Origin of the sequence: Clostridioides sp. ES-W-0018-02, from assembly GCF_020658175.1 — a bacterium.
Taxonomy (GTDB): Bacteria; Bacillota; Clostridia; order Peptostreptococcales; family Peptostreptococcaceae; genus Clostridioides.
Genome location: NZ_JACVVY010000006.1, coordinates 115,344 through 173,014 on the forward strand (window position 1 = coordinate 115,344; position 57,671 = coordinate 173,014).

The 57,671-nt window shown below is 28.7% G+C and carries 50 protein-coding genes, 2 pseudogenes, 2 riboswitches and 1 other annotated feature (1 of these 55 only partly in view); of the genes and pseudogenes, 10 read left to right on the forward strand and 42 right to left on the reverse strand.

Annotated elements, in window-relative coordinates; translation table 11 throughout:
* On the forward strand, positions 1–33 hold the 3' end of the coding sequence (dapD, locus tag IC219_RS14710) for a 2,3,4,5-tetrahydropyridine-2,6-dicarboxylate N-acetyltransferase (protein WP_227831536.1). Its footprint begins 684 nt before the window's first position; 33 of the gene's 717 nt are visible here — the last part of the coding sequence; its start codon lies beyond the left edge, outside the window; its stop codon occupies positions 31–33.
* Between the two features lie 265 nt (positions 34–298).
* Here dapD and IC219_RS14715 read toward each other — a convergent pair whose 3' ends face one another.
* Positions 299–1,288 (reverse strand): SPFH domain-containing protein, encoded by a 990-nt coding sequence (locus IC219_RS14715; protein ID WP_227433721.1) that lies wholly within the window; start codon positions 1,286–1,288, stop codon positions 299–301.
* A 336-nt stretch (positions 1,289–1,624) separates the two neighbouring features.
* Here IC219_RS14715 and dapB point away from each other — a divergent pair, with 336 nt between their 5' ends.
* On the forward strand, positions 1,625–2,380 hold the full coding sequence (gene dapB / locus IC219_RS14720; RefSeq protein WP_227831535.1) for a 4-hydroxy-tetrahydrodipicolinate reductase: 756 nt from the start codon (positions 1,625–1,627) through the stop codon (positions 2,378–2,380).
* A gap of 183 nt (positions 2,381–2,563) precedes the next feature.
* Here dapB and IC219_RS14725 read toward each other — a convergent pair.
* From IC219_RS14725 to IC219_RS14820, 21 genes and pseudogenes are all read right to left on the reverse strand, one after another.
* Positions 2,564–3,121: pseudogene (locus IC219_RS14725) on the reverse strand (collagen-like protein); the annotation flags it as partial.
* 151 nt (positions 3,122–3,272) lie between these two features.
* The gene (locus IC219_RS14730) at positions 3,273–4,490 is read right to left on the reverse strand and encodes a DUF4179 domain-containing protein (RefSeq protein ID WP_227831783.1); all 1,218 of its coding nucleotides are present in this window, start codon (positions 4,488–4,490) and stop codon (positions 3,273–3,275) included.
* 56 nt (positions 4,491–4,546) lie between these two features.
* Positions 4,547–5,080 (reverse strand): sigma-70 family RNA polymerase sigma factor, encoded by a 534-nt coding sequence (locus IC219_RS14735; RefSeq protein WP_227481874.1) that lies wholly within the window; start codon positions 5,078–5,080, stop codon positions 4,547–4,549.
* A 257-nt stretch (positions 5,081–5,337) separates the two neighbouring features.
* Positions 5,338–5,877, reverse strand: a complete 540-nt coding sequence (hpt, locus tag IC219_RS14740; protein WP_227433716.1) for a hypoxanthine phosphoribosyltransferase — start codon at positions 5,875–5,877, stop codon at positions 5,338–5,340.
* Between the two features lie 315 nt (positions 5,878–6,192).
* A complete protein-coding gene (locus tag IC219_RS14745; protein WP_227433715.1) occupies positions 6,193–7,500 on the reverse strand; it encodes a serine dehydratase subunit alpha family protein in 1,308 nt (435 codons plus the stop codon).
* A 409-nt stretch (positions 7,501–7,909) separates the two neighbouring features.
* Complete coding sequence (locus IC219_RS14750; RefSeq protein ID WP_227433714.1) at positions 7,910–9,685, reverse strand: sigma-54 interaction domain-containing protein; 1,776 nt, start codon at positions 9,683–9,685, stop codon at positions 7,910–7,912.
* A gap of 211 nt (positions 9,686–9,896) precedes the next feature.
* The gene (locus IC219_RS14755; RefSeq protein ID WP_227433713.1) at positions 9,897–10,466 is read right to left on the reverse strand and encodes a class I SAM-dependent methyltransferase; all 570 of its coding nucleotides are present in this window, start codon (positions 10,464–10,466) and stop codon (positions 9,897–9,899) included.
* Positions 10,467–10,649: 183 nt separating this feature from the next.
* On the reverse strand, positions 10,650–11,285 hold the full coding sequence (locus tag IC219_RS14760; RefSeq protein ID WP_227433712.1) for a single-stranded DNA-binding protein: 636 nt from the start codon (positions 11,283–11,285) through the stop codon (positions 10,650–10,652).
* 646 nt (positions 11,286–11,931) lie between these two features.
* Complete coding sequence (locus tag IC219_RS14765; protein ID WP_227433711.1) at positions 11,932–12,813, reverse strand: TSUP family transporter; 882 nt, start codon at positions 12,811–12,813, stop codon at positions 11,932–11,934.
* 118 nt (positions 12,814–12,931) lie between these two features.
* On the reverse strand, positions 12,932–13,939 hold the full coding sequence (locus IC219_RS14770) for a proline racemase (protein WP_227853365.1): 1,008 nt from the start codon (positions 13,937–13,939) through the stop codon (positions 12,932–12,934).
* Positions 13,940–13,958: 19 nt separating this feature from the next.
* Positions 13,959–14,432, reverse strand: coding sequence for a glycine/sarcosine/betaine reductase component B subunit (locus IC219_RS14775; protein WP_255606343.1), 474 nt, complete (start codon positions 14,430–14,432; stop codon positions 13,959–13,961).
* A 26-nt stretch (positions 14,433–14,458) separates the two neighbouring features.
* The gene (locus IC219_RS21780) at positions 14,459–14,926 is read right to left on the reverse strand and encodes a glycine/sarcosine/betaine reductase component B subunit (protein ID WP_003422094.1); all 468 of its coding nucleotides are present in this window, start codon (positions 14,924–14,926) and stop codon (positions 14,459–14,461) included.
* A 14-nt stretch (positions 14,927–14,940) separates the two neighbouring features.
* On the reverse strand, positions 14,941–15,699 hold the full coding sequence (gene prdD / locus IC219_RS21785; RefSeq protein ID WP_255287823.1) for a proline reductase cluster protein PrdD: 759 nt from the start codon (positions 15,697–15,699) through the stop codon (positions 14,941–14,943).
* Positions 15,700–15,778: 79 nt separating this feature from the next.
* Positions 15,779–16,504, reverse strand: a complete 726-nt coding sequence (gene prdB, locus IC219_RS14785; protein ID WP_079739805.1) for a D-proline reductase (dithiol) protein PrdB — start codon at positions 16,502–16,504, stop codon at positions 15,779–15,781.
* 40 nt (positions 16,505–16,544) lie between these two features.
* Complete coding sequence (locus IC219_RS14790) at positions 16,545–16,838, reverse strand: CBO2463/CBO2479 domain-containing protein (RefSeq protein WP_227433709.1); 294 nt, start codon at positions 16,836–16,838, stop codon at positions 16,545–16,547.
* 81 nt (positions 16,839–16,919) lie between these two features.
* Positions 16,920–18,797, reverse strand: coding sequence for a D-proline reductase (dithiol) proprotein PrdA (prdA, locus tag IC219_RS14795; RefSeq protein ID WP_227481872.1), 1,878 nt, complete (start codon positions 18,795–18,797; stop codon positions 16,920–16,922).
* A gap of 310 nt (positions 18,798–19,107) precedes the next feature.
* Positions 19,108–19,369 (reverse strand): annotated as a pseudogene (locus IC219_RS22060) (D-proline reductase (dithiol) proprotein PrdA); the annotation flags it as partial.
* A 442-nt stretch (positions 19,370–19,811) separates the two neighbouring features.
* Positions 19,812–21,572 carry a sigma-54 dependent transcriptional regulator PrdR gene (gene prdR, locus IC219_RS14805; RefSeq protein ID WP_227433706.1) on the reverse strand — a complete coding sequence of 587 codons (1,761 nt, stop codon included), beginning with the start codon at positions 21,570–21,572 and terminating at the stop codon, positions 19,812–19,814.
* Positions 21,573–21,927: 355 nt separating this feature from the next.
* Positions 21,928–24,051: a Cys-Gln thioester bond-forming surface protein gene (locus IC219_RS14810; RefSeq protein ID WP_227853366.1), complete on the reverse strand. Its 2,124-nt coding sequence runs from the start codon at positions 24,049–24,051 to the stop codon at positions 21,928–21,930.
* Positions 24,052–24,640: 589 nt separating this feature from the next.
* Positions 24,641–24,726, reverse strand: a riboswitch (cyclic di-GMP riboswitch).
* Positions 24,727–25,189: 463 nt separating this feature from the next.
* Positions 25,190–26,503: a proline reductase-associated electron transfer protein PrdC gene (gene prdC, locus IC219_RS14815; RefSeq protein ID WP_227433704.1), complete on the reverse strand. Its 1,314-nt coding sequence runs from the start codon at positions 26,501–26,503 to the stop codon at positions 25,190–25,192.
* Between the two features lie 398 nt (positions 26,504–26,901).
* Positions 26,902–27,666, reverse strand: a complete 765-nt coding sequence (locus IC219_RS14820) for a polysaccharide deacetylase family protein (RefSeq protein WP_227481869.1) — start codon at positions 27,664–27,666, stop codon at positions 26,902–26,904.
* A gap of 290 nt (positions 27,667–27,956) precedes the next feature.
* On the opposite strand from IC219_RS14820, the gene IC219_RS14825 reads away from it, so the two are divergent.
* Positions 27,957–28,160, forward strand: a complete 204-nt coding sequence (locus IC219_RS14825; protein ID WP_003422115.1) for an alpha/beta-type small acid-soluble spore protein — start codon at positions 27,957–27,959, stop codon at positions 28,158–28,160.
* 190 nt (positions 28,161–28,350) lie between these two features.
* The gene (locus tag IC219_RS14830; RefSeq protein WP_009891708.1) at positions 28,351–28,887 is read left to right on the forward strand and encodes a DUF4364 family protein; all 537 of its coding nucleotides are present in this window, start codon (positions 28,351–28,353) and stop codon (positions 28,885–28,887) included.
* A 3-nt stretch (positions 28,888–28,890) separates the two neighbouring features.
* Here the strand turns inward: IC219_RS14830 and IC219_RS14835 are convergent, their stop codons facing one another.
* Positions 28,891–29,757: a YncE family protein gene (locus tag IC219_RS14835; protein ID WP_227433702.1), complete on the reverse strand. Its 867-nt coding sequence runs from the start codon at positions 29,755–29,757 to the stop codon at positions 28,891–28,893.
* Positions 29,758–29,905: 148 nt separating this feature from the next.
* On the opposite strand from IC219_RS14835, the gene IC219_RS14840 reads away from it, so the two are divergent.
* Positions 29,906–30,151: a TIGR03905 family TSCPD domain-containing protein gene (locus IC219_RS14840; protein ID WP_227433701.1), complete on the forward strand. Its 246-nt coding sequence runs from the start codon at positions 29,906–29,908 to the stop codon at positions 30,149–30,151.
* 154 nt (positions 30,152–30,305) lie between these two features.
* Here IC219_RS14840 and IC219_RS14845 read toward each other — a convergent pair whose 3' ends face one another.
* Positions 30,306–31,604: a bifunctional folylpolyglutamate synthase/dihydrofolate synthase gene (locus IC219_RS14845; protein ID WP_227831781.1), complete on the reverse strand. Its 1,299-nt coding sequence runs from the start codon at positions 31,602–31,604 to the stop codon at positions 30,306–30,308.
* Positions 31,605–31,733: 129 nt separating this feature from the next.
* Positions 31,734–32,756, reverse strand: coding sequence for a S8 family peptidase (locus IC219_RS14850; RefSeq protein ID WP_227831780.1), 1,023 nt, complete (start codon positions 32,754–32,756; stop codon positions 31,734–31,736).
* A gap of 739 nt (positions 32,757–33,495) precedes the next feature.
* Here IC219_RS14850 and IC219_RS14855 point away from each other — a divergent pair.
* From IC219_RS14855 to IC219_RS14865, 3 genes are read left to right on the forward strand one after another with little or no spacing between them, the layout of a single operon-like run.
* Positions 33,496–33,942 carry an AzlC family ABC transporter permease gene (locus IC219_RS14855; protein ID WP_227831779.1) on the forward strand — a complete coding sequence of 149 codons (447 nt, stop codon included), beginning with the start codon at positions 33,496–33,498 and terminating at the stop codon, positions 33,940–33,942.
* A gap of 3 nt (positions 33,943–33,945) precedes the next feature.
* Entirely contained in the window at positions 33,946–34,209 is a 264-nt protein-coding gene (locus tag IC219_RS14860; protein ID WP_227831778.1) for a hypothetical protein, read from the forward strand.
* Complete coding sequence (locus tag IC219_RS14865; protein WP_227433697.1) at positions 34,202–34,525, forward strand: AzlD domain-containing protein; 324 nt, start codon at positions 34,202–34,204, stop codon at positions 34,523–34,525. The genes IC219_RS14860 and IC219_RS14865 overlap by 8 nt, the downstream gene beginning before the upstream one ends.
* Before the next feature lie 256 nt (positions 34,526–34,781).
* Here IC219_RS14865 and rgaR read toward each other — a convergent pair whose 3' ends face one another.
* The 17 genes from rgaR to IC219_RS14950 form a co-directional block, all read right to left on the reverse strand.
* The gene (rgaR, locus tag IC219_RS14870) at positions 34,782–35,492 is read right to left on the reverse strand and encodes a two-component system response regulator RgaR (protein WP_227433696.1); all 711 of its coding nucleotides are present in this window, start codon (positions 35,490–35,492) and stop codon (positions 34,782–34,784) included.
* Positions 35,493–35,911: 419 nt separating this feature from the next.
* On the reverse strand, positions 35,912–38,578 hold the full coding sequence (locus IC219_RS14875; RefSeq protein ID WP_227831777.1) for a valine--tRNA ligase: 2,667 nt from the start codon (positions 38,576–38,578) through the stop codon (positions 35,912–35,914).
* Between the two features lie 76 nt (positions 38,579–38,654).
* Positions 38,655–38,919: a binding site (T-box leader), on the reverse strand.
* A 319-nt stretch (positions 38,920–39,238) separates the two neighbouring features.
* Positions 39,239–40,066, reverse strand: coding sequence for a polysaccharide deacetylase family protein (locus IC219_RS14880; RefSeq protein WP_227433694.1), 828 nt, complete (start codon positions 40,064–40,066; stop codon positions 39,239–39,241).
* Between the two features lie 47 nt (positions 40,067–40,113).
* Complete coding sequence (locus tag IC219_RS14885) at positions 40,114–41,550, reverse strand: [Fe-Fe] hydrogenase large subunit C-terminal domain-containing protein (protein ID WP_227433693.1); 1,437 nt, start codon at positions 41,548–41,550, stop codon at positions 40,114–40,116.
* Between the two features lie 83 nt (positions 41,551–41,633).
* Entirely contained in the window at positions 41,634–42,506 is an 873-nt protein-coding gene (locus IC219_RS14890; RefSeq protein ID WP_227433692.1) for an FUSC family protein, read from the reverse strand.
* A gap of 156 nt (positions 42,507–42,662) precedes the next feature.
* Positions 42,663–43,316 (reverse strand): phosphate signaling complex protein PhoU, encoded by a 654-nt coding sequence (gene phoU, locus IC219_RS14895; protein ID WP_227433691.1) that lies wholly within the window; start codon positions 43,314–43,316, stop codon positions 42,663–42,665.
* A 27-nt stretch (positions 43,317–43,343) separates the two neighbouring features.
* Entirely contained in the window at positions 43,344–44,108 is a 765-nt protein-coding gene (pstB, locus tag IC219_RS14900) for a phosphate ABC transporter ATP-binding protein PstB (RefSeq protein ID WP_227433690.1), read from the reverse strand.
* 18 nt (positions 44,109–44,126) lie between these two features.
* Complete coding sequence (pstA, locus tag IC219_RS14905; RefSeq protein ID WP_227433689.1) at positions 44,127–44,951, reverse strand: phosphate ABC transporter permease PstA; 825 nt, start codon at positions 44,949–44,951, stop codon at positions 44,127–44,129.
* A gap of 1 nt (position 44,952) precedes the next feature.
* Positions 44,953–45,870 carry a phosphate ABC transporter permease subunit PstC gene (pstC, locus tag IC219_RS14910; RefSeq protein WP_227831776.1) on the reverse strand — a complete coding sequence of 306 codons (918 nt, stop codon included), beginning with the start codon at positions 45,868–45,870 and terminating at the stop codon, positions 44,953–44,955.
* A gap of 340 nt (positions 45,871–46,210) precedes the next feature.
* Complete coding sequence (locus IC219_RS14915) at positions 46,211–46,891, reverse strand: response regulator transcription factor (protein ID WP_227433687.1); 681 nt, start codon at positions 46,889–46,891, stop codon at positions 46,211–46,213.
* 49 nt (positions 46,892–46,940) lie between these two features.
* A complete protein-coding gene (locus IC219_RS14920; RefSeq protein WP_227831775.1) occupies positions 46,941–48,956 on the reverse strand; it encodes a sensor histidine kinase in 2,016 nt (671 codons plus the stop codon).
* Between the two features lie 78 nt (positions 48,957–49,034).
* Positions 49,035–49,712 carry a response regulator transcription factor gene (locus IC219_RS14925; RefSeq protein ID WP_227433685.1) on the reverse strand — a complete coding sequence of 226 codons (678 nt, stop codon included), beginning with the start codon at positions 49,710–49,712 and terminating at the stop codon, positions 49,035–49,037.
* Positions 49,713–50,289: 577 nt separating this feature from the next.
* A riboswitch (cyclic di-GMP riboswitch) is annotated at positions 50,290–50,373 on the reverse strand.
* A gap of 254 nt (positions 50,374–50,627) precedes the next feature.
* Positions 50,628–51,461 carry a phosphate ABC transporter substrate-binding protein gene (locus tag IC219_RS14930; protein ID WP_227433684.1) on the reverse strand — a complete coding sequence of 278 codons (834 nt, stop codon included), beginning with the start codon at positions 51,459–51,461 and terminating at the stop codon, positions 50,628–50,630.
* Positions 51,462–51,717: 256 nt separating this feature from the next.
* The gene (gene pepF / locus IC219_RS14935) at positions 51,718–53,502 is read right to left on the reverse strand and encodes an oligoendopeptidase F (protein ID WP_227433683.1); all 1,785 of its coding nucleotides are present in this window, start codon (positions 53,500–53,502) and stop codon (positions 51,718–51,720) included.
* Between the two features lie 66 nt (positions 53,503–53,568).
* Complete coding sequence (locus IC219_RS14940) at positions 53,569–54,234, reverse strand: MgtC/SapB family protein (RefSeq protein ID WP_227433682.1); 666 nt, start codon at positions 54,232–54,234, stop codon at positions 53,569–53,571.
* 174 nt (positions 54,235–54,408) lie between these two features.
* Entirely contained in the window at positions 54,409–54,570 is a 162-nt protein-coding gene (locus tag IC219_RS14945; protein ID WP_009891746.1) for an aspartyl-phosphate phosphatase Spo0E family protein, read from the reverse strand.
* 77 nt (positions 54,571–54,647) lie between these two features.
* Positions 54,648–55,157, reverse strand: a complete 510-nt coding sequence (locus tag IC219_RS14950; protein ID WP_227433681.1) for a Gx transporter family protein — start codon at positions 55,155–55,157, stop codon at positions 54,648–54,650.
* 206 nt (positions 55,158–55,363) lie between these two features.
* Between IC219_RS14950 and IC219_RS14955 the strand changes: the two genes are divergently transcribed.
* Both IC219_RS14955 and feoB read left to right on the forward strand, forming a co-directional pair.
* Positions 55,364–55,582, forward strand: a complete 219-nt coding sequence (locus tag IC219_RS14955) for a FeoA family protein (protein ID WP_227433680.1) — start codon at positions 55,364–55,366, stop codon at positions 55,580–55,582.
* 17 nt (positions 55,583–55,599) lie between these two features.
* A complete protein-coding gene (gene feoB, locus IC219_RS14960; protein ID WP_227433679.1) occupies positions 55,600–57,546 on the forward strand; it encodes a ferrous iron transport protein B in 1,947 nt (648 codons plus the stop codon).
* Positions 57,547–57,671 lie beyond the last annotated feature (125 nt).

Consider the following 57,671-nt stretch of genomic DNA (forward strand, 5'->3'; position numbering starts at 1 on the left):
AAACTTATGGAAGACCTTAGAAACTTAGATTAATTATAAGATAATATTATTGATTAAAAGGTGTCTCTATATGAATTTAATTCATTAGAGACACCCTCTTTTTTATAGCTATTTAATTTATCTTTGTTACATCCCCTTAATTTACTTGCATGCAATTTAAACATTTTTAATTTATTGATTTTCTTACACTCTAATTAAAATATCCTTAATTTACTGATTTTCTTATATACAAGCTAAGCACTCTTGATTTTATTACATATTAATTAAATACTCTTAATTTAATGATATTACTTTTATACTAATAAATTGAGCCACTATTTACTACTGGTTGTGCATCTTTATTACCACAAAGAACAACCAATAAATTGCTCACCATAGCTGCTTTATGTTCCTCATCTAAAGTCACGACATTATTCTCACTTAAATTAGTTAATGCCATCTCTACCATACTTACAGCCCCCTCAACAATCTTTTTACGTGCTGCTATTATAGCTTCTGCTTGTTGGCGTTGTAACATAGCCGCTGCAATCTCTGGTGCATAAGAAAGGTGAGTAATTCTTACTTCACATACTTCAATTCCTGCAATATCTACCCTAGATTGTAATTCTTTTTGTAATTTATCTGCTATCTCTTGACTACTACCACGAAGAGATTTTTCATCACCATCTTCAGACACATCATATGGATAAAGTCTTGAAACATTACGAATAGTTGAATCACATTGAATTGATAAAAAAGTATTATAATTATCAACATTAAATACAGCTTTAGTTGCATCTATAACTTTCCAAATTACAACAACACCTATTATAATAGGATTTCCTAATAAGTCATTAACTTTTTGTTTTTCATTATTAAGAGTCATTGTTTTTAAAGATACTTTCTTTCCTCTTGGATTAGAGGATATATCTACTTTTTCAGTAGATGAAGATTTTGATACATTAATTCCTGATGATGTTGGATTTACTGCTGAACAAAATGGATTTACCCAATAGTATCCTTCTTTTTTTATAGTTCCATAGTAGTTCCCAAATAAAACTAGAACTATAGCTTCTTTTGGGTTAATCATTTTTAGTCCAAAGCACAGTATAAAATCTATCACTATAAATAAAATACTTAAAACTAACATAAACGAACCTATTCCAGTGAATCCATTGTCAAGTTTTATTATTCCAAAAACCATAACACCTATTGAAACTACTAAAAACAAGATAATCATTATCAAAGCTACTACTCCATTAAATGCTTTAGCATCCTTTTCTTGATAAGTTTTTTCTTCATTTAACATAGCCACCTCTCCCATCTTATTATATTAAGTTAAGATACTTCTAATTTAATAATATCACTTTTAATGCTCAAATTGTTGGGTTTAAAATTAATACTCTAAATTTATATATTTTTAAAGATGTATCTTTATTGATTTTAATATATTAATATTGATTTTTAAGTAAATTTTAAGATATACAAACTTATATTTAATATATGTTAAATATAAATAAAATTTTTTAATATCCAGCAAATTATAAGTTTATTATGACTAATATTATTTTATATAAATTATATTAGTGATAAAATAAACTTATAGAAATATAACAAATTTTTATTAATTTCATAGGAGGATTTTATGTTAAAAGTTATAATTAGCGGTTATAATGGAACGATGGGAAGAGTGTTAGCAGAATGTGTAAAAAAAGATAGTGAATTAGAGTTAGTTTGTGGTGTAGCTAGGTCTGCTGATGAAAATACTTATCATGGTGATACGAAACTTTTTAAGACAATGACTGATGTAACTGAAAAAGCTGATGTTATAATAGATTTCTCACATCATGAAACTTTGAACCCAATCTTATCATACGCACTAAAAAACAATACCTCTGTAGTATTAGCTACTACTGGATATGATGAGGATGAATTAAATAAAATAGAAAAAGCATCAAAAAATATTCCTATATTATTATCCTCAAATACATCTCTAGGTGTAAATATTTTAATAAAATTAGTTAAAGATGCATCAAAAATGTTAGAAGGCTTTGATATTGAAATCATAGAAAAACATCATAACAGAAAGGAAGATGCTCCTAGTGGTACTGCTAATATGATAGCCAATGCAATTAAAGAGGTCTTACCTGAAAGTGAAAATAAACATGGAAGATATGGTAGAGATTGTAAAAGGAAATCAAATGAAATTGGAATACACTCTATAAGAGGTGGTAATATAATCAGTGACCATGATGTTATATTTGCAGGTGATAATGAAGTTCTTACATTAAGTCACCATTCTCAATCTGATGAAGTCTTTGCAGATGGTTCTATAGTTGCCGCTAAATTTTTAGTTGGTAGAAAGTCTGGGCTTTATAAAATGTCAGATATATTAGGATAATTTTTTTATACATAATAAATCTCAATCTATTTATAAATAGATTGAGATTTTTTAATATACTTTCTAAAAAATTATAACCTCTACATCATTTTCTTTCTTGTTAACAGCACTTTTCAGTTAATATTTTACCTACTGTTATACATTACTATATTTGCTATTTTATATTTTTTCCCCTATGGCAAATTATTGTATTCTATATACTGAGACAAATCCAGCCGCTGAAGTCCCTGATGTAGTTGAATTAAAAGTAAAGCTTAAAGTAACAGCTGCTGCTCTGGCATCGACTAAGAAATCTAACCCTACACTTACATCTGATGATGTAAGTGTATTTACTGCTTTTGCAATAAAGTTACTTTGAGCAGTTCCATTAAAGTTAGTAGTGATTGACATATATCCTGCAAGTGAAAGTGTCGCACGCACACCAAAAGATACATTGTATATACCTCCCACTGCAAGATTTATAGTACTACTTGTTGGTAAAGTTATATTAGTTCCATTTATAAATGATGAGTTAAATGTAACTAATGAGTTATTTGTTAAGGTTGTAGAAGACACTACAAACTGTGCATTATTTGACGCCAACACTCCTGTTGCTCCTGTTGCTCCTGTTGGACCTGTTGCTCCATTTGCTCCTGTTGCTCCTGTATTTCCTGTTGGGCCTGTTATTCCATTTGCTCCTGTTGCCCCTGTTGCTCCCTTAGGACCTGTCGGACCTGTTGGTCCTGTTGGTCCCGTTGGCCCTACATCTTGATATAAACTTGGACCTAAATTGTCTTTGTAATCATCCATATAATAAATCCTCTCTATTTTAAAATTAGAGCAATATTATACAAGTATCTAACATTGCTCTATATAATTATATGAACAGACAATTTATTATGTGATAATACATCTATTTACTTATATCAACATCTATACTTTGATTTTTAAATTCTATTATATTATTAATTTCTTTACTCCAATCTTCTATTGTTGGCGTTATTTTTAGGTTTTTAACATCTTTCTTAATTTCATACTCTAAAGAAGATTCAATATAATTACCCTTAGAGTAACTTAAGTCATAACCTCCTGCTCCACTAAGTAATTCTAAATCTTTTCCTCTTCCATCTTTAAGTGCAAACTCAAGTATCTTTGGTGTATCATCACCTTTATTGAAATTATATTTGTTAGTTTTAAATCCATAAATCACTCTGATTTTCGTAGGAGAGACTCTTACTTCTTTTAAGACTAAATCCACATCAATATTTTTATTTTTTAATTTTACATTTTTATCTACATTATAAACTCTTGTATCTTTGACTATATTTGAACCATTTATACTTGTATTAAATGTCCAATTCCCGCTAAGATAGCCATTTAGGTGTTCACCCTCTACTCCTCCCATATTTCCTATCTCTATCTCTTTTGATGTTTTTATATCTTTATTTAATTCATACTCAACTTTATTTATACTTATATTTATATCATAGTCTTTATTTAAATCCACATTTTTTAGTAAATCAAAATTTTCAATATCGCCTTTTCCATCTCCATCTTTATCCAGATTATCAAGCTTACAAGTCATAACCATATTAGTAGTACCATCTTTATTTTTTTCTGATGTGGAAGGACCTGTTATTGAAACAAAATTCATATCTCCAACCTTTATTTTGATATCATCAATTCCTAAAAATCCTTCTTGTTTCTTTAATCCCAAAGCATCTTTATCAAGTTTGCTATCATCAACACTTATATTTAAAAATAATTCTCCATCGCCAAGCATAATCTCATTTAACTTTATATCTATTCCTTTATCTGTAGCAATATTATCTACAATATTTTTATAAGGTTTAAGTTCTTCAGTATCCTTATTAAAGAAATATTCTATCTGCTTTCCAAGATGTTGCATATATGCTAATGTAGTTTCATTAGTAAATGCAGTTGAACCTAAAATAACCACTGATAATCCTCCTACTAAAGCATATCTCTTAAAATTATTCTTTTTACTATATTGAACCTTAGATTTCATTCTCTTCTTCATTTCATCTTTTTCTTTATTACTTAATACAACATCATCGTATTTTTCTATATCTATATTTGTTTCATTAAATAAATCAAATTTATCTTTCATAAAAATTCTCCTTTTATTCTATATTTTCTATATTTAAATTCTTAATTATCTTATCTCTAAACTTTCTTTTTATTTAAATGCAGCCTCAACTTCTTTCTTCCTCTTGATAATCTATTATGTAAGTTTTCAACGCTGGTTTCATTTTGTATAGCTATATCCTTTAGTGATATATCTTCTAAATAATATCTTCTAAAAATTTCTGCATCTTTATCATTTAATGTGCCTATAAGGTCATTTATTTCCTCTTCAATTTCTCTCATACTCAACTCTTTATCTATATATGGTATTTCTTCATGTTCTATATTTAAATAAGTGTTACTACTTATATACTTTTTCCTATAATTAATCGCTCTGTATTTAGAAATAGAACCTATCCAGTTTTTAAAAGAGTTTTTTTCATTATCAAATTTTTCTATGTTATTCCAAATTGCCAAAAGCACATCATCAATACATTCTTCCTCATAAATTTTAGCATTCATAAGAGTCCTTCTAACTATAGATGCTATAAAATTCCCATACTCATCTATAAGCATTTCCATACCCTTTTCTTTTTTCTTTATTATATTTTTAATTATCAATTTATCCTCCAAGTTAACTCCTCCTTTGTAAAAGCTTCTACAACTACTAATACAATTAAAAATCGTATTTCCTATCAAATTTTTAAAATTTTTTATATTTCCAAACACAGAATTAAAACTTGGATAAAACTATCAAAACAATTTTACTATGTTGGACTTATAGCTTGATATAAATAGAAGATAATTCCAAATCAGACCTAAAAATAAAAAGGTACCTCAATATAATTTATCAAAATCATATCGAGATACCTATAAAATTAAATAATTGCTTATCTATCTTCATCAGTTACATTAAATATATAAGGAACATTCCTATAGTAATCCCCAAAATCAAATCCATATCCTACTACGAATTTGTCTTCTATCTCAAACCCACAATAATCTGGTACTAAATCAACCTTTCTTCTGCTTGGCTTGTCTAAAAGTACACAACATTTTAAACTAGCAGGATTTTTAGCTTTTAGATGCTTTAAAACAAAATCCATAGTTAAGGCAGAGTCAGTAATATCGTCTACAACCAATACATCATATCCTTTTATATCAGTAGTTACATCTGAAACAACCTTAACTGTTCCAGTGCTTTCTTCACTGTTTCCATAACTAGAAGTAGTCATAAAGTTGACTCTAAGAGGTAAGTTTATATTTCTAACTAAATCTGCACAAAATATAAAACTTCCTTTTAATAGAGACACAATCATAAGATTTTTATCTTTGTAGTCCTTCTCTATAATTGCTCCTAATTCTTTTAATTTATCATTAATTTTTTCTTCTGAATACAATACTTCCCATTTTTTTGTTTCTATATCCATAAAAAGACCTCCAATTGTAATAATCCTTCTTAATTTTATAAGAGATTGCTCACTTTTTCAATACTCTTATTCAATATTAGCCAATATTATTGAGTTTTTAAGTATATTCAACAATTATTAACAAGATATTATCTATTTTAAGTAAATCATATATCTCTACTAAATCATATACTATATATTTTAGACAAAAAAGAAAAAACTTGCACTAGCAAGTTTTTCCCATTTATACATAATCATAATTTATTAGAGGGTACTAATTAAATTTATTTATATCAGCTTTACTATATATTGCAATATAAGAAATATTGTAATATATTAATCAACTTTATTCATGTCATTCATTACATTTAATATTATCTCATCTGTTATAGACATACCTTTATCACTTACTCTTCCTAAGTTTTGTATACTTTGCTCAACACTTGAACCAACTATACCATTTAATGGTGGTACAAAACAGTCTTGCTTAGCTATTATAGCACTTTGTATTGCAGCAGATGCAGCAGATGATAATTTTAATGCACAACCAGCTTTTGCTCCGTCGCATATCATTCCACTTAAGTCAGCTATCATATTTTCTATTGCACCTTCTATTTGTTTTTCGCTTCCATCCATAAGCCAAGATATACCAGCAGTTGCTCCAGTAGATGCTGCAACTCCACAGCCACATACAGCAGATAATCTACCTGTATAATTCTTAATATAACCAGTTACTAAATGAGATATAGCTAAAGCTTTTGCTAGTCTTTCATCAGATTGTGGGAATTTTTTGTTGTAAGCAACAATTGGAAGAATTGCTGTTAATCCGTGATTTCCACTACCATTTGAACTCATAACAGGCATTTTTACTCCTGCCATTCTTGCATCTGAAGCTCCAGCAGTTAACATCATTGCATAGTTTATAACATCATTACCTAAAAGACCTTCTTCCATAGACTTTTTGATTCCGTATCCAACACCAATTCCAGTCTTTTGTTTCAATCCATATTCAGCCATTTCTTCATTCATTTTTACTCCATCTAGTAAAAACTCTATATCTTTAAAATCAATGCCTTCTACATTCTTTATTAATTCTTGTATAGTTACAGTATCCATTAAGCTCTCAACTTTTTCTGCTGAAGCATTTGAAACTGATACTTTTGGTTCATTATCCAATAATACTTCTCCATCTTTTTCTAAAAATGTAAAGTTATCATGTTTAGTTCTTATTCTAACTTTAGCATTATGATTTGCTCCTTTTAATGCAACTTCTATAAAAACTTTCTCTCTTGTATCAGCAGGTGTTATTGATAAAGGAGTATTGTCCATATAATCTTCTGCTATTTTAACTTCTTCCTTTGTTAAAGTTTCTAATACACTTAATCCGTTTTCAGAATGTCCTCCTATTATCCCTAGAGCTGCTGCTATTTTTAATCCTAATCTTTCAGTTCCTGGTATACCTACACACATACCATTTTTATAGATACTAGGGCTAACTAACATGTGATTTTCTACTATTTCTTCTCCTAGTAATTCTTTTGCCTTTGCACATGCTAGAGCTAAAGCTACTGGTTCAGTACATCCTACTGCTGGTTTAACCTCTGCTTTTAACATTTCCACTAATTCTTTTCTTATATCTCTCATTATATATAAACCTCCCAATTAAGTTTAATTTTAGTACTTAAATAATTTTATTAAATAATTTCTTATCTATATTTATAGCAAAATACATGCCACATTTTTTATTTTTTTCAATTTTTTCACTTTGATATTGTATATCCATTGAAATAACTGCTTTTAATTATATTTTTTTTTACTCAGATATAGATTTTATATTTTTTTTACTCGCTAAATAGATGACAATTTCGCAAAAAGACAAAAAAAAATCTCAAAATGAGATTCTATATCATTTTGAGACGATTATTATTTTAATAGTTACTATTTTTTAGATTCTCAGGATTTAAGCATCCACTACTCTTTATAGACTATTGTTATTTGTTTACATTTAAATTTTATATCACTTTTTATTGTATTCTTATATTACTTTATATCACTAAGAAATTATATTGTATTTTTCAATTTTTCTATATAATGTGGCTCTTGATATTCCAAGTGCCTTGGCTGTTAATTCTTTATCTCTTTTATAATCTTTGTATTTATTTAAAGCTTTTATTATCTCAATTTTCTCAAGTTCTTCTAATGGAATTATCTTATCACTTCTAACTTCTAATTCTTCTATTGATGTATTTTTAATCTTCTGAGGAATTACATTCATCGTAATTATTGGAGATGAAGACATATTCACACTGTATTCAATAATATTCTGCAATTCTCTTATATTCCCTGGCCACCTATATTCAATCATAGCATCGACAACCCTAGTATCTATATCGATAACATTTTTATCTAGTTTTTTTGAGTATTCTCTAATCATATGCTTTATTATAAGTGGTATATCATCTTTTCTTTCTCTTAAACTTGGAAGCTTTATTGGTATGACATTTAATCTATAATATAAATCTTCTCTAAAAGTTTCATTCTGAACCATTTTTTCTAAATCTTTATTTGTCGCAGCAATAATTCTTACATCTATAAGAACATTAGATTTACTACCAATCTTGTTGAGCTCTTTTTCTTGTAATACCCTCAACAACTTTGACTGTAAATGCAAGCTCATATCTCCTATTTCATCTAAAAATATACTTCCTTTATGGGCTATTTCAAACATACCAAGTTTTCCACCTTTTTTAGCCCCTGTAAAAGCACCTTCTTCATATCCAAATAATTCACTCTCTAATAAATTATCTGGTATCGCTGCACAGTTTACAGCTATAAAAGGATTATCTACCCTATTACTATGGTTGTGTATAGCTCTTGCAAATAGCTCTTTACCTGTTCCACTTTCACCAGTAATAAGTACTGTTGAAGTAGATTTAGAAGCCATTAAGGCTTCTTTTTTTGAATTTCTTATAGCCATACTCTCTCCAATTATATTTTCCAGTTTTATCTTATAATCTTTATTCATCTTATTGTAGTTTTTTATAGCATCTCTTTTATCTATAAAGTCAATAACATATCCTTTTAGTTCATTTTTTAATACTATTTTATTGATGTTATATATCCCTTTTGAATCATATCCGTATCTCCTATAAAAAAAGCTACATGATTTGTCCTTCTTAAAGTTATTTATAGAAGGTTTCTTTATAAAATCTAGCTCAGTGAATATATCTTTCCCAGTTATATTGTCCTTTAGATTGAAAAGCTCTTTAAACTTTGAATTATATTTATCAATCTTACCATCTACATCAATGGACACAACAGCTTTATCCATATTGTTTAATAAAGTCTCTAATTTTTTCTTTTCTAATTCTAGTTCGTACGTTTTAATTTGAGCTTTTAGTTTATTGGATATCAAGTCTGCCATCTTACATAAAAAGTTTATAAGTCCACTTTTATTATTTTCTATAATCTGTGCTTGTTCTTTCGTAAATGCTATAAGACCTATAACACCATGAGACTCTCCATCACATATAATTGGGCAACATACTTCTGCAAACTCCACACAGACATTATTTTTATAACATTCTCTACATATATCACTGCTCTTTGGGTCATCAATTAGTATTGTAATTTGTTCTGTAAGTGACTTTTTAAAAGCTGTATATTTATCTACTTTTTCACCTATTTTATCTACATATATACCTGTCCCCGCAATCCTAAATAAGTCTCTATTTACTATAGTTACATCTATATTGAGTACTGAAACTATAGCTTCAGCTATGTTCTGAATATCAGATTTTATATATTCTAAATCTATCATAGTTATCATTCCTTATTTTTTCTTAACATAAGTATTTGTCTTATTTCCTTAAGGATTAAATATATCTTATTTAAAGTAAATTGAATTGACATTAGGATTACAAAGAGCATAACAATTATTATTAACTCATAATTTATTTCCATATCTACATCTCCTTATAACAAAAGACTAGGCTTAACCTAGTCTTTTATATTATATCCATATTTATATTTTAACTCATTTATCTTCTTTTTCCCACATAAATATATTTTAATTTATTTGACTCTTTAATCATACCATCAAAATTTAATCTTGAAAATATATTAAATACTTCATGTGGATAGTGAATCTTTGCTACAGAACCACAAAATTTATGCTTAAGATAGTTTAGTTTAACTTTTAAATTTTTTAAGTTTAAATCTTCTAATATAACCTCTCCATTACCTTTTAAAACTCTTTGTATTTCAGATGAAGCTTTTTCACAATCTGTAATAACATTAAATTGGTCTACTATTATTATCTTGTTGAACTGATTATCATCAAACGGCAAAAACTCTAACTTACCTTTAACTACATTGCAATTTTCATTATATACTAAAGAATAACATACATCTTCATAGTTACTATTCTCTAGTATAGTCACAGAAGTACCAAGACCTCTTAATCTCTTGCCTAGGTTTCCTATATGGCCAACAAGCAATATTTTATCCCCTACATTATACTCAATTGTATCCAAAAAACATTCTAATTCATCAGATGTATATTTAGCTTTAACTGGCTGTCTATTTATCTGATATAATATGCTTTTCACAATGCTTCACCTCTTCATTTTCTCAATTATAAATTATGTACAGATTACATTATAATAAATGGCGAGCAACTATTCAAGAGATATTTCATTAGTATTTTTTTAAACAATCTTTATTTATTTTTAATATATTATTATAGCAAATTTATTAGTTTTTTTAATGAAAAAACAATATATTTTTAATATTTAATCATTATTATTTTCATCTAATTTTTTTATTTTTGATATAGATACTTCATATGCCATTTTTTTCACTACATTATCCTCATCTATTTTTTTCTCATACTCTCTACTTTGAACTCTACCCCAAAGCTGTATTCTATCACCAACTTTTAAGTTTTTTGCAAACTTTGCATTTCTCCCCCAGACTATTGATGGTATATAATCAGATTTATTATAAGGTCTGTTTATAGCTACCAATAAATCAGTTATTTCCCTTCCTAAAGGAGTTTTCCTATACACAGGCTCTTTACATACATACCCATCTAGAAATATGCTGTTTGGGTCTTTATTTTCCTCTTCTATAGCCTTTATTTCTCTAACAAATACTGTAAGCACTAATCTATTTTTATTATTTAAGGTTTTATTATATGATCTCAATTGACCTACAACATTGACTAAATTTTGTTTATTGATATCAATATCTTGAAGAAGTCTCTCTGACACAGTCATAGGAAGTGTATCAAAGGAATCACTTAGTCTGTTTATCTTTATTTTCACATTATAAAATTTCTCTCCAAATATCTCATGACTAAATTCTAGCTTATTGTCTAACTCCCCTCTTAAGTTTACTACGTTATTCTCATCTTTAACAGCTATCATATTTTATCCCTCCACAATTGTTAATTCTTATATTTCTGGTATCAGCTTATATAATAAATATATTTGTGAGTGATGTATTTTATTACAAATCTTTGATTGCTGTTTAAAACTTTTTATTTATTTATAAATTTCATTTAATCTTTTGATTTAAAGTTTGTAAAACTATTATGGATTCATACAATATATTATTTATTTTAATCAAAATTAATTATTAAATTACTCCTTATCTACTTTTAAGTCATATATAACTCAAGGCTAATTTATACACATAAGCAATATCAATATTTCAAATTAATTCAAATGATTCAGATAACTATCAAGTCATTATAAACTCAATTTTCTTCAATTATAAGTTATATTCGACTTATTATACTAATATTTTTGTTAATATACATCAATATATTAACTTTTTTTCTTATATCTAGTATTAAATTTAAATATTTAACTTCAGTTTACACCTTAACTTTAGAAAATATAGCTATATTTATACTTAATTTACTAAACTTATATATATATATTGTATAATTGGCACACTAATTGCTTTATATAATTATATCTAATAAATAAAAAACTGCCTTAGAACATTAATATTAACGTTCCAAAGCAGTTTATAATTTTTATTGTTAGCTGTAATATTTAATAAATACTAAGCAGTCTTTTTATTTTTATTTGCAGCCATTATCATTGTAGCAGAAGTGTAAGCTATAACTATTATTACTAATGCTTTTAATATATCCATTGGTAAAGTTTTTACTATATATGCTGCTACGAAAACCCCTATTAAACCACAGATAGCTATTATAACTGATGCTTTTTTAGTATATGCATCTTCTTTTATGAATTTCATACTTGCAACTGGCATTAATAATGCACAAGAACCCATAACTATTGGGAACGCAACTTTTGCAGACATTCCTAAGAAGTAAACCATTGCCATACCTGGAGCATATAGTCCTATACCAGCTGTCATTAAAGCACCTAGTATAAAGTTACCTACTACACCTATTACTAACTTAACACCAGTAAGACCTAATTCATTTCCTCCACCTGGTAATACATTAACCCAAGGATGACCTAATAACATTAATATTGCTGTTAATGCTAGAGTCACACCCATAACCATTTGTATCTTTCTTTCGTCCATTTTAGCTATTATTCCTGCACCTATATATGAACCAACTGCTGCTGCTACAACCATAGATACTAGAGTTACACCATCAACTGGTATGATTGATGTAAATATAAATGCTTCAGTAACAACTGGAATAGTATGTGCTACGTTTAACGTACCAGGCATTTTCTTATCTGGTATGTTTAATTTTAAAGCTTTTGACATTGCTATTGTTGGAGCAAATGAGCCTATTCCTAATGTATCAAAAAAATCTGTTATAAATCCTGTTACAGCAACTTTTGGAGTACTTTGTTCTTCTAGTTTCCCCTCTTTGTTTGCTTTAGCTACGTCTTTACCAAATACAACTGCAAAGATTGCTGCGAATACTACGTATAATGCCTTTAAGATTGCTACCATAATCCATCCTCCTGTTTTTTTATTTTTTTATATATTCTGAATCTTATAGCCTAAAAGCTATAGAATAGTAACCAGCAAGAGGTTACTATTCTATTTTAATTTCCCAATTTATTTGTTTCTATTTAAGAATAAATCCATGTTTAAGTGGATCTTCTTCATCTATTACAAAGTGATTAAATCCAGTTATATAAGCAGAACCACTTATTTTAGGTACTACAGCATTGAAATCTGCAACTTTAGTTTCTTCAACTATTTCACCTTTGAATAAAGTTCCTAATATACTTTCATATACGAATTTTTCTCCTACTTTTAATTCACCTTTAGCATGTAAAGTAGCTAATTTAGCACTTGTTCCAGTTCCACATGGAGATCTGTCAACTTGACCTTGACCAAATATAACTACGTTTTTGTAAGTAGCTTCTAGATGAGTTGGCTCATCATATATTTCAACTAAATCTACAGTTTTTATATGAGCTAAAGTTGGATGTTGTATTTCTATTTTTTCGTTTATTATATCTCTAAGTTTCATAGCTAGTTCAGTTAATTTACCAGCATTTTGAGGTTCTATTTTTAAACCTAATTGACTTGCATGTATTATAGCAAAGAAGCTTCCACCAAATGATATATCAAATTTAACTGTTCCAACACCTGGTAAGTCAACTTCAACACCTTCTTTATATAAGAAAGCTGGTACGTTTAAGAATGATACTTCTTTAGCTTTTCCATCTACAACTGTAACGTCCCCTCTTATTATTCCTGCTGGAGCTTCCATAACTACATGAGTTATAGGCTCTACTGCTGGAACTACACCTGTTTCTATAGCTGCTGTCATAGCTCCTATTGTACCATGGCCACACATGTTAAGGTATCCGCCACCGTCCATGAAGATTATTCCAAAGTCAGCATCTGGGCAACAAGGTTGAGTCATTACAGAACCAAACATATCATTATGTCCTCTTGGCTCTAACATTATAGCAGTTCTTAAATAATCTAGATTTTTTTCTAAATATTCTTTTTTCTCAGGCATAGAATTTCCTTTTATGTTAGGTATTCCACCTACAACTATTCTAGTTGCTTCTCCTGCTGTATGAGAGTCTATAGCTTGTATACTTCTGCTAAATTTCATATCAAATTCCCCCTTAGGTTTATTTTGCGTTTTTACGCATTTTTAGTTTTAGAAAAGCTAATGCTTTTTTTACATCAACTTCATCCAAGTGATTGTCTCCAACTACTTCTGTTTCTATGTAGCCTGTTGTCTTTTTATAATCAATTATGGTAGCTTTATCTAAATACTGATTGGTAACTACTAGACCATCTGCTCCCATAATAGTAAGACCTACTGTAGGTATGTCTGATTTTACAAACTCTGATATAGCATTTGTAAAATCAATATGCTGGTTTCCTGCCATATCTAAGGTTATAATCACTCCATCAGGTCGCAATGCTTCAACCCATCTTCCAAGCCTGGCTGATAAAAAGGATTTCCATTCATTGTGCTCTGATGTACCAACTACAACTACTCCTAGCAAATCTACGTCAGGATCATTGTCTATTAAATCAAGTAATGGGTCTCTAAAAATCTGAAGTGATGTGTTTTTCATTGATGTAGAAATTCCCACAAAACTCATCCCCTTACTTAAATTTTTTATCCATGCTTTCTCATTTTTAATTTTAAAAATGCCAAAGCTTTTTTAGCATCAATCTCATTTGTGTTGTTTTCTCCAACAACTTCTGTCTCAATACCTTCTTTTGATTTGTTCATATCAACTATGGTATCCATATATTGATTGCTTACAACAAACTTAGCTTGAGTACCATTAAATGTTACTCCAACTACAGGTATATCTCTTTTTCCTATTTCTTCAAATGTATTAGCATAGTCAACATGTGAGTTTCCCCAACCATCTGAAGAGACTATAGCTCCATCTACTCTCATAGCTTCCAGCCAAGCAGCTGTTCTCTGTCCTACAAAAGTTTTATTTTCATTTCCATCTGGAGTTCCTACTACTATTACTCCAAGTAAATCTACATCCTTATCACTTTCAACTATATCCAAAAGTGGGTCTCTAAAGTGATGAAGAGATGTTTCTTTTGTTGAAGGTCCTATTCCCATAATATCCACCTCTCTTAAGTCATAGCTCTAAGGGCACCATCTCTATATTCATTAGGAGATATAATCATAGGTACATTTCCCATATCTATAATTGATGTTCCTCCTTCAAAACCACTAGGTTCCTTTGAGAATAACTGATTGTCATACATAGCCCCTTGACCTGCTATTTGTTTTACTATGACAACCTTTTTTGCATTTGGTCGAATTTTGTCAAAATATTCACGAACTTGAGTAGCATTTCTTCCGTCTTCCATTTTCAAAGACGTTCTTATTTCTTGTATAAAATCATCACATGCTTTAAATGCTGCAAGTGGAAGTGTTCTTTCAAAAGGTAAACCTCCCTTAAGAGTTACATCCACATGGATTATATAGTCTTCAACTGATGGAGTCCCATATCTACCAAACACCATTTGTTCACTCAAAATTCCTTCTGAGGAACCAAATTCATGCATTTGATTTCCATCTTCGTCTGCACCAGTTAGCATTACATATACACCAGTTAAAGTATGTGTAATTCCCTCTCCCAATCTGCCTAAAACTTTGGTTGATATTGGTATAATGTCCATAATAGTATTAATTTCCCTGTCATAGTCTCCAGGTTTTATAATATCTACTTTTATATCTGTTATTAAATCTTCTCTTGCTTTTATTTCATCTATACTTGATAAATCAATTGTAAGTACATCTTTCTTTATAGAAGTTTTTGAACCGAAATTAACTTCATTCATATGAAACGGTTTTATAACAAGTCTTCTCATTATTTTTTCTTCCATAATAGCCACCTTTGTTCTTAAAACCCCTCTCCTAATTATGTAGGAGAAGGGTTTTGTATTTTCAAATATAAATTACATTTTAAACGTGAGCTTTATATTCGTATGGTAATGGAACTATCTTACCAGCAGATGGTATAGCAACTAATTGCTCTAATGTATCTCTTAATATATGTGTTTGCATTTCTATGTTATGTGGTTCACCAGCATTAGCACCCATTGGAACTAATGGAGCAACTGCTCTAGGAGTTCCGTTTTGTCTAACTACTGGAGGAAGAGCTGCGATTATTATTGTAGGTATTCCAGCTTCCTCTATTGCTCTCTGCACGATCACGGCAGTTCTATGGCAAGTACCTCAGCCAGCTGTCATGACTACACCGTCTACTCCCTCTTCTTTAAGTTTAGCAGCGATAGCAGGACCAGTTTCTTCAGTGAAGACATGTTGGTTTCCTCCACCACCCATGAATGCATAGTGCATAGGAGCTACTGCTTTTATAAATCCTTCTGCAGCTAATTCATGTAATCTATCTATAGGGAACATACAGTTTATATCTTTATTTACATCTCCATTATCGTATCCACCATGTGATACCATCATTTCATCAACTGTAGCTGTGTTAGGTACAGCTCTAAAAGTAGTATCTCCTGCTAGATTGAATCTCTTGTCAGATTTTAAGTGAACACCAGCTGCTGTAGCTAAAGCTATAGTCATATCTTTTAATTCTTTAGTTACAGGAGTCCAAACTGGAGGAGGTGTTATTGGAACAAATATTTCAGATTGAAGTCCTTGTACTGTTGTAAGGCTCATATATTTCCTCTCCCTTCTATTTTCAAACGATTAATTATTATTATTTTTCTTCTTCTTGCTTCTTTTTAGCTTGCATTTCTGCTTGCTTTTCTTTTTCTCTCCTAATATTTTCTACATACTCATGATTAGGTTCTGGACTTAATACCTCAGGATAGCTTAGCATGAATCCAACCTCTTGACCTATCTTAAGTTCGTAGTCAGTTATAAGCATTCTATTAGGTATTTTAAATTGTCCAAGTCTACCTTTTAGGTCTATAGTTACTCCACCACCCATGATTTCGACTATAACACCCTCATAAAAAGTCTCTGATGAGATATATTTTAATCTATCCATTATAATTTTACCTCTCTATACTTATTTTAAACTTGGATCTAAATTTATATTGTTATCTAAATCTTAGTTATTATCTAAATTTTAGTTTTCGTCTTTTTCGTATATTTCTCTTCTCTTCTTACTCATTGGTAAAGATTGCTCATTATCTTCTAATACTATTTTTTCTCCTGTAGCTTTTTCTATAGCCTCTATGTTATTTAACTTAACATTTGGATTCCATTTTCTTTCAGGAGCTTTAACTTCTACACCTGCAATAGCATTTTTAAGCATAGCCATGATTCTTATAGCCTCTTCTGGAGCTAATGTATTGTTTGATAATATTTCATTTTCTATACCTTGCTTAGACTTGTTATTGTCTACCATGTGAGTCATGTATTTATTACCAACAACTAGAGCACCTTGAACTGCTGAATAAGTTACACCAACTACTGGTATACCTCTCATACCTATTTGCTCTATGTGAGATGCGAAATCTATATGGTTGTTTCCGAAACCTTCAGTAGTTACTACAGCTCCATCAACTTCCATAGCTTCAACTAACATACCTAATCTCTTAGATACATAGAATTTCTCAGCATTTACTTGTGGAGAACCAACAAATACAACACCTACTAAATCTATTTCTTCATCTTGCATAGCTCTTATTACTAATGGCTCTCTCCAGTAATGTCTTGACATTTCTTTTGATGCAGGTCCTATACAAGTTAATGCATGGATACCACCATCTAATACTTCAAGTGGAGATAATACAACTGGCATGTTTCCTAAGTCAACGTTTGGTTGAGCTCCTAATGTACCAACTGGTTCAACTGGTAATATTAAGTTATCATGCATTGCACCTTGTCCCATTATTTCTTTTATAACAACAACTTTCTTTTTACCTTCTCTTCTATATTGCTCGATTACTTCTTCGTCTACTACTAAAGAGTTGTCAACTTTCTTTAAAGCTTCTCTTATCTCTTGAGTTATATAATCAAAAGCACGGTGAGCAGCTAAAGGTCCTGGTCTTTCCATGTTAGTTCCAGCTTTTATTGTTACTTGACCTTTGATGAATATTTCACCTTTGTCAGCAGCACCTGGTCTACCCCACATTATAGTAGTGTTTAATTCACCTTCTGAAGAACCGAATTCACCTATTTGAACTCCATCTTCATCTGTACCAGTTAATACCATTATAGCTCCATCTATAACTCTTGTTATACCTGAACCTAATTCGCCTTCTTCTTTAGTAGCGATTGGTTGTATATCTAATACAGCCTCACTGTAAGTTTCATACTTATCAGGAGTTATTATTTCTAATTTAACATCAACAACTAATTCTTGAGTGTCATTAGCTTCCTTACATATTTCTGCTGCATTTCTGATGTATAAAGTAGTTCCTTCTATTTTAGTTTCATCAGCAAATTCAACTTTGTCTATTTTAAAGTGTTTTTTAGTTAAGCTTCTTAATAATTTCTTTTCTTCAGCTTTTGGAGCTACTTCTGCTACTGCACCTGCTACTGGAGCAGCAACGTTTGCTACTGGAGCAACAACTCCCGCTTGACCAGCTACTGATAAAGGTATTTCTAAGCTTATATCTTTACCTTCACCTATGTGTATTTTAACTGTTTCACCTAAAACTCCTGTGCTTACTGGCACTACTGCTTCTAAAGCTGCTGGAGCTTCTTCTACTACTGCTTCTTCTACTACTTCTTTAGCTTCTCCTGCTTTGTATCCTTCTACATTTTCTGTAGTCATTGGAGATAGAGCATCTAAAGTTTCTTTTAACTTAGCTCCTAGTACTTGACCTATAGTTAATCCATTTTCTGGTATTGTTAATAATCCAGAATCCTCTAAGTCTGCAAATATTGCTGGATCTTCTAAGTTTTCTGGTGCTATTATTGTTCCCGCTTCAAATCTACAACAACATACTGCTGGGTCATTTGCATGGGCTTGAGCTGTTTCTAAAGTTATTGACATAGTATAAAATACCTCCTTACATTATTTTCTTATTTATTATTTTAAATCTCGATTCCTCAACAGGTAACCCCTTAACTGAGGAATCAAGTAAATTAAAACCGGCTTTAATAGTTATATTTCAACTATTATTTTTGTGGTACTACTCCCATTTGAGCAGCTATTTTCAAAGGTATTTCTAAGTTTATATCTTTACCTTCTTTTATGTGTATTTTTATTACTTGACCTGTTGTAGCTTGAACTGTAGCACCTTGAGCTGGCGTTACTTGAACTACTGGAGCTTCTACTTCTTTAGCAGATTCTTCAGCATCTGTTTTTGCTACTTTATATCCTTCTACATTATCTGTAGTCATTGGAGATAATGCATCTAAAGTTTTTGTTAATTTAGCTCCTAATACTTGACCAACTGTTAAATGATTTTCTGGAATAACTAATAATCCTGAATCTTCTAAATCTCCAAATATTGCTGGGTCTTCTAAGTTTTCTGGTGCTATTATTGTTCCTTCTTCAAATCTACAGCAGCATACTGCTGGATCATTTGCATGGGCTTGAGCTGTTTCTAAAGTTATTGACATAATAAAATGCCTCCTTCATTTGATTTTTAATTTATATTGATGCCCTAACACTCTTAATAATTAACATATTTACTGTTCCCTACTAACAGCCCTAAGTGTTAAAACTTTTCAACTTACATAAATCGTCATAATTAATACTATTTTTTTCTCATTTGAAGTCACTTTATATATAAGCAATTCCTATGCCAACTTATTAACAAAAAGATATTTTCTATAATACAACCTTCCTCTATCGCTATTTTTAGCCAAATATTATATAACTATTTATTTACAACACCCTGTTTTTTATGTTTGGAAACATTTTCTCAAAACAAAAAAAGTGTCAATTAATCAACACTTTTTTATTTTTTTTAACACAGTCACATATATCATACTACTCCAAACATTGATTTTGCTTGGTTTCAAATTAAAGATTATTATTTTGTCAAAATTTAGTCATGTGTCATATTTTAGACACATCTATTTTATACTGATCTATCTTATAATATAACGTAGTTCTTGGTATGTTTAATATTTTAGCAGCTTTAGCTTTATTTCCATTAGACATTTTAAGTGCCTTTGTTATATTTTTTACTTCAATCTTTTGAGTAGCTTTCGTCAAATCTAGAGGATATTCTTCTTCCTCTGTATTGTTATTTCTAGAATCCATCATATAGCTTGGTACATCATCTACTTCTATTCTAGGATTTTGGGATAGGACAACAATATTTTCAATTGTGTTTTTTAATTCCCTTATATTCCCTTTCCATCTATAATTTTGAAATATATCAATTACATCTTTACTTATTGTAAGAACAGGCTTATTGTTTTGTTTGCATATTTCTTCCAAGAAACTATGCACTAATAATCCTATATCTTCTTTTCTCTCTCTAAGAGGTGGTATTTTTATTTCTACAACATTTAATCTATAATATAAATCTTCTCTAAATTTTTCTGCTTTTACCATTTTTTCTAAATCTTTATTAGTAGCTGATATTATTCTAGGATTTATTTTTATTGTAGTATCTCCACCAACTCGTCTTATTTCTTTTTCTTGCAATACTCTAAGCAATTTAGCTTGCATACTAAGAGGTAAATCTGCGATTTCATCCAAAAATACTGTTCCATCCTTCGCAAGTTCAAATATACCTATTCTACCTTTTTTACTTGCTCCAGTGAATGCACCTGATTCATAACCAAAAAATTCGCTCTCAAATAATTCATTTGGTATAGCACTACAGTTAACAGGTATAAATTGACCTTTTCTCTCACTATAATCATGAATAGCTCTAGCAAATACTTCTTTACCTGTACCACTTTCGCCCCAAATGAATATACTACTGTTGGTTCTAGCTACTTGTTTTGCAATCGCTTTCGATTTTTCCAATTTATAACTTTTACCTAAAATCTTGTCAAAGCTACCTTTAGATAAATTTTTTACTTCATCTTTTAAATATTTTAATGTATCATTTACTTTTTCAAGTTCAAGAGCTAATATCTTAGCTTCTGTAACGTCTACTTCAGTACATACAACACCAATGAATTCTTCTTTATAAAATATAGGATTTGCATGAACTAATGCATACATGTTTTCTTTTTTGTCAGTAAAATATAAATCACTCATACCGACTTTACTATTTAGTACTTTTTCTGAAATAGTATTTTCCAAAAACTCGTTCATCGGTCGACCCACTATGTCTTCAGACTTTATATCATACCTTTCTTCCATAAAATTATTCCATAAAATTACAACACCTTCATTATTTATAGCACAAATTCCTTCTTTAATCTGACCTATAATGTATTTTAAAGTTAATCCATAATCTTCTAAATGCATGTATAAATAATCTCTAATATGCTCTTGTTTCAAGACACCAATGATTTTATTATCTCTAAGCACAGGAAGAATACCTATATTTTTTAATATCATTATATCTCTACACTCATCTAAGGTTAAGCCTTCACTGACATATATAACATCTTTTTTCATTATAAGTTTTACTGGTTGGCCTTCATATTTTTTATGCATCTCATAAAGATTATGTATATCAGTCATAGATATAATTCCTTTTAATTCACTAGATGAATCTATTACCATTAGAGTTTTTGTATTACTTCTTATCATTTCTTTTATTGCACTTTCTATTTTTGTGTCTTCGTCTATAGTTGTAAATTTTGTATCCATTACTTCTTCTACTTTTTTTACTTCTGGTATCGAAAACATAAAGTCCCCCCTTTATAGTAGTACCTCATCAAAACTTATTTATATATATTTATTCTAGCATATTATAATAATAATTTATTGAATAATTAATATTAAAATTTCTTAAGAGATTAATATCTAAATTTGTATAATCACTAAAATTGACTTTTAATTCATACAAATAAAATCAAATGAATTATATACTTAGTACATTACTTTTTCAATACTATTTTCACCTTCAAACCATTTTTCTATTCATAAAACAGTTAGTGTACACTTTAAAATAAGTTATACTTACGCAAAAAAAATGTCTCAAAACGATTTTTAAATCAATTTGAGACAATGTATTTTTAAACTTAATAAGTAATAATCTAGATTAATTTTTTGCTCTTTTACAATGATACCCTAATCCACAAATTGCAATTATGCCAATAAATACATATGACATTATTTGAGTTTCGTCACCTGTTTTTGGTGATTTTACCACAGTATCATCTGTTGGTGGTACTGGTGGATTTATTACAGTATCATCTGTTGGTGGTACTGATGTATCTACCACTGTATCACCTGTTGGTGGTACTGGTGGATTTACCACAGTATCATCTGTTGGTGGTACTGGTGGGTTTATCACTGTATCATCTGCTGGTGGCACTGGTGGATTTATCACTGTATCATCTGTTGGTGGTGATGGCTTATGTCCATTTGAGTCTCCTCCTCCTGATGGTGGTACTGGTGGATTTACAGTATCATCTGTTGGTGGCACTGGTGGATTTACATCTGAACCTCCATCTGTTGGTAAACCTATATTAAAGTTAACTTCTTCACCATTCTTTTGTTCTATTGTATAACTCAATAAATTTTGCTTACTAGCTGGTAATAAAGATGAATGGTCTTTCTCTCCAAAATCAAAAACTGACTTATAATATTGAATAGCTTTAGGGAAAATATAATCATAAGATACTGCAGAGATATTAGCCTTTGAATCTGGCTTTTCAACACTTTTAAGTTTAAATTTATGTTGTGTTGAAACTTCTACTTCACCTGTACCTATTATATTGCCCTCTTCGTCATAGGCAGTTACTCCATTTGGCAATCTTAACTTAACTACACCACTATAACCCACTAAAGCTATAGCTTCTGTTTCATAAGTTCCATCTTCATTTTTATCAAATTTAATATCAGTTGAACCATTGCTTAGGCTAGGTTTTCCTGTATCATCTGGTTTTAGTTGTTTATGACCTGCATCTAACAATGCTTCTAAATAAGCTTTTATATTTATTGCTTGTTCTTTACCTTTTTGATATTCAGCTTTTTCTTCTTCAGTCTTTGCACTTTCTATAAGTATATCATAAAAGTTTATACTTCCTTGATATTGTTTAAGTTTTGCTTGTTCATCCACTTGTCCAAGCATAATCCATATTGCACTTTGAGTTGCTGAATAAACTGCACCTTCATTTTCTTCTCCACCTAAATTGAACTGTTGTTTATATCCAAATCCATCAAATTCAGAACCTGCATAGATTATAGATTTAATTGCATCTTCATTTTTATTTTCTTGACCATTAAAATCTTCTGCTGGTAAATATGGACTCTTACCATCACTGGTTGGAGCTTTTAGATGATTATTATAACAAAATGCAGTTTGTTCGCCATCTTCTCCATCTATTATATATTTGTTATCTTTAGTACTTGCGCCTATAAGACCCTCTACTATATAATCAAAAGTTAACGTCTTTGTAATATCATCAAATCTTATATCATAATAAGGTCTATTTGAACCATCTTCTTTTAGTAAACATGTATTTTTTACTTTTGCTTTTTTATCATACCATAGATGTAAATTTTGATCTTTTGAAGTAAGTACTTGTCTAATTTCTGATTGTTCATCTGTTTTTACAGATTCTTCATCTTCCCAGAAATTATATACAATTTTAGTTATCTGAGATAAAGTCATATCAAGAATTTTCTCAATATTTTGCTTTAAGTTCATTTCTTCTACTACTAGTTCTTCTTCTGGAGTTTGTCCCTCTGATGGTTGCTCTCCTTCTGGAGTTTGCCCCTCTGATGGTTGCTCTCCCTCTGGAGTTTGCCCCTCTGATGGTTGTTCTCCCTCTGGAGTTTGCCCCTCTGATGGTTGCTCTCCCTCTGGAGTTTGTCCCTCTGATGGTTGTTCCCCTTCTGGAGTTTGTCCCTCTGATGGTTGCTCTCCTTCTGGAGTTTGTCCCTCTGATGGTTGCTCTCCTTCTGGAGTTTGTCCCTCTGATGGTTGTTCTCCTTCTGGAGTTTGTCCCCCTGATGGTTGTTCTCCTTCTGGAGTTTGCCCCTCTGATGGTTGTTCTCCTTCTGGAGTTTGCCCCTCTGATGGCTTCTCACCATCAAGAACTACATCTTTGCCCTTCATTTCAGCAGCGTAAGATACTATTGGCGTAAATGTAGCAAATACCATACTAAAAGCTATGGCTAAACTAATTATGCTTGATTTTTTAATTTTTACTTTCAAAATTCTCCTGATACTAAAAATATATATTGTATCTATCTAATATAATTCAAAATATTATATTCTTGTATAGATTTGATTCCACAATACATCTTTAGCGTGTTCAATTAGGGTCGTTAATCCTAACCAGTTCTCTAATGAACTTCTTAATATTTCTATTAAGCACAGACTATATCATTACCTAATAATTAGGTACTCCCCATTTCCCCACACTTGTAGGTACGAGATTTCTCTCTAGTCGTTGAAGTTTCTTCTTTTCGAAGCTTACCTGCTGATTATCCATTTTTAAGGCACTTAGGATTTAACCTTATGCTATCTAACTAATTTTTTCTACTTTCGTAACCATCAAGTATCTATCAAATAGACACTCTATCACATCTATCCTTATTTCATGATTATGTTGTGGTTTAGTTAGCTTTAGGAACTTCCAGCAATTAAAGGAGTTTTGGGCAGATGTTCTGCCACTCTACACTCTTTATGAATGTAGGGAGCTATTTCAAAAATATATTTTATATTTATTTATATTTACTATGATTTATGTACTTTATTATATCTGTTTATATATTTTTGATAATTAAAAGTTACTCCTATTTATATTTATAGCAGGTTGCACTACTAACTCCATATATCCCTTAAGTGCCCAAATTTAAGATATACTTCAAAGTTTCTATAAATAGGTTTTTGTAATTTTTATTTTTTTAATATTTTGTTCAATGCTTTAACTCTTTAAGTGCACTTTTTATGAATGTATTAAAATACAAACTAATATTTCAAAATAATTTTTCTAATATAAGACAAAAATTCGTTTCTATACTAAAAAAGATACCATGGAGTATCTTTAAATAACACAAAAACTTTTACTCTATTGGATAGTTAACTAAATTTAATTTATATATGTCAACACAAATCACATACTTGAGCTTTACTATTTTTGTCTGATATAATTTTAATAGCTATTGTCATTATTATACAATATAGATTAATTTTTGTCTATTTTTTCCATTTCATTTATATATTTTATAAATTTAACTTATATATTACATAAAAAAACATCCTCAGAAGTAATTTTTAAGACTCACTTCTAAAGATGTTTTTATTATATGATTTTACATTAATTAATATATGATTTTACATTAATTAATTATTTTATTTTTAATCTTACGTCACCTTTTATTCTTCTTATTAATGGGTGATTAACTGTTCTCATTACATGGTCAGTTATATGATATACACCTAATTTTAATTTTGGTGCAGAACCCATTACTGTATTACTACAGTCAGTACAGTTACCTATTAATATAACTTCTGCTCCAGCTTTTTTAAATTCTATACATTTTTGAGCTTGTCCTGGACAGTGTCCTGGATTTTCACATTTTAATGCACCTTTTATTTCTTGAGCTTGTTTACATTTTTGAACTGATACTATATCAGTAACGCCCATTTTAGCTGCTATGTCTCTCATTCTTTCTTCGTTAGGTCCACATGCACAGACTAAAAGACCCATTTTTCTTTTTTCATTAACAAATGGCATAGTAACTATTATACCACCACTAGTTTTAGTTATTGGAGTATCTAAAGTAGTAGCTTTTCCTGTGAAAGGTCCTCCTAGGATTATTTCACCATATTCACCTTTTATTCCACCAGCTCTTTCAATTAATTCTCCAACAGTAGTTCCGATTGGCACATCTTCAAATACTATAGATTCTTTTCCACTGTTTAATTGACCAACTACAGTTATATTTTTAGATATAACTGGTCTTTTTTGCTCAACAGCTTCTACTATTCTAGTTAATGTTTCCACGTTTATTACTACTGCATTAGCTTCTGAAGGTAATTGAGTTGGCTCAAGTAATTTTCCTAGAACATCTCTTACTATAGCTCTTTCTTCTCCCATTGGGTACATATCAACTAGTTCAGCAACTTCTATATTATCTCCTGGTTTTATTACTTTTTTGAATGCTGCTATTGCTTCTGGATGTTTGCTTTTTATTGCTAGCATACCTTTTCCAGCATTAGTAACTTCCATAGCATATTTTATACCTTTGTAAACTATTTCTGGATTTTCTTCTATTTCTTTTATGTTATGAGCTAGTAAAGGTTCACATTCAGCTGCATTTGCTAATATTGTTCCACCTTTTAAATCTATGTTTAATTTTATATGAGTAGGGAATCCTGCTCCACCCATTCCTACAACTCCAGCTTCTTTAATTAAGTCAAGTATACTTTCTCCTTTTAATGGTTCAAAAGTATCATCTTGTGCTTCATCAGCTTCAATTACTATAGCTTGGTCATTTATTTCACTTATTTTTCCACTAACACTGGCATAAATATTTGCTCCTAATCCAGCTGGTTCTGCGATTAGAGTTCCTTTTTTTACTACATCTCCAACACTTACTACTGGCTTATCTGGACCACCAACGTGTTGTTTTAATAAAATAGAATATAGTTTGTTCAACTAGTACGCCCCCTTAAATATATTAATTTTTTTTATAAGCTGTTCAAATAATATTAATCTTGTTTTTCTATTACAAGACTTTAACATATTGTTTATTTCTATAGAACATATCGCTTATTATCAAAGCAATTTCTATGCCAACTTTTAAACAAAGTTATACCCTTTGAAAATACTATCTTACAGCGTTTATAATTCAATTTAATCATTTAAACCCAATAAAAAAAAGTCAATTATTAGACGTTTTTTTTACTGATTTAATCTATAATTATTGATATTACATACATACATAAAAAAGTGTCAAAAAACAGACACCGTCTTTTTATCGACACTTTTCTAACATATACTATATAATTTTCCACAACACTGCTAAAAATATACATTTATTAATTATTAATTTTTTAGTTTTTTAGTTTTTGTACTCCATTAGAATCAACTATGTAATTGTCTTTATATAATAAATCAGATATTTTTACTAAGCTATATCCATCTTTTTTAAGTCTATTTATTATGGTGTCCAAATAGTTATCTACATCATTTATATTAGCATGAAATAAAACTATTGAACCAGGCTGAGCTTCTTTTATTACTTTTTCAATTACATGATTTGGACCAAGCTCTTTCCAATCTATCGAATCTACATCCCACTTAATTACTTTATAACCTAAATCCCCACAAATGTCCATAGCTTTATTGTTTACGTCTCCAAAAGGTGGTCTAAATAGATTAGTCTTTTTACCTGTTATGCTAAATATTTTTTCCGATGTAGTTTCTATTTCTTCTTTTATATCCTCTTTTGATATCTCTTTTAAATTAGCATGTGTATTTGAATGATTTCCAATCTCATGTCCTTTTTCATCTATAGCTTTAACAATTTCTTTGTTATCATCCACCCAACTACCAACTAGAAAAAAAGTAGCTTTTATGTTATGTTTATCCAAAATTTTAAGAATATCATCCATGTTATCAGTTCCCCAAGCAACATCAAAACTCAGAGCTATCTTTTTCTCATTTGTATCAACTCTATATATAGGCATTTTTGAGTTATCAGATTTAGAGCACACATATTTTATTCCATAAACAAGAGCAAATATTAGTACCAATAATAATGAAAAAAATAAAACACTATATATTAAAGCTTTAGTTCTCTTAACTTCTCTTTTCATACTGTTCCCCCTTTTAAATAAATTCTTCTATATTTAAAATTTATTTTTTTTTAGCTCAAAAAAGTACTGTAATATTTAATTTATAGGACAACAAATAAAAAAATAAACTCTATATTAGGCCAATTAAATCCTTTAAAATACTACTTTTTTTAATTTTTTTATATTTTTTACATTTTTACCTTTATTTTTCTGTATATATTATTTTTATTTTGGAGAAATTAGTATTAACATCACATAAATAAAAGTGTTGTTAGACATCATAAACTAATTATTTAAGGAGGAAATTTACTATGTCAAATTCAAACAGAACAGTAGTGCCAGAAGCAAAAGCAGCTTTAAATCAAATGAAATTAGAAATAGCTAACGAAATAGGTTTATCTAACTATGAAAACATAGACAAAGGTAACTTAACAGCTAGAGAAAATGGATATGTTGGTGGATACATGACTAAGAAATTAGTTGAAATGGCTGAAAGACAAATGGCTGGAAAATAGATAGTAAATTTTGACACCTGGGTATCAACAGGGCTGCCGATTGGTAGCCCTGTTTTCTTGTCTTCATTTATAAAATTAATTTTATCTAATTTGTTAAAGATTAATGATACTATACAAATTATTCTTTTAATTTTGTATAAATTAGTTTAATATATTATATATAGAAATAGTTTGACGGAGGATGATATTTATGTTTGAAAACTCATCTGAAGAATTAGCTTATCACAAACTTTTAATTTTGTATATATTGGAAAAAATTAAAATGGATTTAACTAATTCTCAAATAACTCAAGTAGTATTAGAGACTGAAATGATGAATTACTTTTCATTACAACAGCTTTTATCTCAGCTTATGGAATCTAAGTTTTTGACTACATATAAAGACTCTGACAGAGAATATTATGCTCTTACTCAAAGAGGTGTAGAAAGTCTAGAATACTTTTTTAATCGAATACCTACTAGTGTTACTGAAAAAATAGACAAGTATATAGATTCTAATAAAGAAAATTTACTAGCAGATACTCAAGTAAAATCTAGCTTCGTAAAACAAAGTGATAATGAATTTATTGTCAATCTTAGAGTCATAGAAAATCAATCTAACTTAATAGATTTAAATCTAAATGTTTCATCAGAGAAACAAGCAAAACTTATTTGTAACAATTGGAAAAACAATGCATCTTATATGTATGCTGAAGTTATCGACTTACTTATAAGAGACATACATTAAGGCCTACAAACAAACTATAGTTGTAGGCTCTTTTCCTACCTTGATTACTTTTATTAATTTATTATTTGCAGTTTCATATACTTTAACTGAGTTTTCTTGAGTATCTGATACAAATAATAACTTTTCATCTTTAGATATTTCTAATCCCTGAGGAATTCCATCTATTTCAATATTTCCAATATATTTACTTGTTGTATAATCCAAAATTCTTACATTATTATAACCCAAGTCAGCAACATAAACTTTTTTCCCACTATAATTAAACCTTATTTCTACTGGCAATAAGAATTCATATAATACCTTTTTTATATCCATACTTACTTCATCAACTATTACAAGCTTTCCATCAAGTGTTGATATATACATTTCTTTCTTTTGTTTATCAAGTGCTATATGCCATGCTCTAAAGTCCATATTGATTTTCTTTTGTATACTTTTATTTATTGTGTCTATACATACTATCGAATTTATACATGGTACATATAACTTTTTACTCTCTCTGTCAAAATCAAATCCATGTGGCATATTATCAACACCAATGATTCCTATTGGATTTAATGTATTTTTATCCAACACATATATGCTATTTGAATCTTCATTTGCTACAAATAGCTCATTATCACTAAGCATAACTTGACTAAGACTTCCTCCTATAGAAACAGTATCAATTATTTTATCATTACTTAAGTCTAAAACATATAGTATTCCATTGCTCGAACTAGGTATGTATATCAAATTTTTTTCCTTTTCTATGCAAAAATGATGTGGATATATATTATCCTCTAATACTATTTCTTTTTCTAGTTCAAGTGTAGAATAATCAACTATACTAATGCTCTTTGATAGGTAGTTAGAAATATAGATTTTCACATAACCCCTCCTCTCTACAATACATATACTACAATAATATATTATTTTATTAGCTTGTATTATGCTTTATAGTTGCATTATTATACATATATTTGGTATTATTATTGATGTTGACACAATGAAATAATAATTAATGGAGGTCTTTTTTATGAAGGTTACTTTTAACCCAAGTGGTGTTTGTTGTAGAGAGATGTTTTTTGAAGTTGATGAAAATAATGTGATTGTTGATGCTGAGTTTATAGGCGGATGTAATGGAAATTTATTAGGGCTTAAGAGTTTAATAATTGGTCAAAATGCTCTTGAAATTGCTGATAAATTAAATGGTATTGATTGTGGAGGTAAGGGTACTTCTTGCCCAGACCAATTATCTAAAGCTATTCGTCAATCTATATAGATATTACTAATATATAGTGATACGCTAATCTAAAAACTGATTTCATTAAAAAAGGAGTTGTCTATTATTTTAGCCAACTCCTCTTTATATATCTTTTATTTATATCCATATATTTATATCCATATATTTATATCTATGTATTTATTTTATAAGATTATAATTTCTTTACCAAAGTTCTAACTGTGCCTATCATATATAAAGAACCTGCACTTATTATAATATCATCTTTGTTTGATGTTTCCAATGTATAATTAACTGCATCTTCTATTTCATGCTTTGATGTTACATCACTTACATATTTTAATATTTTTTCTTTTAATATATCTGAATTTATAGCTCTTGGATTATTAGGAGTTGTTGTCACTACTTTGCTAAATTTAGGCATTAGTATGTCCAAGACACCATCAATATCTTTATCTTCCAACATGCCTATTAATAAAGTTAGTTTTTTGTCTTTAAAATGTTTATCAAGTGCTTTTGCTAAAGATTTTGCTCCATCTTCGTTATGTGCTCCATCTATTATAAATATTGGACTTTCTTTTATCTTTTCTATTCTTCCTGGCCATTTAGTAGTTATAAGACCTTTTCTTATAGATTCTTCACTTATATTATCTAATTTTTTTATATCTTTTAGATATTTTAGTACACTCATTGCCAATATAGAATTATTTATTTGATGTTCACCTATCAACATTATTTCAAGATTCTTATAAGTTTCTCCCATTATATTACAGTCATATATTTGAGAGTTTATGTTTGATTTTTTTATATTTATATCATCAAAATTAACTTCTATGTATTTTGCATTTTTTTCTTTGCAAACTGACTTTATAACATCCTTTGCTTCATCAGTCTGGTCATATACAAGTACTATTCCATTTTCCTTTATTATACCAGCTTTTTCATATGCTATTTTTTCTATTGTATCTCCAAGTATTCCTGTATGGTCTAAACTTATAGATGTTATTACACTTACAAGTGATTTTGTTATTATATTTGTAGCATCATATCTTCCACCTAATCCAACTTCTAAAGCTACAAAATCTACTTTCTGCTCGGAATAGTAATAAAATGCCATTGCAGTAACCACTTCAAATTCAGTTGGATATGCATAACCTTGGCTTACCATGACTTCTATCTTTTCTTTTATTAAACCAATTATTCTAGCAACATCTTCTTGTGGTATATTCTCTCCATTTACTCTTATACGCTCAGTAAAAGTTTCTAGATATGGAGATGTGTATAAGCCGACCTTATATCCACTTTCTCTTAATATATTAGAAATAAAAGAACACACTGAACCTTTTCCATTAGTTCCAGCTACATGTATTATATTTAAAGTTTCTTGTGGATTTCCCAACAGTTCTAATAATTTTCCAATATTCTCTAACCCTAATCTTATACCAAACTTATTGGTTTGTGATATATATTCTAATGCTTCTTCATATTTCATTATCTAATTCCCCCTGTATTGGCATTTTATTTTATGTTATCTAATTATAGTATATTTTTAACTTTTAATCTACTGACAAAGAATACATATAATCTAACACCTTCTACATTAAATTTAGTTAATAAATTTTTATTTATTTTTTGTATTTTTATATCTTTCTACTAATTCAGTTAATGTATATATTGAAACTAAGTCATATTTTGATATATCCATATAATTAAATTTCAAATCAAATCTTTTCTCTAATTTTTCTAATAGATTAAAACAATTATCATAAACTAATCCTATCTCTTTATTAAAAAGACTACATTGAAATAATTTTTCATTCTCAGCTTCAGTATTTAAACACTCTCTAATAACATCCGCAACTTCCATAAGCAGAGCATTTTCCTTATCATATAAATCCACTTTAAAATCTGGAATCCTACTATACTTATCTAAATCACGACTACTCCAACAATTTTTGGTTGCTAGAGACTCAAGTTTTTTATTTAACGCAGATACTGTTATGTTTGGTTCTTCTGACAATATTTTAGCTATTTTCCCAGTAAATTTTGCAGCTACATAACTATTACATTTTGGTGGCAATCTGAAAGAATTATTTATATCACAACTTATATATGAATTACTATCCATAACACATTGAACATCATATTTTTTATTGTACCAAAAAGAATTCTCTATATCTAAAGTAGAAGCCCTTACACCTATAACATTGTTAAACATAGCTGGATAACTCAAGTCAAAGTTATTGGCTAAGGAACATACTATTATCTTTCCTTTTCTAAACAATTCATAGCAAACTTCAAATAAACCTTTAACACTTTCTACACCTATAACTGATAAACTTAAGTTAATCAGTCTTATATTAGTATCCAAAAGGTATTTTAATGCCTCTTCAAGAACCTTTATATTTGCAATACTATCTTTACCTAAAACTTTTATCACAAATAGTTCTACATCTTCATACTCCTTTTTTATTATTGATGCACAAGCAGTTCCATGACCATCCTCATCATCAAATTTGTCTGATATAAAGATATAGTCATGCATACATTCAAAAGCAATTCCTCCAACTAAGTTATCTTTTAAGTAATCATGTTCTTTATCTATTCCTGTATCTAATACTGCAACCTTAACTTTATTATTCATATCACATATATTCTCCATTACTAAAAGTTTTTAATATATCTACATTAATAGTTCATCTTAAACTTTAATTTATGTGGCACAATTTATCTTTTAAATGCTATATTTGTTGCTAAAAACGTAAAATAAGTACACTATATACTTAATTCATCTTAATTATATCAATTATTGTCATTAAATTGTTAAATATTACGATAAAATTTTTAGATTTATATCACATTTTAGAATTATTTGTAAAAAGGGGACTGTCTTTTTTATTAGACAATCCCCTTGTATATTTTATTATTTATTATTCACAATTAATTATGTTTCATATTTTGTAATTTAAATGTTATATATCTTAATTCTATTTATCTAGGGGAATAATTATCTTTATATGTTGTACAACCCATTTAAGCACTATTCTAAAAATTAATATCCGTAAGTAATATTAAAAAACTATATTTTGTTAGTATCTAAAAAATCCAATCAAATAAAATTTCTCTTGCATGTTAAATAATACCATATATCTATACATTATATCATATTTCAATAAATAAATTGCATAAAAGGAAATCTTTTAATAGAATTAAACTATTTATAAAATCATTACCATAAGTTCTACAGACTATAAGTGAATTTTTTGATACTTACAGGCTACCATCTTAATCATTGATATAACTAGCTAAAATAGCTATAATAAAATGAAACAATTATTTATAGAATTTTATAAATATTCATTATTTTTAAGGGGTGATTGTATTTGAAAAAAGACATATCAAAAAGAGAAATCTTAAAGGAAAGCTTTCTAGCATCAATCCCAATATTTCTAGGATATATTCCCTTAGGACTTATTTGTGGTATTATGCTTCAAAAATCAGGTCTACCAGCCTTCTATATATTGTTTATGTCATTTATAGTATTTGCTGGTAGCTCACAATTTGTAGCTGCTTCTATGCTCGCTTCAAACGGAAGTATTACTTCAATAATTTTAACTACATTTATATTGAATCTTCGCAACTTCCTAATGAGTTCTAACTTACATATGCACATAAAAAATAAGAACATGAAATTTTTAATGTATTTTTGTCATGGTGTTACAGATGAAACATTTGCTATAAACTTAGAAAAATATACTTATGGAAATTGGACTGATACACATGCTTTATACTTAAATAACCTTTGTATAATAGTATGGGCTGTAAGTTGATTTTTGGGTGCATTTCTTGGAGAGATTGTTCATATAAGCGATTCTGTTGCTGGCTTTCTGCTGACAGCTATGTTCATTACTCTAATAGTTAATCAAATTAAAAATAAAATATATGTACTTGTTTCTATACTTTCTATATTATTATCAGTAGTTTTATATACTTTCTTTAAGAATAGTTTAGTTATTATAATAGCATCTATTTTATCTGCTTTATTTGGTTTTTATATTCAAAAATTAACACATAGAAAGGAAGGCAACTATGAATAATAACTACATAATTATAGTTATCTTAGGCATGGCAATTGTTACTTATATTCCAAGAATTTTACCTATGATAATATTCTCAAAAAATGATATGCCTGAATCTATTAAAGATATCATGAAATTTATACCTATTGCTATACTTAGTTCACTAATAGCAAAAGATATTTTCTTTAATGGAGATAATCTATACCTTTCATTTACTAATCCTAAGATTATTTCAGGCATAATAGTACTATTAGTAGCTTATAAATTTAAATCTATTGCAGTATCAATAGCTGTAGGTGCAATATCCATATTTTTATTTGGAATTATATTATAATACTATATACAACATATGATATAGTACAAAATATAAAATATACTATATTGAGGTTAATATTTAAAAATTAAATTAATACAGATTATAATTGGGATACCTTACATATAAAACAATATTGATAACTACTAAATTACCACTTTACATAATAGAAACTGTCTTAATATAGAAAATTTCTTCTACATTAAGACAGCTTTGAATCAATAGCTTTGTGATGACATTAAATATTTTTTACTATATTTCTTTACCTTTTTCAAAATTAATACATTATATCACATAACAAGCTTGTTAAAGTTGCTTTTAAATCTTTAAGTCTGTACTTACTAATAGGTATAAATTTTTCATTAATAGTAATCATATTGTCACCAATATCTTCTATTCTTCTCAAGTTAACAATGAAACTTGTATGACATCTAAAAAAGCCATTTTCACACAATAACTTTTCCGCTTGTTTCATACTCATATTAGCTTTATAATCTCTACCTGATGTATGTACAACTAAATCTCTCTTTACAGTTTCAACATACAAAATAGAATCTATCAGTATTCTGTTAAATCCTTTTTTATTGTACAAAACTATATAACGCTCCTTCTTTCTTTGAAGGTTGTCAATACAAAGATTTACACCCATTGCGAAATTACTATACTCTATAGGTTTTACTAAATACCTATAAGCACGAACTTCATAACCTTGTGGGGCATACTCTGAAAAAGCTGTCGTAAATATAATCTCTACCTTTTCATCAAATTTTCTTATTTTTTTAGCCACCTCGATTCCATTAATATCTTTCATTTGGATATCCAAAAATATAATGTCAATTTTTTCTGGGTATTTGGAGAGTAAATCTTCTCCACAGGAAAATTCCAATATTTGATAATTTAGACACCTTTCAGACAACAGTTTTTCTGCAAACTCTTTTAGTATGCTTCTTTGTATTTTCTCGTCATCACATATAACTACCCTAAACATAATATCACCTCCAAATCTAAAATATCATTTAGTTTACTTTATTTCAATTTACAAACTGTATCTAACTAGCTTTATATTTAAATTTTGATATAAATTTAAATTGTCGATTAAATTACTCATAACAATTATTTTTGATATATAAACTTATTTTTTGACATATTTATCTTTTTTTTTAACTATACAACATAAAAAATATAGGAAAACAAACGCAACATGTATTTATTATCCTATATTAAATATTATAATATATCAATTTTTTATTGATTATAAAGTTCAAAAATATAAAATTAATACAGTCATAATAAGATAAAAATATCACATATCTCTAAAAAATTATAACATCATATTTATCTACATAGAAAGAAAAACATACAAAGAATACATATTTAGTACTCTTTGTATGTTTTTATCCCACACATTTATTTTACTTTAGTTTTTAAATTTGCTAATCTTTCCTCAACAGATTTAATCATTTCTTCAAATTTTTCTTTTTTAGCTTTTTCTTCTTCTATTAAGCTTTCAGGAGCTTTTGCTAAGAATCCTTGATTTGCAAGTTTTCCATTAACTCTCTTTATCTCTCCCTCTAACTTTTTCATTTCTTTAGATAGCCTTTCAATTTCTTTTTCAAAGTCAACTAATTCATTAAGAGGTATGAATATTTCAACACCATCAATAACTACACCAACTGCATCTTCTGGTACATTTGATTTGTCTTTTGCTATCTCAACAGTTGAAGCAGATGCTAAAGTTATAAAATAATCCTTACCAAGTTCAATAGTTTCTATCTTATCTTCACTTGGTACTATTATTAATTTAGCCTTCTTAGAAGGTGGTACATTCATTTCTGCTCTCACATTTCTTATACTTCTTATACCTTCCATTAATAAACTCATCATTTCTTCTTCATCAACCATATTATCTTCTTCATTATATTTTGGCCATTCAGATACTATTATACAACCTTCAACAGTAGGAAGATGAGTGTATATTTCCTCTGTTATAAATGGCATATATGGATGTAGTAATTTTAATATTTTTTCAAGTACATAAGTTAATGTATATAAAGCAGCAGACTTAGCATCTGTATCGTCTCCATATAATCTAGGTTTTACCATTTCAATATACCAGTCACAGTATTCTGACCAAGTAAAATCATATATCTTTTGTAATGCTATCCCTAAATCAAATTTATCCATATTATTAGTAGCTTCTTTTACAATATTATTGGCTCTTGATATTATCCATTTGTCAGCTAGAGTTAAATTATCTTTTACATTTTCTCTATTTATATTCTTAATTATCTCCTCATCAATATTCATAAATACAAATCTTGATGCATTCCACAATTTATTAGCAAAGTTTCTAGCAAATTCTACTCTTTCCATATAGAATCTCATATCATTTCCTGGGGAATTTCCAGTTGTTAATGTAAATCTTAGTGCATCAGCTCCATATTGCTCGATTATTTCTAATGGGTCGATACCATTTCCTAAAGATTTACTCATTTTTCTACCTTGAGAGTCTCTTACTAAGCCATGAACTAGTACATGGTCAAATGGCTTTTCATTCATACAGAACATACCTGCAAATGCCATTCTAACTACCCAGAAGAATATTATATCGTATCCTGTAACAAGTACACTTGTTGGATAATAATAATCTAATGCATCTGTCTTATTTGGCCATCCTAGGGTAGAGAAAGGCCATAATGCAGAACTAAACCAAGTATCTAGTGCGTCTTCATCTTGTTTAAAATGAGTGCTTTCACATTTAGGACATTTATCTGGCATCTTTTTAGCAACTACTATTTCTCCACACTCTTGACAATAGTAAGCTGGTATTTGATGACCCCACCATAATTGTCTTGATATACACCAATCTCTTATATTTTCTAACCATTGTAAATAAGTTTTATCAAATTTATCTGGAACAAATTCTAATTCTCCTTTTTTAAGAATATCTATAGCTGGTTTTGCAAGTTCTTCCATCTTAACAAACCATTGCTCTGATAATCTAGGCTCAATTACTGTATGGCATCTATAACAAGTTCCTACATTGTGATTATGCTCTTTTATCTTGATTAGATACCCTTGTTCTTTTAAGTCTGCTATGATGGCTTTTCTACACTCAAATCTATCCATACCTTCATATTTTCCACAAACTTCGTTCATAGTTCCATCTTCATTCATTGTATTTAATTGCTCAAGATTATGTCTTAAACCTACTTCAAAATCGTTAGGGTCATGAGCTGGAGTCATCTTAACAGCACCAGTTCCAAACTCTAAATCTACATAACTATCTGCAACTATTGGAAGTTCTCTTCCTACTAATGGAAGTATTGCTGTTTTTCCTATTAAGTGTTTGTATCTATCATCTTCTGGATTTACAGCTATACCAGTATCCCCTATCATTGTTTCAGGTCTAGTAGTAGCTATTTCCAAGAAGTCTTCACTATCTTTTAATGGATATTTTATATGATAAAAGTTTCCATCCTGCTCTTCATGCTCAACTTCTGCATCTGATAAAGTAGTTTTACAGTCTGGACACCAGTTTATTATTCTATTCCCTCTATATATATGTCCTTTTTCATATAGGTTTACAAAGAACTCTATAACTGCTTCATTACAACCTTCATCCATAGTAAATCTTTCTTTATCCCAATCACAAGAATCTCCTAATTGTTTAAGCTGATTAACTATTTTTCCTCCAAATTCGTCTCTCCATGCCCAAGCTCTCTTCAAAAATTCTTCTCTTCCTATTTCGTATTTAGTCTTACCTTCTTCTTTTTTTATTCTTTCAACAACTTTAACTTCAGTTGCTATAGAAGCATGGTCAGTTCCTGGAAGCCAAAAAGCTTCATATCCATCCATACGTTTCCATCTAATAAGTATATCTTGAAGAGTATGGTCAAGAGCATGTCCCATGTGCAATTGACCTGTTATATTTGGAGGCGGCATCATTATTGTAAATGGTTTTTTATCTGGGTTTGGTTTAGATTTAAAATACCCTTCATCCATCCATTTTTTATATAGCCTAGCCTCAAAATCTTTAGGATTATAAGTTTTTGATAAGTTCGTATTTTCCATTGTATTGCCTCCTATATTTTTATAAATAAATTTTTTAAATATTTTTGGGAATAAAAAAGAGCCTTTCATCCTCTTTTAAAAGGACGAAAAGCTCGCGTTACCACCTTAATTCCAAAGATTAAAAATTCATCAACACATAATTAAATTAATAGTTAATGACAATCTTAATAACTTTGACTCTCAAAGAATTTAACGATTCTAACCGTCTAAACTTACTAATAGTTCAGTTTAGAAACTCCAAAGCTACATTCAGCAAACCTTATACTTAGAAAATCTTACAGCCAGTGAATTTTCCTCTCTTTTAGTAGTATTTACTTACTCCTCTTCTTCTTAGTCTTTAATATTATATATTATTATATACAAATATTATTCTCTTTGTCAATTATTTTTATTTTATTTTTTCTGAATTTTCCCAATTATCATTTTTTATATTCTATGCTAATTATTATAATCTATACTATTTTTTAAATTATTTTGTCTTACATAGTCAATAATTATTCTATTACTTTATTGACATTTTTACTACTATTTTATCAATTTTATGTTAGTTTCACTTTATATGCTATTTTCCTATATGACATTTTAACTATAATATTTTAAATGTAATTAAGTTATGTATTATATTTTATAAATGCTTTATTTTATATTTTTTAAAGTTCACTATAGGTTTTCTTGCCAGAAGTTTTTAGGCATAACATTCTCTGTAATTGGCAATATAGTATATCCTCTCTCTTTTAAAATTCTTATCATATTATTTAAAGCATTTACACTTTGTTCTTTTTCATGAATTAATACTACTAATTCATCTCTTTTTCTTCCATAATATAAAATATTACTAACTATTTGACTTGTGGACGATTTCCAGTCTTGTGTATCTAAATTCCAATCCCAAATTAGGTAATTATTTGCCATAAGCTTATCGTATGAACCTTCTGGCATATATGGCTTACTTCCATATGGTAGTCTTATTAACTTTGAGCTTTGACCAGTTATATCCTGTAGCGTTTTATTACATGTGTCAAATTCTCCAACTGTTACTTCTGGACTCTTATACAACTTATGTATATCATGACTTACACTATGAAATCCTATCGAATTTTGTTCTTCTAAGACTCTCTTCACCTCTTCTTTGTGGTTTTTCATATTTTGATTAAGCATGAAAAATGTCGCTTTGACATCATTTTCTTTTAAAATATCGAGCAATGCATTTGTATATTTTGATGGTCCATCATCTATTGTTATGTATGCAACTTTTTCAGATGTAGCTCCTGGTCCTTTCCTCTCTTCTTGAGATGTTTTATATATAATTTCTCCTAAAGTGTTATTTTGAGAAAGTAATTCTAATGTAGTTTTATCTTTTGTATTGAGATTTTCAACTGGAACATTGTTAATTTTTTCTTCTAATAATGTCCCAGTTAAAATTAAAACAGCTACAAGAAATACACGTATAATTACATGAAAAACAGTTTTATTATCTTTAATTTTCATCCCCCATATCTCCCTTTTTATAAAAACATAAACTCAAACTAAAAAAATTATTTTTTATATTTATTGTCCTTCTTATTACTTTTTATGTCTCTGCTAAATATTTTCTTTACTTGTTCTTCTTCTTTTTCTCCCAATGATTCTACTCTCTTTATTCCCATAGAAGTTAAAAATTGTAGAACATTTAAATTATCAAATGGTGTTTCCATATTTGTACTTTCACTGTATTCATCAACATTCTTAGTACCTTCTTCTACACTTAAAATACGCTTAGGACCTCCCACACAACCTCCTACGCAGCCCATTCCTTCTATGAAAGTAGCCTCTATCTCTTTATTTAAAACTTTCTTCAGACCATCCATACATTCTTTTGTTCCTTCAAATGCTTTTTCTTTAAACTTTATGTTTTTATCAATTCTTCTAACTGATAATTTGACTGCTTTACTTACACCCCCTGTTCTAGCATAAACTCTACCTGAAAGAGATGCTTCTACTCTATTACTTTCATCCATTACTGCTGGATTTAGTTCTAATGCATCAAATATTTCCTGTAATTCTTTAAACGTAAGTACAAAATCAACTGCATCCTTTATATCTTCCAACATTGCTTCTTTCTTCTTTGCCATACAAGGGCCTATAAATACAACTTTAGCCTCTGGATTTAAAATCTTTACAGCTCTACCACAAGCAATCATAGGTGACACAGATGGTGATACCTTATCTAATATTTGAGGAAAACTATTTTGTATTAAGCTAACCCAAATAGGGCAACAGCAACTAGTTATAAAGCATCCTTCTTCGTCCTTTTTCATATGCTCATAATAGTCATATGCTTCTTTTGCAGTAAGCATATCTGCTGCTAAAGCAACTTCTATCATATCTTCAAATCCTATCTTTTTTAATGCAGTTCTTAACTTACCAGGACTTACATCTTTTCCAAATTGACCTACAAAAGCTGGTGCGACTATTGCATATACGGGACTCTTTATATCTTTTAATAGCTTTATCATTGGTATGAATTCAATCTTATCTGATATCGCACCTAATTTACATCTTGACACACAATCACCACAGGCACTACATGTATCTTCCTCATTACAATTAATATGCTTATTTCTTATATTGCATGACTCATCTTCTTTATTATTTTCATCACAATATTTACAAGCATCTGATATTATAGATATTATTGGTCTTTTTACTTCATCCAAATTTACAGCTTCGTGCAATGCATCTTTTAGGTTTTTATCTGTATCTCCTGTTACATCCAATCCCATAGTTACCCTGATTAAATTCACCATAGTATCTTTGTCAAATTGATTATCAAAATGACTATCTAAATTTTCGTTTAACTCTTCACTTAAAATTTTTTCAGGCAAGTTTTCAATATCTTCTGTATCCTCATTCCATACTGCCTTTACAAGTTCTCCAAAAAGCTTCATTTTGTATCTTTCTAATATTTTAGAATTATCATTTATAGTATTCATAAAAAATAGTACCTCCGTAAATTAAACTTATATATGTTTAATATTTACAAAGATACTATTTTTTATTTATTATTTATTGACTATTATTGATATGACTTATTTAATTTTTTCAATAATTCTATTTCAAGCATTATTTTCATTAAATGATAGTTAAACACTGGACTTTTTTCTTCATCTACATTCCAATCCAGTTCATCCACACCATATGTTTTCTTAAGGTATTTATATGTATGCTCTTTTAAATAGAGTTTATTTTCTAGTAACTCTATAGATTGCATGTGAAAGTGGATTTCTCTACATATCCTTAAGGCATTTTCTATTTTTTCTATATTGGTTTCACTTAAACTATAGTCTAGCTCGTCGATAAGTTTTGAATATATTTCTTCCAATTTTTCTACTTCTTCTTCAAATTTTTCTACATCTAGATTTTCTTTTCTAAGTATTTTTTCTTCAATAAGCAACATTGAAAGTTCTTCTATTTTTTTAAACTCATCTATAACACTATTTAGGTAGTTTGGTCTAGCAACATAATAATTAACGAGTACACCAAATAAAACTCCTACAGATGTATCTAATACCCTGTGTAAAGAATAGTATACGGGGTCATTGTTTCCTACACCTAGATGTATGGCTAGAAAAGTGACACAGGCAACAACTACTGACTTTATTTTAAACAGATTACATAGATATATTGAACACATTACACCAAGACCACATAAAAATGGGTCTCCTGCTTTGGTGATAGCAAATAAAAATCCTATTATACCACCCAAAATAGTACCTTCTACTCTATTGATTCCTGTCTTTAAAGAACCTTTCACTGTGTCCTGAACAGAAATTATACATGCTACTAGAGAATAAAACATATTCTCAACTAAATAATTACCAAGAAGCATACATAAAGTTACACTAATTCCTGTCTTTATAGTCCTCATACCCATCTTTTGAAGTTTCAAATTTCCACCTCCTAAAAGCACCTTATATAAAATACGCATCCTCATATTTAATATGTTCCTAGTATATCACAATTTTTTAAATTTACCCATTAATCGCATTTTTTTAACAATTGCTTTTTAATTTAGACAATAAAAAAACTGCTATAAAGCAGTTTTTTATCCTATCTCTACCATTTTACCTTCAATTGCAAAGATTATTTTTTCACATACATTTGTTATATGGTCTCCAATTCGTTCAAGGTATCTTCCTATAAGTAAAAGTTTTACACCTTGATCTATTGTATTTGAATTTTCATGCATTATTTTTAAACAATCAATTTGTACTTGCTCATATAAATCATCTACAATGTCATCTTTACTCCCAACATTATAAGCTATACTTGCATCAAATGATATTAAAGCCTCTCTAGTTTGAGACATCATATTCTTACATTCCTTTGCCATTTTAGGTATATCTATCAACTCTTTTATATAAGCTTCTCCACCTATTTTCAACATTTCTCTAGCTATATTCGCTGCATAATCTCCAATTCGTTCTAATTCTATTGATATGTTTCCCAAAGAATAAATAAATCTTAAGTCTCTCGCCATTGGTTGTTTTAGCACTATTAATTCTATACTTTTATCTCTTATTTCTTCTCTCAATTTATTTATTTCTTCATCATCATCCACTACTTTTCTTGCACCCTCTAAATCTTTTTCTATCATACAAGTTACAGACTTTTCTATTGCCTCTTCACATTTTTCCATCATAAGTACTGTCTGCTCTTTTAAAGTATCAATACTTATATCTAAACTATTATTGACCATTGTCTAACTCCTTTATAGTTATATATTTTAACCGAATCTACCTGTTATATAGTCTTCTGTTCTTTTATCCACAGGAGTAGTAAACATAGTTTTTGTATCACTAAATTCTATAACCTCTCCATTTAGGAAAAAAGCTGTTTCATCTGATATACGAGCAGCTTGTTGCATATTATGTGTAACTATGACTATTGTATAGTCTTTTTTCAAATCTTCTATAAGTTCTTCTACTTTTAATGTTGAAATTGGGTCTAAAGCAGATGTAGGTTCATCCATAAGTATAACTTCTGGTCTCATAGCAATTGCTCTCGCTATACATATACGTTGTTGTTGTCCTCCAGATAATCCTAATGCAGATGATTTAAGCCTATCTTTAACTTCCTCCCAAATAGCTGCTCCCTTCAAACTTTCTTCTACTATCTTGTCTAGTTGCTTTTTATCTCTTAACCCATGCGTACGAGGTCCATATGCAACATTATCATATATACTCATAGGAAATGGATTGGGTTTTTGAAATACCATTCCTACTTTTGTACGAAGGTTTATAACATCATCTGAAGTATAGATATCTTCTCCATCAACGGAAATAGTCCCTGTAATTGTTACATTTTCTATTAGGTCATTCATTCTATTTAATGTTCTTATAAAAGTAGATTTTCCACATCCAGATGGACCTATTAAGGCAGTAACTTTATTTTCTTTTATATCCATATTTATTTTATTTAGAGCTTGTTTGTCACCATAAAATAAATCCAAATCTTTTACACTCATTTTTATTTTATTGATTAATTCCATCATTCACACCTCTTAAATTTAATAATTAGCCTTATTTAACTTCTTAGCAACAAATCTTGCTAACATATTTAATACTAATACAATTACTATTAAAACAATACCTATACTAGCTGCTGTTGCTATGTCTCCACTCTCTTTAGTTAATAAGTATGAGTGTACAGTTAGTGTTCTTGCACTATCAAATATTCCTCCTGGCATCTTAGCTACAGTACCTGCTGTAAGTAGTATAGCAGCTGATTCTCCAATTATACGACCAACTGACAATATTACTCCTGACAAAATTCCTGGTACTGCACTTGGAAGTACTACTTTATATAAAGTTTGAAATTTAGTAGCTCCTAATGCTAGAGATGATTCCCTATATGATTGAGGAACTGTCTTTAAAGCTTCTTCTGTTGTACGAATTATTACTGGTAATATTATTATTGCAACTGTAAGTGACCCTGCAACTATTGAATATCCCATTTTTAAGGTAACTACAAAGAAAATTCCTCCAAATAATCCATAAACTATAGATGGTATTCCTGACAAACTTTCAGTGGCAAACCTTATAGCTGTAACTGCTTTTCCTTTTTTAGCATATTCTTGTAAATATATAGCTGCTAAGATTCCTATTGGTGTTGCTACAATTATAGAAACCAATACAGTATATAATGTTGTAATTATCATTGGGAATATACCACCATCACCTGATGCTGAATAATTACTAAATAAGAAGTTAAAATTCATATTTCCGATTCCCTTTATAAATATAAATCCTACTATAACTACTAGTGATACTATTGTAAATAATGCTGATAGATATACTAATAATTTCAATATATTCTCTCTGAACTTTCTCATCTTAATTTACCGCCTTATTTGAAAGTTTATTTAAAACTAAGTTTAAAATTAATATAAATGTAAACAATACTACTCCAGTTGCAAATAACATTTCTTGATGTGTCCCAAATGCATATCCCATTTCAAGTGCTATATTAGTTGTAAGTGGTCTTACACTATCTGTTATAGAAGTTGGCATAACTGGTGAATTTCCTGCAACAAGTATTACTGCCATTGTCTCTCCTAAAGCTCTTCCTACGCCTAGTACTACTGCTGCTAATACTCCAGACTTTGCAGCTGGTAATACAACTTTAAATATTGTTTCTATTTTTGATGCACCAAGTGCTAATGAACCCTCTTTATATGCTTTTGGTACTGCTCTTATAGCTGTTTCTGATACAGATATTATTGTTGGAAGCATCATTACTGCTAATACTATTATTATTGCTAATAAACTCTGTCCTTTTGGAAGATTAAATATACTTTGTATCATTGGAACTATTACTGCAAGGCCAAACACCCCATATAGTACTGAAGGTATACCTGCCAGAAGTTCAACTGCTGGTGACATTATTTTTGCTAATCTTTTAGGTGCTACTTCTGCTATAAATATAGATGTTAATATTCCAATTGGTACTCCTATTACAAGTGCACCAATTGTAGCAACTATTGATGCTGCTATCATAGATGATATTCCAAACTTATTAGCTGAAGGAACCCAATCCGCACCTGTTAAAAAATCTATAAATGAGTATCCCTCAAATATAAAAGGTCTTAACCCTTTATAAAATACAAATCCTATTATCAAAAGTAAACTTGCGACTGCTACTAAAGCACTTAATAGAAATATATTTTTTGCTACTTTTTCAACTATATATTTAGTCTTATTTCCATTATTGTCATTTTTTTCTAAACCTACTAACCTAGATTTTACTATCATAATATCCTCCCATTTAAAATATACCTATTTATTTTCGTTCTGTATTTAAAATTTAAATTTTTATAAGTTCGTCATTATTAAATTTTCTATATTTTTATTCTACTTTTTTTAAGTTAAATCTATATTAGGTTTAAGTTAAACAAGTGTAAAATTATATTCACTTTTTTAACATTAATTTTACTTTTTGGACTATATTTGACATTTACTTTACAATTTAACTATATTTGGCAACAATAAAATAGCAGATATAAGTAATAATACGTACTACACGTAATTTATTATTTATATCTGCTATTAAAATTTGTTAACTAGATTTAACCTTTTATAATCTATATATTTATTATTCCTTATTAAAGTAATACCCTGCTCCTCTTATTGTTATGATTTTTTGAGGATTTTTGTAATCTTTCTCTATTTTCTTTCTCAGTCCGTTCACTGCAACTACTACACTATAATTATCCTCTAGATAATCATTTAACCATACATGTTCATATATCTCTTTGGTAGTTAAGGTCTTTTCTGGATTCTCTATAAAATAGTTCAACAACTTATTTTCTGTTGGAGTTAATTTTATTATTTTATCTTCTAATTTTATTACTCCACTTGTTCTATTGTATTCTTCTAATCTTGTATTGCTTTCATTGTTATTTATATATGAATTTACTCTTCTTAAAATTGCTTTTACCTTTGCATATAGTATTTCCAAATTTAAAGGTTTGATTAAATAATCATCACCACCAGAATTTAAAGCATTTAAAATACTTTGGTCTTCATTTATATAAGTCATATAAACAATCGGACACGTAGTTACATTTCTAATCTTTTTACATAAAGTCCATCCATCACCATCAGTTAAGATTATTTCTAAAAATATCAAATCGTATTTATTGCTAAATATTTTTCCAATAGCTTCTTCACAATTATACGCCAAATCTACATTTATTCCTTTTTGCTCCAAGAAATTTTTTAATTCCTGGCAATTATTCTTGTCTCCATCTATTATTAATATCTTAGTTTGCATTATAATCACTCCTAAATATCATTATTCTTTTATATTAAATAACTATTTATTATAAAAAACATAAACTTAATTTTATTGTAAAAACAGTTCCTTTTCCCAACTCTGAATCTACAAAAATCTCTCCATCATGCTCTCTTATAATGGATTTAACAATATATAATCCTAACCCTTGACCTTTTGAAGTACTATTGTCCCTTTCTGTAAAGAATCGGTCAAATATCTTTGGTATATTTTCTGCTGGTATACCTTTACCATTATCAGAAATTTTAATAATTGCAAATCCATCTTCTTTATTCACTGACAAAATTATTTTCCCATCAAATGAAGTAAAGCTCAAAGCATTATAAATTAAATTTTCAAATGCTCTAGCCAATCTTTCTTTATTTACTTTTGCATATATTTTTTTATCTAATATATAAACTTCAAAATTTACACCACATGCTTGTGTATCTGGTAAATTATTTTCATATACCTCTTTAATAAAATCATTCAGACATATTTTTTCACTAAGACCAATTTTTTTATCTTGTAATGTAAATTCTTGTAAACTACGTACTCTATTTTGAACTTCATTTGATTTTTGGTTTATTGCATAAAGATAGGTTCTTGTCTCCTCATCTACATGAATATTCCCCACCTTTATTAAATCTATAAATGCCTGTATAGCTGAAACAGGTGCCTTTAAATCATGTGCTACATCTGCCAAGAATTTTTTACGTTCATTTAATAGTGTTGTAAGTTCATTAGTTCTTACTTCAACTTCATGCTCAAGATTTTGTGTGAGTTTTTCATTTTCTTTTATTATTATTCTATTTCTATTTATCATCATAATAGAAAACAAAATAACTATTAAAAAACCACAGTATTCTGTTTGCCATCCTGTAAATATAGGTTCAAACCTATTACTAGTCACTACATCAAATAATATACTGACACCAAACACTATGTTTGCTGAAACTAAAATATAGGAGCTTAATTGCTCAAAGTATGTTTTTTTATAAATTGAAACTATTGAAGACATCAATATATAAATAAATACAACATATTTATATATGTCTATTAATTTTCCATAGATATTAACAAAGTATATATCATATGGAAGAAGAATAACTGGTATCACAATGGATATGATACACATAGTAATTCCTAATGGTAAAATTAAAAATCTATATACTTTATTTCTTTCAATTTTGGATATATTTCCATTTATACAAATAATACATAAAACTGCTATAAAGTATGATGAATCTTCAACTGCATATGTAAAGTTCACTAAAGGAAGCCCCATTAAATGTATAAAAGGATATGACACGTGTATAGCAAAAAAAATACACATACATCCAAAGTATAAATATAGCTTGCTTTGTTTTGAAAGTACCCAAACAGCTAGAGAAAATATAGCTATTGCAATAGTTGTAAAACAAATAACACTATAAAAAACTAATCTATAAAATATCATATTACTTACATCTTTTGTTTTTCCTAATGCAGGTGGATAATACAAACCGCTATAATAATGTGAGAAATTGGACACATTGATTATAATTTCTGTATCTTTCTTTGCAACAAAACTTACTACTGTGTTTTTAATTTTGGGTCTATATCTTTCTGTACCTATATCTCCTAACTTAGAGACTATTTCACCATTTATCCAAACTTCACTTGAACAAAAGATTTCTGGAAGTTCTAGGCTTAGTACTTTGTCTTTACCTTCATTTTTTATCCTCATGCGATAAGTTGCATTTCCATATGGCGATTGTTTTTCTTTTCTCATGGAAAAATCTGGATATTGTCCTATAAAAATATATTCTGGTTTTATATCTTTCTCTCTAAAATCTTTTGGCTTAAATATCTTATGGTTATAAAATTCCCAATCATCTATTATAAAAACAAGTTTATTTTTAGAAAAAGTATCCTCATCTATAGTTAAAATTCCATCACTTGCTCTAATAGACTTATATGTATATTTATTATCATATTTATAAAGAAAATTTAATCCTATTATTGCCAACAGAGAGACTATCAATACAATGAGAGTTCCTTTTAGTACATTAGACTTTTTCATTGCATTAACCACATCTCTTTCTTTTGTAGTAATATTAAATGATAAAATAAGAACTATTTATTGCTTACATTATCTTGCTTATGGTACAAACTTATATCCTTTACCCCACACGGTTTGAATATATTGATGCTCTCTGCTTAAAGAATTAATTTTTTTCCTCATCTGTGCAATATGAACTTGTACAGTATGTTGATCTCCAACATCAGGCATTTTCCAAACTTGATTATATATCTCTATTTTTGAAAATACTTGTTCTTTATTTTCAGCTAAAAATAATAGTATTTCAAACTCCATGGTGGTTAAGTCAATACCCTTTTCATCAAAGGTTACTTTTCTTGAATTTACATTTATTACTAGGGATGAAAACTTTAACACATTAGGAACTGATGTAATGTTTTTATATTGCCTCATCCGAGCATAGATTCTAAGTTCAAGTTCTTTTAAGCTATATGGCTTTGTTATATAATCATCTCCTCCAGATAAAAAACCTTGAACTCTTTCCTCTTCATGTTCGTAATTAGATAAAAATATTATAGGTATGTTAACCTTTTCTTTTATAGCATTACATATTTTATATCCATCTGAATCTGGTAGTGCAATATCTAGTATTATACAGTCTAAAACTATACTTTCTACTATCTTCATTGCACGTTTAGCAGTCTCTGCTGTGTATACGTTAAAACCTATGTTAGAAAAATAAATTTGATTTATGTTTAAAATATCAACATCATCATCTACAACTAATAAGTTATACATTACACCACTCCATTCAAAAATATTTTAATCATAATCTAAAGTTATAAGTATTACAAATTATAATGTTTTACCTCTTATCTAACTAATATTATTATTTTATAATATCTTTACAAACTAGACTATAAAACTTAAGTATTTTTGAATAATTCTTGAACATTGTCTTAAATATTAAGCATTCATTATTAAATACTAATCAAAGTCTCCGATTGTTGGAAAATGGAACTTAAAATCATTATATCTCATATATATACGATATTTATAGAAACTTGTCCATTAGCCAGTTTGAGTATTGATTTATACGATTTATATGGTTATAATATAAAATAAATTGTATTATTTTGGTAAGTACATTGTTATAAAAAAATTATATTATGTATTTTAATTGATTATAAAATTATTATATCTTCGTTATAATTGCATTATATTTTTTAAAAAATTTCCCTTTTCCAACAAAGGGCTACTTTGGCTAAATATAGCCATTTATATATATAAGTAAAGTTATTAAAGCTTATAATTTTCAAATTTCATATCAACTATGTTAAATTTAAAACAAAAAAAAGGCTATGTAATATAAAATTATATTCATAGCCGGTTGCACCACTAACTCCATATACCTCTAGATGCCCAATAATAAGATATACTTCTCAGTTTCTAAAATATTTTCATTAAACTTGTTTAAATTGTTCTGATAAATTTCATTTCTATTCTAACATTGTAATATTATCTTGTCAATATTTACATATTTTTTAAATATAATGTACTAACTATATATATTTTTTATTTAAAAATGTTTATATTTCTATCATCAATAATAGACAATACCCTGCAAGTTATAGTAGCATTTTTATAAGCTGACTTTGCAGGGTATCATATATTTTTTTATGTTAAGTTTTTATCTTAATAATTAGCTTTATCTTATTGATTAACTTTAATGAATCCTTTTTCTGAAACAAGTGCTTGTCCTTCATCACTCAATATATAGTCTATCAAAGCCTTACCTTTTTCTGATAATTTATCTTCTTTATTAACTAATATAAATGGTCTTGATATTGGATATTTATTAGCTATTACATTGGCATCAGTTGCATCAACATCATTTACTTTTAAACTATTTACTTTCTCATCAACATATCCAAATGATATATATCCTATAGCATTTTTATTTCCTTCAACTGTAGTTTTTATATTTCCTGAACCATCACTTATTTGTGCATCTTTAGTCAATTCTTCTGACTTGAATCCTACAATTTCTTGGAATCCATCTCTAGTTCCTGAACCTTCTTCTCTTGATACTATTACTATTGGTTCATCATTTCCATTAACTTCTTTCCAGTTAGTTATCTTTCCTGTGTATATACCTTTTATTTGGTCCATTGTAAGATTTTTTACTGGGTTGTCTTTATTAGTTATTAATGCTATACCGTCTATTGCTATCTTAGTTTCCTTTAATCCAGCACTTTTTTCTTCATCTTTTAAATCTCTTGAACTCATACCTATTTCAGACGTTCCTTCTATTGCATTTTTTATACCTCCAGAAGAACCAATTTGTTGTACTTCTACACTAACACCTTGATTTTTTTCCTGAAACTTCTCTCCAATAGTTTCCATAAGAGGCCCTATTGAAGTTGAACCTGAAACAGAAACTTTATTTGAATCTCCTGAACCTCCAGAGTCAGAACCACATCCTACTGCTAAGACTCCAACCAACATTGTACTAGCTAAAAGAACTCCTATTTTCTTTTTGAACATTTTACTTACCCCCGCTTATATTTTAATTTTTTTGTTTTCATATTTGCTATATTTTAATAATACATATTTTTTGTTAAGTGAATATTAGAGCGAGGTTAAGTAAATGTAAATATTGTTAAATGCATGTAAAAATTTAATTTTATATAGTATATTTAAAATTAGATTAATTTTTTTAAGTATTTTCCAATCAACACTAGTATAATACATCATATAATATTCTTATAATTTTTTATCTAAGCTATTAATTTATCATATTTTATAATTCTTTTTCTAATTTATTAACCAAACTAGCAAACACATTTAAAGCTTCTTCTATAGATTGTTTTTTCGTCATATCTACACCAGCAGATTTCAATTGTTCTAAAGGATACTCTGACCCTCCACTTTTTAAGAAGTTTATATATCTATCTACAGCTTTACTACCTTCTGAAAGTATCTGTTGACTTAATGCACTTGCAGCAGAAAATCCTGTAGCATACTTATACACATAGAAATTTGAATAAAAATGTGGAATTCTTGCCCACTCTATCCCTATTTGCTCATCTACTATTGCAGATTTTCCATAATACTTCTCATTTAATTTATAGTATATATCAGTAAATTCATCAGCAGTAAGTGGCTCTCCACTTTCTACTCTTTCATGTACAATTTTTTCAAATTCAGCAAACATAGTTTGTCTATAAACAGTAGTCCTAAATTGCTCTAAATAATAATTTAATAGATATATAGTTTCATCTTTAGACTTAGAATTTTCTAATAAATAATTTATAAGAAGTAATTCATTTAATGTAGATGCAACTTCTGCAACAAATATTTTATAATCTGAATATAAAAATGGCTGACTTGTTCTCGAATAATGGCTATGGACAGAATGACCTAATTCATGAATTAATGTAAATAGAGAGTTAAGGTCATTTTTATAACTCATTAATATATAAGGATGTGAATCATAGCTTCCCCAAGAGTAAGCTCCTCCTTTTTTACCTTCATTATCATATACATCAATCCAACCTTCTTCAAATGCATTTTTTATAACTTTTAAGTATTCTTCTCCTAAAGGCTTAAGTGCCTCTAATATAATGCTCTGTGCTTTTTCATAAGGTATATCCATATCAAATTTATCAGTTAGAGGAACATATAAGTCATACATGTGTATTTCATTTAATCCCAAGAACTTCTTTTTAAGTTCAACATACTTATTCAAAGTAGGAATACTTTCATCTATTGCTGATATAAGATTATTATAAACCTCTAAGCTTACATCATCTGAAAATAGCGATGCTTCTATTGCTGAATTATATTTTCTAGTTTTTGCATAAAATATCTCTGACTTTATTCCACCATAAAGTGTTGAAGCAAATGTGTTTTTATATTTTCCATAAGTAGAAAATTCTCCTTCAAAAGCTTCTTTTCTAACTCTTCCATTTTTACTTTTTATAAATAGAGAATAGTTTGAATGAGAAAGTTTAACCTTATTACCTTTTTCATCCTCTATCTCAGGAAATTCCATATCTGCATATGCTAACATATCATATACATTTTCTGGAACTGTTGATAATTCAGATGTAGCTGCAAGTATCTCTTCTTCTTTTTCACTCAAAGTATGAGGCTTATCTCTCAATATATCTTTTATATATTTTGTATAAAATGATAACTTCTCATCCTTCAAATATTCATTTAATCTGTCTTCTTCTATGGACAGTATTTCTGGAACTATATAAGAAGTAGCCACTCCTAAATCAGTTGATAACATTTCTGTCTTAGTGGCTCTTCCTTGATTATCATTGATTCTAGTATCTTCATGTTGTTTCATATGAGTATATACATATAGATTTTGGATGATTCTAGATGCATTTTCAGAGATACTTAATACTTTGTATAAATTTTCCTTACTCTCAGAAAATTTACCTTTGTATTCTTTTACTTCTTGAATAAGATTTTTTACTTTACTTATGTCTTTTTCAATATCTTCTTTAGTAGAGTACATCTTATCTATTTTCCATTTGTATTTTTCTTCTATCGTACTTCTATCAGTTCCCATATTATACACCTCTATTTTAATTCATTTTTATATTTTATTTACTTTACAAAATATATTGTATATATTTTAGTCCAAATAATCTACATTTATTACTCCTTCTATCATATTTATTTCTTTCATAATATCATGTAAGTGTATTCTCTTATCATAAGATATAAAAAAGTTTACTTTCCAATATTCTTCACTACGACATTCTATTTCCATATTCCTTACAATAAGTTGATTTTTTTCAAATTTATCATATAAAAAAGGTATTGAATCTAAATTATTTATTTTTAATATCAATACATTTTTTTCTTGACTAAATAGAAACGTATTTAGTATCCTAAGCACAAATAATGCTATCATTACAAACAACCATCCTAAAATTGCTAGCTCATAATAACCATAACCAACCGCTATACCAATACATGCAGTTGCCCACATCCCAGCGGCTGTAGTAAGCCCCTTCACTCCACCTTTGTTCTTTAGAATTGCTCCTGCACCTAAAAAACCAATTCCAGACAACACTTGAGCAGGCATTCTTGCTGGGTCAGCATTTGTATATAAACTATAGTCAGACAATAACTGGATTGAAGTTATTGAAGTAATACAAGAACCTATTGCTATTAATATATGTGTTCTAAATCCTGCAAATTGCCTTATCTTTTCTCTCTCTAGTCCTATTATTCCTCCTATAACTAATGCTAATAATAATCTTATTGCTATCTCCTTAGTTCCTATATCGCCCATAATATAAAACCTCCTGACCCAATTATAATTTATATCATATAAATAACTTCTACATCATATCATACAGATAATTTCTATATCAAAAATAACATCTTATACCTTAATATTATTATTAGTATATGATAAATAGTAATATCTGTTAATTTTTAATACAAAAAAACCCACAACTGTGGGCTATTTGCTTAAGTACATGTATTTATTTATTAATATATCTATTTTCTTACTTGATTCTACGAGCTCTTCTTGAAATATTTCTGGATATTCTATGTATGTATTTATCTCTTCCCTAACTGCTTCAATTTCATTTTTTAACGCTTCTAATTCATTGTTCGCCATAATAATCACCACTATTACAAATTTGTATATTTTTATATACATTTTATCAAACAATATTATATTTTGTCAATATTATGTCAATAAAACTTACTATAAAAATGCTTTAATTTGGGCACCGTATACCTAGATACTAATCCTACAAACATACCCGTTACTAATGATGCCATTAACATAAATGGCAAGTATCCTATAGCAAGTATATTTTCTATTATTAAACTTGCAACTATTAATTGACCTATATTATGCCCTATTGCCCCTAAAATACTTATTCCTATCATTGATAATCCCTTTATTTTACTTGCTAAATACATAAATAAAAGGCTCAAATAAGCTCCTCCTATGCTAAATAAAAGATAAGATAGAGGACCTGCAAATATTGATGACAAAATTACCCTGATAGTAACAATTATAACAGTATCTCTGACACCTAACAACATTAATGAAATTAAAGTTATAATATTACTCAAACCCAATTTTGCTCCTGGAAATATAATTATAAGAGGGTTTGGTATATATGTCTCTAGTACATATAAGGCTAAACTGTATCCTATCATAAGACCTAAAAATGTCATTTTTCTAGTTTTCATTAAGTTAATTCCTCCAAATTTTATATATCATATTACATTATAATACAAAATATATAAAAACACCTAATTTAGACTAAAATATTCTATAATATATTTAAAGTAAATATCATCAATTTGAACTTGTAATTCCCCCTATAATCCTTGACTTTTTGTATCATACTTGTTACAATTTTAATGATAATGAATTTCATTAGGAGGTGTTAATAATGACTGTTTACGATTTGAAAATAGGAGAAAAAGGACTTATTAATAATATAGATGGAGATATTAAATTATCTAAAAGATTACTTGCACTTGGATGTATAAATAGTACTGAAATAGAGGTTAAAAAAGTTGCTCCATTTGGAGACCCAATTATAATTAGATTTAGAGGATTTGACTTAGCTATTAGAAAATCTGATGCTAAAAATATTTCTTTACAATAATAGAGGAGGAGCTACCTGTGATTAATGTAGCATTATTAGGAAACCCAAATGTTGGTAAGACTACTGTTTTTAACCTGCTTACAGGCTCAAATCAGTATGTTGGTAACTGGCCTGGTGTTACTATTGAGAAAAAAGAAGGATTTATTGGGAAAGAAATAAAGGTTGTAGATTTACCTGGTATATATGCAATGGATACTTTCTCAAATGAAGAAAAGGTTTCTAAGTCATATTTAGAAAATGAAGATGTTGATGTAATAGTGAATGTAGTAGATGCTTCTAACTTATCAAGAAATCTCTACTTAACAACTCAACTTATGCAATTTAATAAACCTATCGTTATACTGCTTAACATGTTAGATATTGCAGAATCTAAGGGTGTTAATATAGATGATAAAAAATTAAGTGAAGAACTTGGAGTAATTGTTGTTCCAATCATCGCAAAAAAGAAAGATGGCGTAGAAAAAATAGAATCAGAAATTAAAGATGCTACTAAAAAATCATTTAAATATCGAACAGACTTTGGAAGCGAAACAGAAACGTATAAGAAGTTAGAATCTATCTTATCAAGATGTACAAAGACTACATATACACACAAAAAATCTATCAGTGATAAAATAGACAATATAGTTTTAAATCCTATATTAGCCTATCCAATATTTATTGGTGTATTGTTTCTTTTATTTAAGTTCACCTTTGATTGGGTTGGAGGCCCACTTCAAGAGGGCTTTGCAGGCCTTATAGAAGCTTATATCTCTACACCCGTTAGTGATATGTTAGCTAACTCTAGCCCATGGTTTAAATCACTTATTGTTGATGGAATAATTGGAGGTGTTGGTGGTACTTTACCATTCTTCCCTTTAATATTTACATTATTCTTTGGTATATCTCTATTTGAAGATAGTGGATATATGTCAAGAACAGCATTTTTGATGGATAAAGTTATGAGAAAGGTTGGTCTATCTGGTAAAGCTTTTATACCCATAGTTATGGGTATGGGATGTTCTTCTCCTGCTATAATGGCAACTAGAACACTAGAAAGTGAAAAAGACAGAAGAGTTACAGCTCTTATTGCACCACTTATGACTTGTGGAGCAAAGCTACCTATATATGCATTATTTGTAGCTATATTTTTCCCACACAATGCTGCTTTAGTAACTACATCATTATACTTGGTCGGTATCATTATGGCAATTGTGGTTGCACTAGTTTTAAATAAAACAGCTTTTAAGACAGAGGCTGAACCATTTATATTAGAGTTACCAGAATATAGAATACCTACTATAGACGCACTTATTAAAAATACTTGGAATAAATCAAAAGGTTTTTTAATAAGAGTAGTTACTGTAATGTTTGCAATGTCAGTTGTTATTTGGGGACTTTCTTCATTTAATGTATTTGGATTTACAGAAGATATAAATGTAAGCTTTTTAGCTACTATAGGTCATATTATATCTCCTATATTTAAACCTCTTGGTTTTGATGACTGGAGAACTTCAGTTGCTATCTTAAGTGGTCTTGGAGCAAAAGAAATCGTGGTAAACTCTTTGAATATACTATATGGTAATTTGACTGTTGTATTACCAACAATATTTAATGGTGTTACTGCATATACATTCTTAATATTTACAGCTCTATATACTCCATGTATAGCTGCTCTTGCAACTATGAAAAAAGAATATGGAAATAAAATGATGTTTACATCATTTGCATATCAGTTTATATTAGCATGGATAATGGCTTTTATAGTTAAAAGTATTGGTGGAGTATTATTTATGGGAAATTCAATAATGGAGGCTTTAATCGGCGGAATAATCATAGTTCTTGCATTTTTAATTTTGTTTAATAAATTTAAATCTACCAAAAATGGAAATAGCTGTAGTGGATGTTCTGGTTGTTCTGGATGTCCAAGTACTAATTCTTGCTCAGGTGAGGAAAACAGTAATAAAAAAAGTAGTACACACTAATATGTAAATATTTTAATTTAAAAATAAATTTAAAGAGCTATCTTTCAAAAATAGTTCTTACAAAAATCTTGTTATAACAATATAGAAGCTATCACACAAACAAATGTAAATTGTTGTGTAATAGC

Excerpts from the sequence above, each read along its gene's own strand:
- IC219_RS14715 (WP_227433721.1), bottom strand. The coding sequence starts at position 1,288 with ATGTTAAATGAAGAAAAAACTTATCAAGAAAAGGATGCTAAAGCATTT.
- dapB (WP_227831535.1), top strand. The coding sequence starts at position 1,625 with ATGTTAAAAGTTATAATTAGCGGTTATAATGGAACGATGGGAAGAGTG.
- IC219_RS14730 (WP_227831783.1), bottom strand. The coding sequence starts at position 4,490 with ATGAAAGATAAATTTGATTTATTTAATGAAACAAATATAGATATAGAA.
- hpt (WP_227433716.1), bottom strand. The coding sequence starts at position 5,877 with ATGGATATAGAAACAAAAAAATGGGAAGTATTGTATTCAGAAGAAAAA.
- IC219_RS14745 (WP_227433715.1), bottom strand. The coding sequence starts at position 7,500 with ATGAGAGATATAAGAAAAGAATTAGTGGAAATGTTAAAAGCAGAGGTT.
- IC219_RS14750 (WP_227433714.1), bottom strand. The coding sequence starts at position 9,685 with ATGATAACTATGATAGATTTAGAATATATAAAATCTGATATTCAGAAC.
- IC219_RS14760 (WP_227433712.1), bottom strand. The coding sequence starts at position 11,285 with ATGATAGCTGTTAAAGATGAGAATAACGTAGTAAACTTAAGAGGGGAG.
- IC219_RS14765 (WP_227433711.1), bottom strand. The coding sequence starts at position 12,813 with ATGGTAGCAATCTTAAAGGCATTATACGTAGTATTCGCAGCAATCTTT.
- IC219_RS14770 (WP_227853365.1), bottom strand. The coding sequence starts at position 13,939 with ATGAAATTTAGCAGAAGTATACAAGCTATAGACTCTCATACAGCAGGA.
- IC219_RS21780 (WP_003422094.1), bottom strand. The coding sequence starts at position 14,926 with ATGGGAATAGGACCTTCAACAAAAGAAACATCTCTTCATCACTTTAGA.
- prdD (WP_255287823.1), bottom strand. The coding sequence starts at position 15,699 with ATGGAAGAAAAAATAATGAGAAGACTTGTTATAAAACCGTTTCATATG.
- IC219_RS14790 (WP_227433709.1), bottom strand. The coding sequence starts at position 16,838 with ATGGATAGATTAAAATATATCTCATCAGAGACTTTTTATGAGGGTGTT.
- prdA (WP_227481872.1), bottom strand. The coding sequence starts at position 18,797 with ATGTCAATAACTTTAGAAACAGCTCAAGCCCATGCAAATGACCCAGCA.
- prdR (WP_227433706.1), bottom strand. The coding sequence starts at position 21,572 with ATGTTTTCGATACCAGAAGTAAAAAAAGTAGAAGAAGTAATGGATACA.
- IC219_RS14820 (WP_227481869.1), bottom strand. The coding sequence starts at position 27,666 with ATGAAAAGAGAAGTTAAGAGAACTAAAGCTTTAATATATAGTGTTTTA.
- IC219_RS14825 (WP_003422115.1), top strand. The coding sequence starts at position 27,957 with ATGTCAAATTCAAACAGAACAGTAGTGCCAGAAGCAAAAGCAGCTTTA.
- IC219_RS14830 (WP_009891708.1), top strand. The coding sequence starts at position 28,351 with ATGTTTGAAAACTCATCTGAAGAATTAGCTTATCACAAACTTTTAATT.
- IC219_RS14840 (WP_227433701.1), top strand. The coding sequence starts at position 29,906 with ATGAAGGTTACTTTTAACCCAAGTGGTGTTTGTTGTAGAGAGATGTTT.
- IC219_RS14845 (WP_227831781.1), bottom strand. The coding sequence starts at position 31,604 with ATGAAATATGAAGAAGCATTAGAATATATATCACAAACCAATAAGTTT.
- IC219_RS14850 (WP_227831780.1), bottom strand. The coding sequence starts at position 32,756 with ATGAATAATAAAGTTAAGGTTGCAGTATTAGATACAGGAATAGATAAA.
- IC219_RS14865 (WP_227433697.1), top strand. The coding sequence starts at position 34,202 with ATGAATAATAACTACATAATTATAGTTATCTTAGGCATGGCAATTGTT.
- rgaR (WP_227433696.1), bottom strand. The coding sequence starts at position 35,492 with ATGTTTAGGGTAGTTATATGTGATGACGAGAAAATACAAAGAAGCATA.
- IC219_RS14875 (WP_227831777.1), bottom strand. The coding sequence starts at position 38,578 with ATGGAAAATACGAACTTATCAAAAACTTATAATCCTAAAGATTTTGAG.
- IC219_RS14880 (WP_227433694.1), bottom strand. The coding sequence starts at position 40,066 with ATGAAAATTAAAGATAATAAAACTGTTTTTCATGTAATTATACGTGTA.
- IC219_RS14885 (WP_227433693.1), bottom strand. The coding sequence starts at position 41,550 with ATGAATACTATAAATGATAATTCTAAAATATTAGAAAGATACAAAATG.
- phoU (WP_227433691.1), bottom strand. The coding sequence starts at position 43,316 with ATGGTCAATAATAGTTTAGATATAAGTATTGATACTTTAAAAGAGCAG.
- pstB (WP_227433690.1), bottom strand. The coding sequence starts at position 44,108 with ATGGAATTAATCAATAAAATAAAAATGAGTGTAAAAGATTTGGATTTA.
- pstA (WP_227433689.1), bottom strand. The coding sequence starts at position 44,951 with ATGAGAAAGTTCAGAGAGAATATATTGAAATTATTAGTATATCTATCA.
- pstC (WP_227831776.1), bottom strand. The coding sequence starts at position 45,870 with ATGATAGTAAAATCTAGGTTAGTAGGTTTAGAAAAAAATGACAATAAT.
- IC219_RS14915 (WP_227433687.1), bottom strand. The coding sequence starts at position 46,891 with ATGCAAACTAAGATATTAATAATAGATGGAGACAAGAATAATTGCCAG.
- IC219_RS14920 (WP_227831775.1), bottom strand. The coding sequence starts at position 48,956 with ATGAAAAAGTCTAATGTACTAAAAGGAACTCTCATTGTATTGATAGTC.
- IC219_RS14925 (WP_227433685.1), bottom strand. The coding sequence starts at position 49,712 with ATGTATAACTTATTAGTTGTAGATGATGATGTTGATATTTTAAACATA.
- IC219_RS14930 (WP_227433684.1), bottom strand. The coding sequence starts at position 51,461 with ATGTTCAAAAAGAAAATAGGAGTTCTTTTAGCTAGTACAATGTTGGTT.
- pepF (WP_227433683.1), bottom strand. The coding sequence starts at position 53,502 with ATGGGAACTGATAGAAGTACGATAGAAGAAAAATACAAATGGAAAATA.
- IC219_RS14940 (WP_227433682.1), bottom strand. The coding sequence starts at position 54,234 with ATGGGCGATATAGGAACTAAGGAGATAGCAATAAGATTATTATTAGCA.
- IC219_RS14945 (WP_009891746.1), bottom strand. The coding sequence starts at position 54,570 with ATGGCGAACAATGAATTAGAAGCGTTAAAAAATGAAATTGAAGCAGTT.
- IC219_RS14950 (WP_227433681.1), bottom strand. The coding sequence starts at position 55,157 with ATGAAAACTAGAAAAATGACATTTTTAGGTCTTATGATAGGATACAGT.
- IC219_RS14955 (WP_227433680.1), top strand. The coding sequence starts at position 55,364 with ATGACTGTTTACGATTTGAAAATAGGAGAAAAAGGACTTATTAATAAT.